This window comes from Variovorax defluvii (genome assembly GCF_039541515.1).
GTDB classification, from domain to species: Bacteria; Pseudomonadota; Gammaproteobacteria; order Burkholderiales; family Burkholderiaceae_C; genus Variovorax; species Variovorax defluvii.
The window spans coordinates 304659-360035 of the sequence record NZ_BAABGJ010000076.1; the positions used below are offsets into that span (position 1 = coordinate 304659).

The 55377-nt window shown below is 67.1% G+C and carries 55 protein-coding genes and 1 riboswitch (2 of these 56 running past the window's edge); of the genes, 23 read left to right on the forward strand and 32 right to left on the reverse strand.

Translation table 11 applies throughout. The annotated features are described in order from the left end of the window. The 4 genes in view from hsdR to ABEA07_RS21765 are tightly spaced (at most 3 nt apart) and all read left to right on the forward strand, a layout consistent with a single transcriptional unit that may run on beyond the window. On the forward strand, positions 1-330 hold the 3' portion of the coding sequence (hsdR, locus tag ABEA07_RS21750) for an EcoAI/FtnUII family type I restriction enzme subunit R (RefSeq protein WP_345540457.1). 2040 nt of this gene lie to the left of the window's left edge; the window shows 330 of its 2370 coding nt (coding positions 2041-2370); its start codon lies off the left edge, out of view; the stop codon is at positions 328-330. Between the two features lie 3 nt (positions 331-333). Continuing rightward, positions 334-1803 (forward strand): type I restriction-modification system subunit M, encoded by a 1470-nt coding sequence (locus ABEA07_RS21755; RefSeq protein ID WP_345540458.1) that lies wholly within the window; start codon positions 334-336, stop codon positions 1801-1803. Beyond that, complete coding sequence (locus ABEA07_RS21760) at positions 1800-3482, forward strand: restriction endonuclease subunit S (protein WP_345540459.1); 1683 nt, start codon at positions 1800-1802, stop codon at positions 3480-3482. Before ABEA07_RS21755 ends, ABEA07_RS21760 begins: the two co-directional genes overlap by 4 nt. Continuing rightward, the gene (locus ABEA07_RS21765) at positions 3463-4572 is read left to right on the forward strand and encodes an SIR2 family protein (protein ID WP_345540460.1); all 1110 of its coding nucleotides are present in this window, start codon (positions 3463-3465) and stop codon (positions 4570-4572) included. The genes ABEA07_RS21760 and ABEA07_RS21765 overlap by 20 nt, the downstream gene beginning before the upstream one ends. Positions 4573-5159: 587 nt before the next feature. Here the strand turns inward: ABEA07_RS21765 and ABEA07_RS21770 are convergent. The 6 genes from ABEA07_RS21770 to ABEA07_RS21795 form a co-directional block, all read right to left on the reverse strand. Beyond that, positions 5160-5366, reverse strand: a complete 207-nt coding sequence (locus ABEA07_RS21770) for a hypothetical protein (RefSeq protein ID WP_345540462.1) — start codon at positions 5364-5366, stop codon at positions 5160-5162. 79 nt (positions 5367-5445) lie between these two features. Continuing rightward, entirely contained in the window at positions 5446-6795 is a 1350-nt protein-coding gene (locus ABEA07_RS21775) for a replicative DNA helicase (RefSeq protein WP_345540463.1), read from the reverse strand. Next, positions 6792-7592 (reverse strand): hypothetical protein, encoded by an 801-nt coding sequence (locus ABEA07_RS21780; RefSeq protein WP_345540464.1) that lies wholly within the window; start codon positions 7590-7592, stop codon positions 6792-6794. The genes ABEA07_RS21775 and ABEA07_RS21780 overlap by 4 nt, the downstream gene beginning before the upstream one ends. Continuing rightward, a complete protein-coding gene (locus ABEA07_RS21785) occupies positions 7589-8038 on the reverse strand; it encodes a hypothetical protein (RefSeq protein WP_345540465.1) in 450 nt (149 codons plus the stop codon). The genes ABEA07_RS21780 and ABEA07_RS21785 overlap by 4 nt, the downstream gene beginning before the upstream one ends. Beyond that, positions 8039-8254 carry a DNA-binding protein gene (locus ABEA07_RS21790; RefSeq protein WP_345540466.1) on the reverse strand — a complete coding sequence of 72 codons (216 nt, stop codon included), beginning with the start codon at positions 8252-8254 and terminating at the stop codon, positions 8039-8041. A gap of 235 nt (positions 8255-8489) precedes the next feature. Beyond that, a complete protein-coding gene (locus ABEA07_RS21795; protein WP_345540467.1) occupies positions 8490-9923 on the reverse strand; it encodes a tyrosine-type recombinase/integrase in 1434 nt (477 codons plus the stop codon). 451 nt (positions 9924-10374) lie between these two features. Here ABEA07_RS21795 and ABEA07_RS21800 point away from each other — a divergent pair, with 451 nt between their 5' ends. Continuing rightward, positions 10375-11505, forward strand: a complete 1131-nt coding sequence (locus ABEA07_RS21800; RefSeq protein WP_345540468.1) for a sulfotransferase family protein — start codon at positions 10375-10377, stop codon at positions 11503-11505. A 15-nt stretch (positions 11506-11520) separates the two neighbouring features. Here the strand turns inward: ABEA07_RS21800 and ABEA07_RS21805 are convergent, their stop codons facing one another. Then, complete coding sequence (locus ABEA07_RS21805; RefSeq protein ID WP_345540469.1) at positions 11521-11736, reverse strand: hypothetical protein; 216 nt, start codon at positions 11734-11736, stop codon at positions 11521-11523. Positions 11737-11883: 147 nt separating this feature from the next. Here ABEA07_RS21805 and ABEA07_RS21810 point away from each other — a divergent pair, with 147 nt between their 5' ends. Next, the gene (locus ABEA07_RS21810; RefSeq protein ID WP_345540470.1) at positions 11884-12066 is read left to right on the forward strand and encodes a hypothetical protein; all 183 of its coding nucleotides are present in this window, start codon (positions 11884-11886) and stop codon (positions 12064-12066) included. A gap of 132 nt (positions 12067-12198) precedes the next feature. On the opposite strand, the gene dmeF is transcribed toward ABEA07_RS21810, so the two are convergent. Next, positions 12199-13152, reverse strand: coding sequence for a CDF family Co(II)/Ni(II) efflux transporter DmeF (gene dmeF, locus ABEA07_RS21815; RefSeq protein ID WP_345540471.1), 954 nt, complete (start codon positions 13150-13152; stop codon positions 12199-12201). Between the two features lie 6 nt (positions 13153-13158). Beyond that, a complete protein-coding gene (gene ruvB / locus ABEA07_RS21820) occupies positions 13159-14214 on the reverse strand; it encodes a Holliday junction branch migration DNA helicase RuvB (RefSeq protein WP_345540472.1) in 1056 nt (351 codons plus the stop codon). Positions 14215-14329: 115 nt separating this feature from the next. On the opposite strand from ruvB, the gene ABEA07_RS21825 reads away from it, so the two are divergent. The 6 genes from ABEA07_RS21825 to ABEA07_RS21850 are packed head-to-tail and all read left to right on the forward strand — an operon-like array spanning position 14330 to position 20124. After that, positions 14330-14947 (forward strand): CDP-alcohol phosphatidyltransferase family protein, encoded by a 618-nt coding sequence (locus ABEA07_RS21825; protein ID WP_345540473.1) that lies wholly within the window; start codon positions 14330-14332, stop codon positions 14945-14947. A 21-nt stretch (positions 14948-14968) separates the two neighbouring features. Next, positions 14969-16735 carry a bifunctional alpha/beta hydrolase/class I SAM-dependent methyltransferase gene (locus tag ABEA07_RS21830; RefSeq protein WP_345540474.1) on the forward strand — a complete coding sequence of 589 codons (1767 nt, stop codon included), beginning with the start codon at positions 14969-14971 and terminating at the stop codon, positions 16733-16735. Next, a complete protein-coding gene (locus ABEA07_RS21835; protein ID WP_345540476.1) occupies positions 16732-18057 on the forward strand; it encodes a phosphatase PAP2/dual specificity phosphatase family protein in 1326 nt (441 codons plus the stop codon). Before ABEA07_RS21830 ends, ABEA07_RS21835 begins: the two co-directional genes overlap by 4 nt. Further along, positions 18050-18484 carry a hypothetical protein gene (locus ABEA07_RS21840; protein ID WP_345540478.1) on the forward strand — a complete coding sequence of 145 codons (435 nt, stop codon included), beginning with the start codon at positions 18050-18052 and terminating at the stop codon, positions 18482-18484. Before ABEA07_RS21835 ends, ABEA07_RS21840 begins: the two co-directional genes overlap by 8 nt. Next, a complete protein-coding gene (locus ABEA07_RS21845) occupies positions 18481-19161 on the forward strand; it encodes a lysophospholipid acyltransferase family protein (protein WP_345540480.1) in 681 nt (226 codons plus the stop codon). Before ABEA07_RS21840 ends, ABEA07_RS21845 begins: the two co-directional genes overlap by 4 nt. A 9-nt stretch (positions 19162-19170) precedes the next feature. After that, positions 19171-20124, forward strand: coding sequence for a phosphatidate cytidylyltransferase (locus ABEA07_RS21850; protein ID WP_345540481.1), 954 nt, complete (start codon positions 19171-19173; stop codon positions 20122-20124). 332 nt (positions 20125-20456) lie between these two features. Here the strand turns inward: ABEA07_RS21850 and ABEA07_RS21855 are convergent, their stop codons facing one another. Both ABEA07_RS21855 and ruvA read right to left on the reverse strand, forming a co-directional pair. Continuing rightward, positions 20457-20726: a hypothetical protein gene (locus ABEA07_RS21855; protein WP_345540482.1), complete on the reverse strand. Its 270-nt coding sequence runs from the start codon at positions 20724-20726 to the stop codon at positions 20457-20459. A gap of 135 nt (positions 20727-20861) precedes the next feature. Next, positions 20862-21434 (reverse strand): Holliday junction branch migration protein RuvA, encoded by a 573-nt coding sequence (ruvA, locus tag ABEA07_RS21860; protein ID WP_345540484.1) that lies wholly within the window; start codon positions 21432-21434, stop codon positions 20862-20864. A gap of 31 nt (positions 21435-21465) precedes the next feature. Here ruvA and ABEA07_RS21865 point away from each other — a divergent pair, with 31 nt between their 5' ends. Next, positions 21466-22413, forward strand: a complete 948-nt coding sequence (locus ABEA07_RS21865) for a PhoH family protein (RefSeq protein ID WP_345540486.1) — start codon at positions 21466-21468, stop codon at positions 22411-22413. After that, positions 22413-22865 carry an rRNA maturation RNase YbeY gene (gene ybeY / locus ABEA07_RS21870; RefSeq protein WP_345540488.1) on the forward strand — a complete coding sequence of 151 codons (453 nt, stop codon included), beginning with the start codon at positions 22413-22415 and terminating at the stop codon, positions 22863-22865. Before ABEA07_RS21865 ends, ybeY begins: the two co-directional genes overlap by 1 nt. Here ybeY and dtd read toward each other — a convergent pair whose 3' ends face one another. After that, positions 22866-23306, reverse strand: coding sequence for a D-aminoacyl-tRNA deacylase (dtd, locus tag ABEA07_RS21875; protein ID WP_345540489.1), 441 nt, complete (start codon positions 23304-23306; stop codon positions 22866-22868). Then, positions 23303-24247 carry a cation diffusion facilitator family transporter gene (locus ABEA07_RS21880; RefSeq protein ID WP_345540491.1) on the reverse strand — a complete coding sequence of 315 codons (945 nt, stop codon included), beginning with the start codon at positions 24245-24247 and terminating at the stop codon, positions 23303-23305. The genes dtd and ABEA07_RS21880 overlap by 4 nt, the downstream gene beginning before the upstream one ends. Before the next feature lie 116 nt (positions 24248-24363). Here ABEA07_RS21880 and ABEA07_RS21885 point away from each other — a divergent pair, with 116 nt between their 5' ends. Next, positions 24364-24855: a FecR family protein gene (locus tag ABEA07_RS21885; RefSeq protein ID WP_345540492.1), complete on the forward strand. Its 492-nt coding sequence runs from the start codon at positions 24364-24366 to the stop codon at positions 24853-24855. Further along, a complete protein-coding gene (locus ABEA07_RS21890) occupies positions 24855-25463 on the forward strand; it encodes an OmpA family protein (RefSeq protein ID WP_345540494.1) in 609 nt (202 codons plus the stop codon). The genes ABEA07_RS21885 and ABEA07_RS21890 overlap by 1 nt, the downstream gene beginning before the upstream one ends. 34 nt (positions 25464-25497) lie before the next feature. Here the strand turns inward: ABEA07_RS21890 and tyrS are convergent, their stop codons facing one another. Further along, entirely contained in the window at positions 25498-26730 is a 1233-nt protein-coding gene (tyrS, locus tag ABEA07_RS21895; RefSeq protein ID WP_345540495.1) for a tyrosine--tRNA ligase, read from the reverse strand. Positions 26731-26888: 158 nt separating this feature from the next. On the opposite strand from tyrS, the gene ABEA07_RS21900 reads away from it, so the two are divergent. Beyond that, positions 26889-28238: a peptidoglycan DD-metalloendopeptidase family protein gene (locus ABEA07_RS21900; protein WP_345540496.1), complete on the forward strand. Its 1350-nt coding sequence runs from the start codon at positions 26889-26891 to the stop codon at positions 28236-28238. A gap of 38 nt (positions 28239-28276) precedes the next feature. Next, complete coding sequence (locus ABEA07_RS21905) at positions 28277-29392, forward strand: anhydro-N-acetylmuramic acid kinase (protein WP_345540497.1); 1116 nt, start codon at positions 28277-28279, stop codon at positions 29390-29392. A 5-nt stretch (positions 29393-29397) separates the two neighbouring features. Here the strand turns inward: ABEA07_RS21905 and mdtD are convergent, their stop codons facing one another. From mdtD to rplM, 4 genes are all read right to left on the reverse strand, one after another. Continuing rightward, the gene (gene mdtD / locus ABEA07_RS21910) at positions 29398-30819 is read right to left on the reverse strand and encodes a multidrug transporter subunit MdtD (RefSeq protein WP_345540498.1); all 1422 of its coding nucleotides are present in this window, start codon (positions 30817-30819) and stop codon (positions 29398-29400) included. Positions 30820-30866: 47 nt separating this feature from the next. Further along, positions 30867-31232 carry an iron-sulfur cluster insertion protein ErpA gene (erpA, locus tag ABEA07_RS21915; RefSeq protein ID WP_345540500.1) on the reverse strand — a complete coding sequence of 122 codons (366 nt, stop codon included), beginning with the start codon at positions 31230-31232 and terminating at the stop codon, positions 30867-30869. Between the two features lie 129 nt (positions 31233-31361). Continuing rightward, a complete protein-coding gene (rpsI, locus tag ABEA07_RS21920; RefSeq protein WP_086923710.1) occupies positions 31362-31754 on the reverse strand; it encodes a 30S ribosomal protein S9 in 393 nt (130 codons plus the stop codon). 11 nt (positions 31755-31765) lie between these two features. After that, complete coding sequence (gene rplM, locus ABEA07_RS21925; RefSeq protein WP_345540502.1) at positions 31766-32197, reverse strand: 50S ribosomal protein L13; 432 nt, start codon at positions 32195-32197, stop codon at positions 31766-31768. Between the two features lie 253 nt (positions 32198-32450). Here rplM and ABEA07_RS21930 point away from each other — a divergent pair, with 253 nt between their 5' ends. After that, complete coding sequence (locus ABEA07_RS21930; RefSeq protein ID WP_345540503.1) at positions 32451-33353, forward strand: 23S rRNA (adenine(2030)-N(6))-methyltransferase RlmJ; 903 nt, start codon at positions 32451-32453, stop codon at positions 33351-33353. 6 nt (positions 33354-33359) lie between these two features. Here the strand turns inward: ABEA07_RS21930 and ABEA07_RS21935 are convergent, their stop codons facing one another. Genes ABEA07_RS21935 through ahcY form a run of 4 tightly spaced genes read right to left on the reverse strand, consistent with a single transcriptional unit; the run spans position 33360 to position 37089 of the window. Then, positions 33360-34052 (reverse strand): septal ring lytic transglycosylase RlpA family protein, encoded by a 693-nt coding sequence (locus tag ABEA07_RS21935; protein WP_345540505.1) that lies wholly within the window; start codon positions 34050-34052, stop codon positions 33360-33362. Next, positions 34049-34882 (reverse strand): methylenetetrahydrofolate reductase [NAD(P)H], encoded by an 834-nt coding sequence (gene metF / locus ABEA07_RS21940; RefSeq protein ID WP_345540507.1) that lies wholly within the window; start codon positions 34880-34882, stop codon positions 34049-34051. Before metF ends, ABEA07_RS21935 begins: the two co-directional genes overlap by 4 nt. Further along, positions 34860-35642: a TlyA family RNA methyltransferase gene (locus ABEA07_RS21945; protein WP_345540508.1), complete on the reverse strand. Its 783-nt coding sequence runs from the start codon at positions 35640-35642 to the stop codon at positions 34860-34862. The genes metF and ABEA07_RS21945 overlap by 23 nt, the downstream gene beginning before the upstream one ends. Positions 35643-35661: 19 nt before the next feature. Beyond that, positions 35662-37089 (reverse strand): adenosylhomocysteinase, encoded by a 1428-nt coding sequence (gene ahcY, locus ABEA07_RS21950; RefSeq protein WP_345540509.1) that lies wholly within the window; start codon positions 37087-37089, stop codon positions 35662-35664. 73 nt (positions 37090-37162) lie between these two features. Further along, positions 37163-37230: riboswitch (S-adenosyl-L-homocysteine riboswitch) on the reverse strand. 116 nt (positions 37231-37346) lie between these two features. Here ahcY and ABEA07_RS21955 point away from each other — a divergent pair. Together ABEA07_RS21955 and ABEA07_RS21960 are read left to right on the forward strand one after the other, a co-directional pair. Then, positions 37347-38975: a peptide chain release factor 3 gene (locus ABEA07_RS21955; protein WP_345540510.1), complete on the forward strand. Its 1629-nt coding sequence runs from the start codon at positions 37347-37349 to the stop codon at positions 38973-38975. Continuing rightward, a complete protein-coding gene (locus tag ABEA07_RS21960) occupies positions 38975-39766 on the forward strand; it encodes an HAD-IIB family hydrolase (RefSeq protein ID WP_345540512.1) in 792 nt (263 codons plus the stop codon). The genes ABEA07_RS21955 and ABEA07_RS21960 overlap by 1 nt, the downstream gene beginning before the upstream one ends. Before the next feature lie 36 nt (positions 39767-39802). Here the strand turns inward: ABEA07_RS21960 and trxC are convergent, their stop codons facing one another. From trxC to uvrA, 3 genes are all read right to left on the reverse strand, one after another. Beyond that, positions 39803-40240, reverse strand: a complete 438-nt coding sequence (gene trxC / locus ABEA07_RS21965; RefSeq protein WP_345540513.1) for a thioredoxin TrxC — start codon at positions 40238-40240, stop codon at positions 39803-39805. Between the two features lie 155 nt (positions 40241-40395). Then, a complete protein-coding gene (locus ABEA07_RS21970; protein WP_345540515.1) occupies positions 40396-41352 on the reverse strand; it encodes a tripartite tricarboxylate transporter substrate binding protein in 957 nt (318 codons plus the stop codon). Positions 41353-41522: 170 nt separating this feature from the next. Next, the gene (gene uvrA, locus ABEA07_RS21975; RefSeq protein WP_345540517.1) at positions 41523-47414 is read right to left on the reverse strand and encodes an excinuclease ABC subunit UvrA; all 5892 of its coding nucleotides are present in this window, start codon (positions 47412-47414) and stop codon (positions 41523-41525) included. Between the two features lie 252 nt (positions 47415-47666). On the opposite strand from uvrA, the gene ABEA07_RS21980 reads away from it, so the two are divergent. After that, on the forward strand, positions 47667-48803 hold the full coding sequence (locus ABEA07_RS21980) for an ABC transporter substrate-binding protein (protein WP_345540518.1): 1137 nt from the start codon (positions 47667-47669) through the stop codon (positions 48801-48803). A 50-nt stretch (positions 48804-48853) separates the two neighbouring features. Further along, on the forward strand, positions 48854-49702 hold the full coding sequence (locus ABEA07_RS21985) for a hypothetical protein (protein ID WP_345540519.1): 849 nt from the start codon (positions 48854-48856) through the stop codon (positions 49700-49702). A gap of 102 nt (positions 49703-49804) precedes the next feature. Here ABEA07_RS21985 and ABEA07_RS21990 read toward each other — a convergent pair whose 3' ends face one another. From ABEA07_RS21990 to ABEA07_RS22020, 7 genes are all read right to left on the reverse strand, one after another. Next, a complete protein-coding gene (locus tag ABEA07_RS21990; protein WP_345540520.1) occupies positions 49805-49951 on the reverse strand; it encodes a hypothetical protein in 147 nt (48 codons plus the stop codon). Positions 49952-50099: 148 nt separating this feature from the next. Then, complete coding sequence (locus tag ABEA07_RS21995) at positions 50100-51794, reverse strand: MFS transporter (protein WP_345540521.1); 1695 nt, start codon at positions 51792-51794, stop codon at positions 50100-50102. A 151-nt stretch (positions 51795-51945) separates the two neighbouring features. After that, positions 51946-52590: a 2-hydroxychromene-2-carboxylate isomerase gene (locus tag ABEA07_RS22000; protein ID WP_345540542.1), complete on the reverse strand. Its 645-nt coding sequence runs from the start codon at positions 52588-52590 to the stop codon at positions 51946-51948. 2 nt (positions 52591-52592) lie between these two features. After that, the gene (locus ABEA07_RS22005) at positions 52593-52823 is read right to left on the reverse strand and encodes a DUF1289 domain-containing protein (RefSeq protein WP_345540543.1); all 231 of its coding nucleotides are present in this window, start codon (positions 52821-52823) and stop codon (positions 52593-52595) included. A 20-nt stretch (positions 52824-52843) separates the two neighbouring features. After that, a complete protein-coding gene (locus ABEA07_RS22010; RefSeq protein WP_345540522.1) occupies positions 52844-53335 on the reverse strand; it encodes a YbaK/EbsC family protein in 492 nt (163 codons plus the stop codon). Positions 53336-53504: 169 nt separating this feature from the next. Beyond that, the gene (locus ABEA07_RS22015) at positions 53505-54425 is read right to left on the reverse strand and encodes a hydroxymethylglutaryl-CoA lyase (RefSeq protein WP_345540523.1); all 921 of its coding nucleotides are present in this window, start codon (positions 54423-54425) and stop codon (positions 53505-53507) included. A gap of 25 nt (positions 54426-54450) precedes the next feature. Continuing rightward, positions 54451-55377 carry the 3' portion of a 2-hydroxyacid dehydrogenase gene (locus ABEA07_RS22020; RefSeq protein ID WP_345540525.1) on the reverse strand. Its footprint extends 3 nt past the window's final position, so only the last 927 of its 930 coding nucleotides appear in the window; its start codon lies beyond the right edge, outside the window; it ends in the stop codon at positions 54451-54453.

Here is a 55377-nt window from a genome sequence, read left to right on the forward strand (position 1 = left end):
CAGGTCGGCAAGGACTTTGACCCCTTCGACCTCGTCTGTCACATCGCATTCGATCGCCCGCCGCTCACCCGGAGGGAACGTGCCGACAAGGTGAAGAAGCGGGACATTTTTGGCCAATACGAGGGCAAAGCCCGCGAGGTTCTTGCCGCACTCCTCGACAAGTACGCCGACATTGGCATCGTGAGCGTTGAATCGCTCGACATCCTCAAGGTGGACCCGCTCCGCGCCTTCGGCACTCCGATGGAGATTGTCAAGGTCTTTGGAGGGAAGCCCGCCTACCTCTCAGCCGTCCGCCAACTCGAAAACGCACTCTATAAGGAAGCTGCCTAATTCATGTCTAACGTCTCCAATCTCGTCAAAAGCATCCAAGACATCATGCGCAAAGATGCCGGCACCTACGGCGATGCGCAGCGGCTTGAACAGTTAGGCTGGATGTTTTTCCTCAAGATCTTCGATGACCGCGAAAGAGAGTTGGAGTTGCTGCGCGACCACTACAAGTCACCGTTGCCCGAGCACCTGCGCTGGTCCGAGTGGGCACTGGACGAAGAGGGCATGACCGGGGACAAGCTGCTCGACTTCGTCAACAACACGCTGCTGCCCCGGCTCAAGGCCCTCACTGGCGGAGGCGACAAAATCGCGGGCCTCATCCGCATGGCCTTCGAGGACGCCAACAATTACATGAAGAACGGTACGTTGATGCGCCAGGTCATCAACAAGATCAATGGCATCGACTTCAACGTCTCCGACGACCGCCACCTCTTCGGCGACATCTACGAAAAGCTCCTCAAGGACCTGCAGTCCGCCGGCAACTCGGGTGAGTTCTACACCCCGCGCGCCGTCACCCAGTTCATCGTCGATCAGGTCAACCCACGCCTCGGCGAGACCCTCATGGACCCCGCCTGCGGCACTGGCGGCTTCCTCGTCTGCGCCATAGAGCACCTGCGAAAACAGGCGAAGAGTGACGCCGACGAGCGCGCCATCCAGGACTGCTTCTCCGGCATCGAGAAGAAGCACCTGCCGCACGTCCTGTGCATGACCAATCTCCTCCTGCATGGCATCGACGTTCCCTCCAACGTCCGCCACGACAACACGCTCGCCCGCCCGCTGCGTGACTGGGGTCCGAAGGAGCGCGTGGACGTCATCGTGACCAACCCGCCCTTTGGCGGCATGGAGGAGGACGGCATCGAGGCAAATTTCCCTAGTGAGTTCCGCACCCGCGAGACCGCTGACCTCTTCCTCGTCCTGCTCATGAAGCTGCTCAAGGCCGGCGGTCGCGCTGGCCTCGTCCTCCCCGACGGCACCCTTTTCGGGGAAGGCGTGAAGACGCGCATCAAGGAGGCTCTCCTAACCGAGTGCAACCTCCACACCATCGTCCGCCTGCCCAACGGCGTCTTCAATCCCTACACCGGCATCCGCACCAACCTCCTCTTCTTCACTAAGGGTGCGCCCACCCGCGAGGTCTGGTATTACGAGCACCCCTATCCGCCCGGTGCTAAGAGCTACAACAAGGGAAAACCGATCCGCATCGAGGAATTCGCGCCCGAGAAAGCCTGGTGGGGCGACGAGGCCGATGGCTTTGCCGCCCGCGTGGAAAACGAACGGGCTTGGCGCGTCTCCATCGACCAGATCAAGGGCGGCAACTTCAACCTCGACCTCAAGAACCCGCACAATCCAGACACCGGCCCCGGTGATGTGGACCACCTGCTACCTGAATACGAAAAACTCCTCGCTCAAATCGCCGACACCCGCGCGAAGCTGAAAAATGAACTCCACCACGCCCTGACCGCCACCGCCGCCGGATGAAGCTCGAAACCTTCTTTGAAAAATTCGACCTCTTTGCCGACGCGCCTGACGCTGTGGAGAAGATGCGGGAGTTGGTGCTGCACCTTGCAGTTCACGGAAGTCTTGTGAGCCAGTCGGACGATGACGAACCGGCCGCGGAGCTCTTGCAGTCGAGTCGGTTGGCTATGGCGAAGATGATGGAGACAGGAAAAGCGAAGAAAGAAAAGCCTGCCACTCCGGTCACTGCTGACGAAGCTACCTTTGCCCTTCCCCGAGGGTGGGCATGGTGTCGACTAGTGGACGCTGGACAGTTCATCAACGGACTGGCGTTTAAGCCCTCAGATTGGGGAAACGAGGGGCGTCCAATCATTCGCATTCAGAACCTTTCCGGAAGGAATCTCGACTACAACCGCACGACAGGAACTTTCGATTCCTCGGTGTTAGTCCAAGACGGTGACATTCTCGTGTCGTGGTCAGCCACGCTCGACGCTTTCATCTGGCGAGGGGAAGAGGGTGTATTGAACCAGCACATCTTCAGAGTTCTCCCCGCGCCATTGGCTGACAAAGCATTTCTGTTTTGGTTGATGAAGTGGGTGATTCGACAATTGGCTGAGAGCGACCATGCGCACGGGCTCGTGATGTCGCATATCAACCGGGGGCCTTTCCTCGCGCATCCGATTCCACTCCCGCCCCTCGCAGAGCAGAAGCGGATTGCGGCGAAGGCGGATGAGTTGATGGCGTTGTGTGACCGGCTGGAGGCGCAGCAGCAAGAGCTGGAGACGCAGCGCGCCGCGCTGGCCCGTGGGTCGCTGGCCCGCTTCGCGGAAGCCGCTAGCACGGCCAACCTAGGCTGGATCTTCCATGCCTCGTTCAGCATTCCGCCTTCAGATTTGCGGAAGTCCATCCTCGCCCTCGCCGTACAAGGCAAACTCGTTCCCCAAGACCCAAACGACGAACCTGCGGACGAGTTGATGAAGAGAAGCCTCGGAGAGCGCAGGCAACTCAAGCGAACCGACGCCACTCAAGTGCAGCCAATACCCACTGAAGACGGCTTGGGTTACGACATTCCTGAATCGTGGCGGTGGCAGCGCCTCGACGACATCTTAGTATTCGGACCTACAAACGGATATTCGCCAAAAGCCGTGGATTACGAGACGCCCGTTCGATCACTCACACTAAGCGCCACTACGTCCGGGCGCTTCAAAAGCGAGCACTATAAATTCATTGAAGCCGAGGTGCCCGCAAACTCGGAGCTCTGGCTTCGCGATGGGGACATTCTTGTGCAACGTGGCAACACGATTGAGTACGTCGGAGTGGCTGCAATCTATCGCGGGCAATCGAACTGCTTTATTTATCCTGATCTGATGATGAAGCTCCGCGTTTCAGCGGCGTTCGATGTCCGCTTCATTCATCTCGCAATGAGCCATGAAGCTGCCCGTGACTTTCTCCGTGCCCGAGCATCCGGCACGTCTGGGAGCATGCCGAAGATCAATCAGACTACATTGAGGAGTTTGCCGCTTCCCATCCCACCCCTTGCTGAACAGCGCCGGATCGTGTCAAAGGTGGACGAACTGATGGCCTTAGTGGACAAGTTGGAAAACCAACTCGCCAATGCGCGCAGCACCGGCGCGAGCGTCCTCGCCGCCGCCGTCGCTGAACTCACGAACGGGAACGAAATCCATGCGGCCGCTGAAGTTTGATCCAGAAGCCACTATCGAGGAAATCGCCGGCATCGGTCGTAATGCGGGATTCGATGCCGTCCTCGACGATAAGGAGGACGACGCCATCCAGGTCGTTTGCCGGCGCGCCGATGGCGCCGAGATTCCCTTGGCGAACCCGGCCCGGGCCTTTTACTTCGGTGATCGCATCCTCTATACCGAAGAAGCCCGCCGCCACGACCTCGGCGAGAAGCAGAAGACGCTCAATACAGACATCTTTCCCCGGAACGAGCGGCGGTTCGATGAACTGAAGCGCGCCTGCCAGCGGGGATTTGTCATTCCATTCGTTGGCGCGGGCATGTCCAAGAGTGCCGGCTGTCCCGAGTGGAAGGAATACTTGCTCAATCTCTGTCCTGAGGCAGGACTCGACAAGGACACGATGCGCCAGCGCCTTGAGGACTACGGCGATTACGAGGGAGTGATGCACGACCTCGTCACCAAGCTCGGGGAGAACCGCTTCAATCAGGATTTTGAGCGGGATTTCAACCCGCCTGGCGAGGTTGCCGGCGCAGTCTTGCGCTTGCCCGACCTATTCGACAGTTGCACCATCACTACTAACTTCGACCGCATACTCGAGAAGGCCTACGAGAAGTGCGGTAAGTCCTTTGTCGAGAAGACCACTGGCCGTGGTCCTGTAGGCTCGATCAACGCTTTCTACCGTGCGATTCCAGCAGGCGATCGCCACCTCCTCAAGCTCCACGGGAACCTTACGAACGCGGCCGAGCGCGTGCTGAACAAGGCCGAATACGACGACGCTTACGGCAACGACGGCAACATCCACTTCGACCGCCCCGTGCCGAAACTCCTAAGGCGTCTCTATACCAGTTTTAGCTTTCTCTTCCTCGGCTGCAGCCTGAGCTACGACCGCACGATCCAGACCTTCGCCAAGATCGCCCAAGACATGGGCGCTGACTCTCTCCCGCACCACTACGCCATCCTCGCCTCCCCGAACGACCCAGCCAAGAAAGCCAGCCTCGAGCAGCGCCTCGCAGATGCACACATTTCCGCGATATGGTTCCCGGAAGGGGAGTATCAACATATCGAGCAGATGCTTGAGTTATTGCTGGCATGAGCTTCAGGGACCCGATCTAAAGCGAGTTTCACCCGGCTCGCCGGTCGGAACGTGGCCTTGGAACGTCGTTGCCTGACCCCGAACACGCCCGCCACAATCCGAAGAATGCCGACAACTCCCCCTCCCCAAAAATCAGCGACGACTTCCTCGGTGTCTTGGACAGGGGAGGACATCGAATTTCTGCCGGCCCCGCCGGGCTACACATGCGAGCGCAACCGCAAGACGGGTACGGTGACCTACTTCAGGGAGGTGCCACCGGGATGCTTCTGCGGCGGGCCTGAAATGCCCTTCTTCGTTGACCCATACCCGCCGAACTGGGCATTGCTGGAGGAACCGAGTGAGCCAGGTAGCGCAGAGAGGTGAAAGCGGCGCCTCGGGGGAACCGAAGGGAGCTTGCGGGCATCCCCCATCGAGCAGCCCGTTGCACCGCAAGCGTCAAGCTCCCTTGTGAATTCCTGCCGCGCTTGCTTGCCCACGGGGTGTATTGGCCTCGCGGAGGTGCGCAGGAGGGGAGAATTGGGATCTGCAAGGTACCCCCTTCCCCACTGCCGACCACGCGCTGGCGGCGAGGGAGTTTGCAAGGGGAGTTACGCGCCTCGCTCCAGGCGATCCAGGTACGCACCGATGGCCTCTGACCCGGCACCCTTGGCGGCCAGAAGGCGCAGCTCCTGAACGATGCGCGCGCGAGCCGCGATTTCCTGGCGCAGGCCTTCGGCATGTGCGGCTTGGTTAATGCGGCGGCGAAGCGCGCCAGAGATGGAAAGTGCGAAACGGGGGGAACTGGGGGATTTCATGATGATTGTGAGATGTACGCGCGCATGCGTGTACGCGCGCGCGGGAACTACGGGGAGGGACGGGCGAGTTGCGCAGAGTTCACAGGTCGCGTCCTCGCGACGACTTCGTCCGGGTGGGCGGTGGACCATTCCAATCTTCAAACCGCACCTGTTCACCGACGTAGCGAAGGTTCACGTCACCCGTACGGCCCTGGCGCGCTTTGGCGACGCGCAGCTTCGCGTAGTCGCTCCATTCGTCCCCGAGTTCGGGGTTACTCGCGATGGGGCGGTGCAGAAGTAGAACTACATCGGCATCCTGTTCGATGGCCCCGGAGTCGCGCAGATCGCTGAGTACCGGCATCGGCTCGCCACGTTGTTCGACTTGGCGATTCAGTTGGGCAAGGCACAGCACCGCGATGCTGAGATCCTTGGCCAGCACCTTGAGGGACCGCGTTGCCTCTTCAAGTTGATAGGTACGGGGCTGCTTTGGGTCGAGGCCTGCGAGCAAGCCGAGGTAGTCCACGACAAGCAGACCGAGGCCGTGGGTGCGCTTGAGCCCTCGGGCCTTCGTGACCACCTGGCGGATATTGAGACCCGGCTGGTCGCTGGCAAAGAATTGCAGCGTCTTCGCTCGCTCGATGCCCTCCACGACCCTCCCCCAGTCGAGGCCGTCCCCGACGTGGGGGCGTATGACGCTCGAGAGCTTCACCCGCCCCAGCATTGCCACCTTGCGATCCCGCAAGTCGTCATGAGACATTTCCAGGCTCAGGAACCCCACCGGGACGCGCTCCGAGACGTTGAGGGCGATCGTCATGCTCAGCGCCGACTTTCCCATGCTCGGACGAGCGCCGAGCACGACAAGCTGACCCGGCCGCAGGCCGCCATCAAGTTGGTCGTCAAGGCGTTGCAGGCCGGTCGAGATCACCGCAGCCTTGCCTTCGGCACGAGCTTCCAGGGTTTCGCTGTGCGCCACCATGCCGTCATAGGCCGAAGCCCAATCGTCGCGGGGCGCATCGAGGGTCAGACGAGCCAGCGCCGCCTGCGCCTCATTGATGCGATCGATGAGCGGGCGGCGCCCCTCACGAGCCAAGTCAGCGATCTCGCCAGCCGCGGCCAGCAGGGCTCGGGCGCGATGGCGCTCGGCGATCAGGCCCGCATAGCGCTGCATGCTTGCCGGCGATGGGATGTACTGAGCCAAGGCGTTTAGTTCCGACAAGCCCACCTGCCCGCCAAGTGCAGTGGCCACCGTCACCACGTCGGTCGGCTGGCCGGCCTCCAGTTGACGGGCGATCTCGGTGAAAACCGTGCGGTACAACGGCACCGTGAATTGCTCGGGCAGGAGCGGCTCACGCAGAGCGTCCCACGCCTGATTGTTGAGCAGCAGCCCCCCGATCAGCGCAGCCTCGGCCTCAACGGCCCCGAGGGTGTGGCGATCATCTCGCGCGCTCATGCCGGGGCCCCAGTCTTTTCCAAGACCTGGCTCAAGCCTTTGTCCGTCATCAGGTAGTCGAGGTCGCCTCTCCAGCTCGCGTGCGGCCCCGCGCGGCCAAGTCGCCCCATCACAAAGTCGTTGTCGCGAGCGCGATCGAAGAAATCACGGAACCAGTTGAGCGCTTCTTCCGCCGTGGTGGCGCGAGGGGTGCCATCCTCTTTAACCGTGGACAGCACCCAGCGCCACCGTTTCGCGATGGCATTCTTGCGCGTGTCGGGCAGCAGCCTGCAGCGTGGCAGCTCAGGGAGCACGGCGTGATACACATCGATCACATCCTTCGTGCAGCAGGCTGGGAAGTCGGGCTTGCCGACGAAGCCGCCAGGCTTCCTCTCCCCTTCCTCTTCCTCTTTCTCTTTCTCTGGGATAGCGACCTGCTCGCGATCCGCTGCCACGCCGCCAGCAGCGCGCGTGCGCTCCGCCTGCACGCTGCTAGCAAGCTGCTCGCGCAAAGGCAGCGAATTGTCATCAGGTTGCACGGGGATGAAGAAGCCTGCGGTGATCAGCGGTTCCAGGCCGGCGACGAGCTCGGCCTCGGCAACGCGCAGACGAAACATCAGCTCCTCGATCGAGCCGTCGAACACGCCGTCCGTCGATTCGGCCGCGAGGAGCCACAGCATTGGGGCGAGGGCGCGGCTTTCCACGGGCAACTGCAGGAACTTACGGTCGTCGAGCAGGGCGCGATGGAGCTTGATCCAGGGCGGCAGACGGTGCGCGTAGTGCTGGAAGGTCTTCCAGTTCTTGGCGGCGAGCTTCATTTCGCCTCCAGGTCGAGGCGATCGGCAATGGCCTCACCGTGTTCGAGATTGCGGAGCAGTCCGATGTCGTTGCCCGCGCGGAACAGGCGGAAGTAGGGGGGGCCGTAGGGCTCGTGGACGAGCATTACGTCGTGACGAGCCAAGCGCTGCATCAGGAGGGCGATGCGCGCCGTCGGCGCGAAGAGCTTGTCGTTGGCCGAGGCGCCCCTGGGGGGCTTGACTGCCATGGCCGAGAGGGCGGCGTCCACCTCGGCGAGGCTGGCGAGCGGAACATGGGTCGCGCCTTGGCGCAGGAAGTAGGTGGACGCGCCTCCATCGCAACCCACGTCGATCAGTTCGACGCCGAGCATTGCGGCGCGGGCCTGTCGCGTGGTGAAGCGCTTGACGATGCGCTGGTGGGTCGGCTGATCCAGGTCGTTGGGTGCCGGCAGGATGGCGGTCGTCATTTACGCCTCCTCCACGCCGAGGAGCTTCTTCAGTTCCGCCACGGGCCACGCTAGGCGGCCGTTAACGCGGCGCGGCTGGATGGGGCTCTTGACCGTGCCCATCGCCCAGAAGCGCAGGGTCTGCTCAGCGCGGTTGAGGTGGGCTGCTGCCTCGGCGGTGGTGAGTGTGGCTCGAACTTCCTTTTCGAGCGGGATGAGTGCAATATCAGGGCGCAAGGGAAAGCCTCCGCAATTCGGATGACTTTCTCGGCAGGCAACCCAGGTCCGATTTCCTAGGTCACAGGGCTCTTCCGCCCCCGGCGCACGATCAACGAGAAACTGCCAGCAAGATACCCCATAAATTTCAATCCACAAGGGGGGTCAAAGTTCAATACTCTCAGCACTCCCATGGGGCCCACTTCACCTCAGGGCACCAGCACCTCTCAACCGTCACGCCATGCGGCGGCCTTCGCTAGCCCACCACGTGCAACTTGTGCGCCTGCGGCCTGGCCACCAAAGGCACCCCGGCCTGTTCCAGCATCCAGGCCTCGATCCGCTCGTGGTGCAGGCGCAGCAGATCCAAGGGGCGGACGGTGTAGTGCTTTTCCGCGGTGGCGCTGGGCTTGTGGCCCATGATCTGCGCCACCACGCCAGCGGGGATATCCAGCCACTCCGTGAGGCTCTTGAAACTGCGCCTAAGGCCGTGCAGCGTCAGCCCTTCGATGCCAGCCGTCTTGCATGCGCAGGCATGGTGACTGCGGGGTTCCGTGATGTAGCCCGTGGCACTGCCTTCGACCACTTCTCCCAGTTTCACAGCCTCCCCCTTGGCCTGCGCACGACGCTCCCGGCGCGCCTTGTTCTTGCTGTCCATCATCACGGCGCGCGTGCTGGCGAACACCCAGTCATTGCGCCGCGGCAGGCCGTCCAAGAGGGACTGTACGTAGGGGGTCATGGGGATGATGCGCTCGCCCTCCACCTTGTCCCGGATGGTTAGGCCCCGCCATTGCAGGTTCACATCCTCCCAGCGCAACGACAGAACTTCGCCGGGCCGCGCGCCGGTCAACAGCATGACCTGCAGCGCAGCGGAGATCGTCGCATTGCCGATGCTGCGCACAGCGTTAAACCATGCCGGCAACTGCTCACGCAGCAGCACATCCGTCTTGGCCTTGGGCTTGCCCAATGCCTCGCGCGTCTTGCGAGTCGCGGCTGGGTTCTTGGCGGGTAGCAGACCAACATACTCGGGCTGCTCGGCACACCAGTTGAGGAACACCTTGAGGAGGCGCCATGCGAGCCGAGTACTGGTAGGGCGGCTCTTCGCCTCCCGAGCGGCCCACCCTTCGACCGTTACCGCGTCCAAGCTGCGCAGCGGCAGCCCCATCAGCGCATGCAACGGCATCGCAATCGTCACCCCCCGTCCCCGGGTGCCCCGCTTGGCAATCTGACCGCCTGACCGTGCCAGTTTGAGGTGGTCGTTGTAGTGCGCCTCTCCCCAATATGGGCGCCGGGCCTCCAGATACGCGCGCCAAGCCTCAGCGACTGTGAGCGCTGCTGCGGCGGCGTCCTTCTTGGCCTGCTCGGCCGCAGCGACCTCGGCCGCCATCTTCTGTTTGCGCGCCTCCGCCGCCTCCCGCTTCAGTTCCCTAGGATCGTGGCCTTCATCAATCTGGCGCTGCAGTTCCCGGGCCTTGGCTTGGGCATTCGGAATGGTCCAAGCCGCGGGGCTGCCGATGGTGATGCGGATCGTCTTGCCTTCGTAAAGCCCCTGGAACACGTACGAGGGCTGGCCCGCTGGTGTCGTGCGCAGCCCCAGCCCCGGCGCTGTCGCGTCCCAAAGGAACGCCTGCTGCTTGGCGCTTGGGCACTTGAAGTTTGCTACCCGGGGCGCCGTGAATGCGATCTTCGCCATCTTCGATGTAACGGTGGATGTAAGAGAAATATTGGAAAAATCAGCAATTCAGATCAACAAGGTGGCTGTATGAATATCCAGCCAATTCGATCCAAGTCGTTGTTTTTTATGGATTCTACCTACACCAATCAACGGCGTTGAATTATTACATCCAGGGAATCATAATCCACAGGTCCGCGGTTCGAGTCCGTGAAGAGCCACCAAATCCCAAAAGCCTTGCAGGTCAACGACTTGCAAGGCTTTCGTTTTTTCAGGGTTGCCGCCTGGGGGGCGCCGACAGGGGTCACCCACACCAAGAGCCGCGGCACCCCCCTTTTCCGAACGGTCATCGGCGCGGCAAGAAGCACTCATGAATTCTCGAACGGCCATCTTTGTTCTCGGCATGCACCGCAGTGGCACGTCGGCACTGGCGAGAGTGCTCCATCTCCTGGGCGCATCGCTGCCCAGGCGTGTGCTGCCCGCCGGCCTGGGCAACGAACTGGGGCACTGGGAGCCCGAGGAAGCCGTCGCGCTGCACGACCGTCTGCTGGAAGCCGCGGGAACCAGCGTCAATGGGCTGAATGGACCGACGGACGCCTGGTTCGAGACGCCCGCGGCGCAGACATTCCTCGGGCCGATGCGTGACCTGATCGAGGCGGAGTTCGCGCAGGCCCCGTTGTTCGTGTTCAAGGACCCGCGTACGGCCCTGATCTTCCCGATGTGGCGCCGCGTGCTGGCCGAGCTGGGGGTGCGATGCCTGCCCGTCGTGATCACGCGCCATCCGCTCGAGGCCGCCGCATCGCTGGTAGCGCGCCAGGCCCAGGCGGTGCCCTGGCAATCCTGGACGCTGGACCGGGCGGGGCTGCTGTGGTTGCGTTACGTGCTGGCAGCAGAGCGTCATTCGCGCAGCGACATCCGTGCCTTCTGCACCTACGAGCGACTGTTGACCGACTGGCGGGGCGTGGCGCGCAGACTGGCCATCGATCTCGACATCGAATGGCCCCGATCCCTGGCGCCATCGACCCATTTTGCTCTGCGCCCGGTCTTGCATCGGGCGTGCGCTTTGTCCGACATGCATCTTCCCGAATGCTCCGACCATGGGGTGTTCAGCCCCCCCGAACCCGGAGCACGCCAGATGAACTCACCCGCTGCAGCAATGCACAGGCGGTATCAGCGCTTCTTCGCCTGGACCTTCGCGCTGTCCACCGTGATGGCGGCCGTGCTGATCTGGATCGAGCTTGCTTTTCCGCCGGACCCCTGGGTCTATCCGGCGCCGGCGTCTGCCCCGACGGCGGCTGCAGCCCCCGCCTCCACATTCGACTTGCACGATCTGCAACTGCTCGTGACGGTCGCCATGCTGATGACTTCGGCCGTCTCGCTGGTCGGCCTGCTCGTCGCCACGCCGCTGGCCTACTTCGGCGCACGCAAGGCCCGCGCGCAGGCCGCTGTGGAGGTGGCGCTCAAGCGGCAGGATCGCATCAACTGGCTGGCGGCGGAGCGGGCCGGCGGCTGGCCGGGCAGCATCGTACCGATGCCTCGCATGCGCGCGCATATGCGCGGGCGGATGCCCCGGCGCGTGCACGGTGGGGCACATCCCGGCTGAAGGGCGCCGGCGTCGCTACTGCTGTTCCTTCGGACGGAACGCGCCGAGAAATTCAGCGGTCTTGTCCACCGGTTGCGGCTGGATCGCGGTGCCGGGAACGGGGACGCCGGCGGCAGTGATCGACACGCTCCCGGCGGGCGCGGAGGCCGTGTTGGCGCCATTGCTCTTGCACCCGGCCAGGCCGAGCGCGAGCACCATCAGTCCTGCCGCAAGGTTCCACGATCCGCGCATGGGGTCAGCCTCCTGTAGGCGCCGACGTCAAAGGGCTCGGCGCCGAATGGATGCTAACACTTAAGTACTCATTCCATTAAAAATATAGAAAATAGTACTATTATTCTGCCGCGCAGCCGACCAGAAGAGGCAAGGAGAATTCATCGCATGCGCCTTGATCGCAATCCTGCATCCGAGGAAGAGCCCGACAGCAGCAGGCTTGCCCCGCTCAATCCAGCCCATCTGACGCATGAACCGGTGCGCCGGGGCTGGTCGTGGACACGTTTCTTCGGCGGGGCGGTCTTGGGGACGCTGGTGGCCGAGATCTTCCGGCGCCTGGCGGGTCTGTAGGGGATTGCAGAAGTCCGGCCCCATGCTTCGGTCGCCGGGCGACGGGGCCAGGCTGCCAGCGGCACTTTGCACGCCGCCGATCCGGTGCCGTGAAACCTCTGACGGAGCCGCGGGTACCGGCGGGGCCGAAGGTCACCCGTCCGCCCGGCAGCGGTGGATCTCGATGGTCGAGTGCCGTATTTCCTCGTGCATGGCGAAGGTGGCGCGCACGTCATCGGGCGTCAGCATCGCCGAATGCGTGACGACGCTGAGGGCACAGGCATAGGCGCCCTGGCCCACGCGCCACACGTGCAGGTCGGCGATGCGGGTTTCCGAAGCGGCCAGGCCTTGCTCCACGCCCTCGCGGATCTCCTCGACCACCGGGTGGTCCATTTCGCGGTCGAGCAGCACCTTGCCGGTCTCGATCAAAAGGCCCCGCGCCCAACTCGCCACGAGCACCGCGCCGACGATGCCCATCACCGGATCGAGCCAGGCCCAGCCGTAGAGCCAGCCGCCGGCCAGCGCGAGGATGGCAAGCACGGAGGTGGCGGCATCGGCGATCACATGCAAGTAGGCCGAGCGCAGGTTCAGGTCGTGGCCGTGCGCATGGCCATCGTGGCCGTGATGGTGGTGCTCGTCGTGGTGATGGTGGTGCGCTCCGCCCAGCAGCTTCGCGCACAGCAGGTTGATGACCAGGCCGAAGGCCGCCACCCCCATCGCCTCCCGGTAGTGGATGGGCGCGGGTGACCACAGGCGCTCCAGCGAGCCGACCACCATCATGACCGCCACGCCCAACAGGAACATCGCGCTGGCGAAGCCGCCCAGCACCTCGATCTTCCAGGTGCCGAAGGCGAAGCGGCGGTCGCCGGCATAGCGCCGGGCGGCCGCATAAGCGAAGGCGCTGAGCCCGATCGCCACCGCGTGCGAGCTCATGTGCCAGCCGTCGGCCAGCAGCGCCATGGAGTTGAACCACCAGCCGGCGCCGATCTCCAGCAGCATCGTGGCCGCGGTGATCCACATCACCAGCCGGGTGCTGCGCTCGGCGGCGTGGCGGTCTTCCTGGAAGCGATGCTCGTGCTGCCAGCCGCTCAGATCATGTGTGTGCATGGCGTGTCAGTTTCCGAACATGTCGCCGTCGCGCTGCGGCGCGGCGACCCCCAGGTGCCGGTAGGCGGCCAGCGTGGCGATGCGGCCGCGCGGCGTGCGCTGCAGGTAGCCCTGCTGGATCAGGTAGGGCTCGATGACGTCCTCGATGGTGCCCGGCTCCTCGCCGATGCTGGCCGCGATGTTGTCCAGGCCGACCGGGCCGCCGTCGAAGCGGTGGATCACCGCCTCCAGCAGCTTGCGGTCCATCAGGTCGAAGCCCTGCGGGTCGACGTCCAGCATGGCCAGCGCCTTGTTCGCCAGCTCGGCGGTGATGCGGCCGTCGCCCCTGACCTGGGCATAGTCGCGCACCCGCCGCAGGAGCCGGTTGGCGATGCGCGGCGTGCCGCGCGAGCGGCGGGCGATTTCCAGGCCGCCGGCTTCGTCGGTCGGCACCGACAGCAGGCCGGCACTGCGGTGCACGATGCGCGCCAGCTCCTCGGCCGTGTAGAACTCCAGCCGCGCCACGATGCCGAAGCGGTCGCGTAGCGGGTTGGTGAGCATGCCGGCGCGGGTGGTGGCGCCAACCAGGGTGAAGGGCTGCAGGTCCAGCTTGATGCTGCGCGCGGCCGGGCCCTCGCCGATCATGATGTCGATCTGGTAGTCCTCCAGCGCCGGGTAGAGGATTTCCTCGACCACGGGCGAGAGGCGGTGGATCTCGTCGATGAAGAGCACGTCGTTGCGCTCGAGGTTGGTCAGGAGCGCCGCCAGGTCCTTGGGCTTCTCCAGCACCGGGCCCGAGGTCTGGCGCAGGTTCACGCCCAGCTCGGCCGCGATGATGTGCGACAAGGTGGTCTTGCCCAGGCCCGGCGGGCCGAAGAGCAGCACGTGGTCCAGCGCCTCGGCGCGGTGGCGCGCGGCGCCGATGAAGATCTCCAGTTGCTCGCGCACCTTGGCCTGGCCCACGTACTCGTCGAGCAGCTTGGGCCGCAGCGCCCGCTCGATCGCCTCTTCGTTGGGCGAGGCGGGGGCGGCGGAGACCACGCGCTGCGGGGCCGGGGCGAAATCGTCGGTCTGGATGCTCATGAGCAAGGTAGGCTGGACGGACAGTTTAGTCGGCCGAACGGCCGGCCGAGCGCGCGACGACGGCCCGCGCACGCGGGCCCTGCTGCAGAATGCGCCACCGAGGAGGATGGGGTCCTTGTCCATCTACGAGCTGAAGCCACGATTCCAGGCCTTGCTGCGCCCGCTGGTGCGGCGCCTGCACGCCATGGGCGCGACCGCCAACCAGGTCACGGTCACGGCCTGCGCCATCTCGGTGCTGCTGGGCCTGTGGCTGTTCTTCGCCGCGCCCGGCCCGGCCGCCTTCGCGCTGATCCCGCTGTGGATGTTCCTGCGCATGGCCTTCAACGCGATCGACGGCATGCTCGCACGCGAACATGGCCAGCAGAGCGCGCTCGGTGCCTTCCTCAACGAGCTGACCGACGTGCTGTCGGACGCCGCGCTCTACCTGCCCTTCGCCCTCGTCGCGCCCTTCAGCCCCTTCTGGGTCGGCGCGGTGATCGTGCTGGCGGGATTGTCCGAGTTCACCGGCGCTCTCGGCCCGACCGTGGGCGCCTCGCGCCGCTACGACGGGCCGATGGGCAAGAGCGACCGGGCCTTCGTGTTCGGCGCGCTGGGCCTGTACATGGCGCTGGGCGGGCCGCTGCCGGCGTGGAGCGGCCTGCTCATGCCGATCGTGGCGGCGCTGGTGGCCTGGACCATCGTCAACCGCATTCGCCGCGCATTGGCCGAGACTGCCACGGCCCCGCGTCCCTGAAGAGCAAGAAGAAGGAAGCCGATGACGCCGACGAGCAATGCCCGCGTCCCCGAGGAGCACCATTTCCAGACGCACGACGACGTCCCCCTGTTCTACCGGCACTGGCCGGCGACGGCCCCGCGGCGCGGCGCGATCGTGCTGTTCCACCGCGGCCACGAGCACGGCGCGCGCATGGCGCACCTGGTGGACGAACTCGCGCTGCCCGACTTCGACTTCTTCGCCTGGGACGCGCGCGGCCACGGCCGTTCGCCCGGGAAGCGCGGCTTCAGCCCCGGTTTCGCCACCTCGGTGCGGGACGTGCAGACCTTCATCGAGCACATCGGCCGCGCGCACGGCGTGCCGCCGGAAGACATCCACGTCGTCGCGCAGAGCGTGGGCGCGGTGCTGGTCGCGACCTGGGCGCACGACTACGCGCCGAAAGTGCGCGGACTCACGCTCGCCTCGCCGGCCTTCAAGGTCAAGCTCTACGTGCCCTTCGCGCGGCCCGGCCTGGCGCTCATGCACAAGCTGCGCGGGCTCTTCTTCGTCAACAGCTACGTGAAGGCGAAGTTCCTGACCCACGATCCGGCGCGCATCGCCAGCTACGAGAGCGACCCGCTGATCACGCGGCCGATCGCGGTCAACATCCTGCTCGGGCTGTACGAGGCGGCCGAGCGCGTGGTCGCCGATGCCAACGCCATCACGCTGCCGACGCAGTTGCTGATCTCCGGCGCCGACTGGGTGGTGCACCGCCAGCCGCAGGAGGACTTCTTCGGCCGGCTGGGCAGCACCGTCAAGCGCAAGCTGGAGCTGCCCGGCTTCTTCCACGACACGCTGGGCGAGAAGGACCGGGCCCCGGCCGTGCAGGCGATCCGCGAGTTCGTCCTGTCGCTGTTCGACCAGCCGCCGCCGCCCGTGGATCTGCGCGCCGCCCACCTGAGAGGCGCGACCGCCGACGAGTCGGGCACCCTGGCCCAGCCGCTGCCGGCGCTCTCCCCGCGCGGCCTCTACTGGGCGCTCACGCGCGCCGGCCTGCGCTTCGGCGGGCGGCTGTCCAGCGGCGTGAAGCTGGGCCACGAGACCGGCTTCGACTCCGGCAGCACGCTCGACTACGTCTATCGCAACGAGGCGCACGGCGCCGGTCCGCTGGGCCGCACGATCGACCGGACCTACCTCGACTCCATCGGTTGGCGCGGCATCCGCCAGCGCAAGGTCCACGTGGAAGAACTGCTGCGCAAGGCGATGGAGCTGCTGGCCGAGCGGCACCGCGAGGTGCGCGTGATGGACATCGCCGCCGGCCATGGACGCTACGTGCTGGACGCCGTGCTGTCCAGCCCGGTCAAGGCCAGCTCGATCCTGCTGCGCGACTACAGCGACATCAACGTGCGGGACGGCCGCGCCCTGATCGCCGAGAAGGGATTGCAGGACATCGCGCAGTTCGTGCAGGCCGACGCCTTCGATCGCACGAGCCTCGCCGGCGTGATGCCGCGGCCCACCCTGGCCGTGGTCTCGGGCCTGTACGAACTCTTCCCCGACAACGAGGTGGTGAGCCGCTCCCTGGCCGGCGTCGGCGACGCGATGGAAGACGGAGGCTACCTGGTCTACACCGGCCAGCCCTGGCACCCGCAACTCGAGATGATCGCGCGCGCCCTCACCAGCCACCGGCAGGGCCAGGCCTGGGTGATGCGCCGCCGCACGCAAGCCGAGATGGACCAGCTGGTCGAGGCCGCGGGCTTCCGCAAGATCGACCAGCGCATCGACGAGTGGGGCATCTTTACCGTCTCCCTGGCGGTACGCACCGAGGCATGACGCCCGCGCCGCGCCCCTGGAAGCGCGCCGCCGCCTGGTTGGCGCTGCTCGGTCCGCTCTTCTATGCGAGCTATGGCTTTGCGAACTGGTGGGCCTCCACCCGCGCCTCGGTGCCGGCGCTGGTCTTCGACTGGGAGCGCGGCGTTCCCTTCTGGGCCTGGACCATCTTTCCGTACTGGACCATCAACGCCTTCTATGCCCTCTCCCTGTTCCTGGCGCGCAGCCGCCACGAGCTGGACCGGCATGCGGCGCGCCTGCTGACGGCACAGGCGGTGGCGGTGAGCTGCTTCGTCCTGTGGCCGCTGCGCTTCAGCTTCGGCCAGCCGGCCGTCGAGGGTGCGCCGGCCTTCCTGTTCGACGCGCTGCGCGGCTTCGACCAGCCCTTCAACCAGGCGCCCTCGCTGCACATCGCGCTGGCCGTGATCCTGTGGGACTTCTACCGGCGCCGCATCCACGCCGGCTGGGCCCGCGCCGTGCTGCACCTGTGGGCCTTCGCCATCTGCGCCTCGGTGCTCACCACCTGGCAACACCACTTCATCGACATTCCGACCGGCGCGCTGCTCGGCCTCGTCTGCGTGTGGCTCTGGCCGCTGGAGCGCGTGGTGGCGCTGCCGCGCGGCTGGCAGCTGGCGCGCGATCCGCAGCGCTGGAAGCTGGCGGCGCTGTACGCGGCGGGCGGCCTGCTCTTTTTCGGCGCAGCGCTGGTCCTCGGCGGCCTGGGCCTGTGGCTGAACTGGGCCGCCTTCGCGCTGGTGCTGGTCGCACTCAACTACGCGGGCTTCGGCGCACGCGGCTTCGGCATGGATCGCCACGGCCGCATGCGTTGGAGCGCACGCTGGCTCTTCGCACCCTACCGCGTCGGCGCCGCCCTCAACGCACGCTGCTGGACGCGCGGCCTGCCGGCCTCGGTGGAGGTGGCGCCGGGCGTGCGCCTGGGCCGCCGGCCCAGCCGCGCCGAATGGGAAGCGGCCGGCCGTCCCGCGCTGGTCGGCCTGTGCGCGGAGCTGCAACTGCCGCCCGTGCCAGCCGCCCGTTGCGTGCCGATGCTGGACCTGGCCTTGCCGCCGGCGCAGCAGCTGCGCCGCGCTGCCGTCGTGATCGAGGGGCTGCGCAGCCGCGGCCAGCCGGTGTGGGTCTGCTGCGCGCTCGGCTTTTCGCGCAGCGCGGCGTCGGTGGTGGCCTGGCTGGGCCTGCACGGCACGGCAGCCAGCTTCGACGCAGCCCACGCGGCCGTGCGCCAGGCGCGCCCGCAGATCGTGCTGCGCGACGGATGGCTGGCCTTGCTGGCGCAATTGACTTCCGGGAAGGTTCGCCATGAATGACGACGACCGCGCCCTGTGCGCCGCTACCGCCGGCCTGCTGCAGGCCAGCGGCGTGCTGGCCACGTGGGGCCTGGCCCTGTCACTGCTCTCTGGCCTGGTGCTGGCCCTGACCGGGCGCTCCCTGCCCTCCGCCGCCTGGACTGCCTTCGCGGTCGTGGCGCTGATGGGGCTGCCCGAGCGTTATCTGGCACTGCGCCTGCGGCTGGACGCTGCCTTGTTCGATGGGCTGGCACGGGACACGATTCCCACCGCCACCGCCATGGACCGCGCGCTGGAGACGCTTGGGCTGCGCCGCGCGGCCGATGGCCAGCGCACGCTGGCCGATCGCGTACTCGGCGCCCGCCAACTGTTGCAGCGCCACGGTTTCGCCGTGGTGGCTCAGACGATCGTCTTCGCGATGGCGCTGGCCATGCAGGACTGGAAATGAACGCGACGCCCAGCCCGCCCCGCCGTGCGGCCGCCGTCGTCGCGGCCTGGCTGATCGTGCTCTTCGCCAAGCTGCTGACCGGCGTGCGCGCCATCTGGAGCGGCACCGGCCCGAAGGCGGAGCAGACGCTCTACTTCGCCAACCACACGAGCCATGGCGACTTCGTGCTGCTATGGGCCACGCTGCCGCCCGACCTGCGCGCACTGACACGGCCGGTCGCCGGACAGGACTACTGGGAGGCCTCGCCGCTGCGCCGCTTCGTCGGCCGCGACGTGTTCAACGCCCTCATGATCCGGCGCGACGGCAGCGCCGCGCCGAGCAGCGAGGCGGCGGTCAACCCGGTCGACCAGATGAAGGAGGCGCTGCAGGCCGGCGACTCGCTGATCATGTTCCCGGAGGGCACGCGCAACATCGGCGAGGAGGTGCTGTTGCCGCTCAAGAGCGGGCTCTACCACCTCGCGCGCGCCTGCCCGCAGGTGCGGCTGGTGCCGGTGTGGATCGAGAACCTGAAGCGCGTGCTGCCCAAGGGCACGCTGGTGCCGGTGCCGCTGGCCTGCACCGTGCGCTACGGCGCGCCCATCGTGCTGCAGGAAGGAGAGGACAAGGCCGCCTTCATCGCCCGCGCCCGGGCCGCCATGCTGGACCTGCGGCCCGACTACGACAGAGAAGAGCACTGAGCCCACGCCATGACCGTGACCGCCTCCACCCATGCCACCTGGATGCTCTTCGGCGGCGTTGCCGGGGTGCTGATCCTCGCCTCGGCCATCGGCGCGCTGCTCAAGTGGCGCGTGGCGCAGGGCGGGCCTCATCCCGTGATCGACAACCTCAACGCGCGGGTCAAGGCCTGGTGGGCGATGGTGGCGGTGATCGGCCTCGCTTTCGCCTTCGGCAAGGGCGGGGTGATCGTGCTGTTCTACCTGATCTCCTTCTACGCGTTGCGCGAATTCATCAGCCTGGCCTACACCCGACGCGGCGACCACCACGCGATCGCCGTCGCCTTCTTCATCGCGCTGCCGGTGCAGTACTTCCTGATCTGGATCGAGTGGTACGGGCTCTACGCGATCTTCATCCCGGTGTATGCCTTCCTGGTCCTGCCCATCCTTGCCGCGGTGGGCGGCGATACCAAGCGCTTCCTCGAGCGCACGTCCAAGGTGCAATGGGGGCTCATGGTCTGCGTGTTCTGCATCAGCCACGTGCCGGCGCTGCTGACGCTGGAGATCCCCGGCTTCGAAGGCCGCGAACTGCTGCTGATCGCCTTCCTGGTGATCGTTGTGCAGGGCAGCGACGTGTTGCAGTACGTGTGGGGCAAGCTCTTCGGCCGGCGAAAGGTGGCACCCGAACTCTCACCATCGAAGACCTGGGAAGGCCTGGTGGGCGGGGTGGCCAGCGCCACGGCCTTGGGCGCGGCGCTCTACTGGGCCACGCCCTTCAATCCCTGGCAGGCCGCCCTGATGGCGCTCACCATCTGCGTGATGGGTTTCTTCGGCGGCCTGGTGATGTCGGCCATCAAGCGCGACCGCGGCGTCAAGGACTGGGGCACCATGATCGAGGGCCACGGCGGCATGCTGGACCGGCTGGACTCGGTGGTCTTTGCGGCGCCGATCTACTTTCATGCGCTGCGGTACTGGTGGGTGCCGTGATCGCGGTTTCCGGCCGAAACGTCAACTACTCACCACCTAAGCCGAAGCACTGCCGTCTCTACGAATCGCCATCTATTTCATTGCACTCGTATCCTCACGGTACTCCGAACGTCCTCGATCGCCACGTACCCCAGCTGCAGCGCCTTCGTCTTCCTCGATGCATCGCGTAGACAAATGCATTGGCCGTGTTCTTCCGAGCCTGCGGATGGTGGTCAACTGGAAGCCGCCGTCACGAAAGAGCACGTCACGCATGGCCAAGGTCCGCTCCACCGGATCGCTCGCGCGACCCAGCCTGGCTGTCACAGCGGCTGCCAGCGCGTCGGACGCCGCGCCTATGCCTCGACCAGCTCTGCTTGTTGCTCTTCTTGCCGTGCCGCCGCCATGACATGCCATCGGTCGACAAAGGCCTCCGCCTCCTGGCCGAGCACGGTGAGGGCCTCATCGAAACTCTGGGACGCGCTGGCGTAGGCCAGCCGTTCCATGCAAACCCCTTCGAACTGCATGAGGGCGCACCCCTCCAGGCCCTGGCCTGGCGTGGAATCGAGCGTCAGCGAGACGACCCAGCCCCGATACACGGAGATGGACGCATAAGCATTGGTCATGTGGGTTTCCTCCGGGGACTCGGCCTTCTTGTTCGAATGAAGCCGAAGCAAAGCGAGAGCCGCGGATTAAGCGGCCTGCCGCGGAATGCGTCAACTACCAGAATTGGTAGGTACGCGGGTGCGGCGCCGTGCCGCCTACTTCGCCAGCGCCTTCAAGGCCAGCTTGATTCCCTCGCCCACCGCCACGTCCTTCGGCAAGGCCTTCAGCGCCGTGGCCGCCTCCCGATCGCTGTAGCCGAGCGCCACCAGCGCCTGCAGGATGTCGGCCTGCGCATCGGTGGCAGCATGGGCCGGGGCGCCCAGCTCGGCGCCCAGCTTGCCCTTGAGTTCGAGAAGCAGGCGCTCGGCGGTCTTCTTGCCGATGCCGGGAATCTTCACCAGCCGGCCGGCCTCCTGCAGCGTCACCGCCTGCGACAGCTCGCCCACGCTCATGCCGCTGAGCAGACCCAGCGCCGTACGCGGCCCGACGCCCGAGATCTTGATCAGCTGACGGAAGGCGGCACGCTCCTCGGCGGTTCCGAAGCCATAGAGGATCTGGGCGTCCTCCCGCACCACGAAATGGGTGAGCAGCGAAACGCGCTCGCCCGGTCCGGGCAGGTTGTAGAAGGTGCTCATCGGCACATCCACCTCGTAGCCGACGCCGTTGCAGTCGACCACCACCTGGGGCGGATTGCGCTCGGCCAGGATGCCGGTGAGTTTGCCTATCATGGGTGCCCTTCTTCGAGAAAATGAAATCCGCGTGATTCTGCGACACACCTTCGCCCCGCCCAACAACACCCGTCTCTCCCACCTGTGCGGGCCGTTGGACGGGCACCTTCGGCGCATCGAGGAGGCGCTGGACGTCAAGATCGCGCACCGCCACGAGCAGTTCAAGGTCGAGGGCCACAAGACCAACGCGCAGCGCGCCATGGAAGTGCTGCAGGCGCTCTACGAGATCGCGCAACGGCCGATCGACGCTGCCGTGGTGCAGCTCACGCTCGCAGGCGACGGCTCGGTAGGCGAGGACGAGGACGGCGCCGTGACGCTGGCGACGCGGCGCACGGGCCTGAAGGCGCGCACGCCCAACCAGAGCGTCTACCTGCACAACATCGCCAACCACGACATCACGCTGGGCATCGGCCCGGCCGGTACCGGCAAGACCTACCTGGCGGTGGCCAGCGCGGTCGATGCGCTGGAACGAAGCGCCGTGCAGCGCATCGTTCTCACCCGCCCGGCCGTGGAGGCCGGCGAGCGGCTCGGCTTCCTGCCGGGCGACCTGACGCAGAAGGTGGACCCGTACCTGCGCCCGCTCTACGACGCGCTCTACGACTTGATGGGCTTCGACCGGGTACAGAAGGCCTTCGAGCGCAACACGCTGGAGATCGCGCCGCTGGCCTTCATGCGCGGGCGCACGCTCAACAACGCCTTCGTGATCCTCGACGAGGCGCAGAACACCACGCCCGAGCAGATGAAGATGTTCCTCACGCGCATCGGCTTCGGCGCGAAGGCGGTGGTCACCGGCGACGTGAGCCAGATCGACCTGCCCAAGGGACAACTGAGCGGCCTGATCGATGCCGAACGCGTGCTCAAGCGCGTCAACGGCATCGCGATCACCCGCTTCAACAGCGGCGACGTCGTGCGGCACCCCCTGGTGGCGCGCATCATCGATGCCTACGACGGCGCGCGCAAGCGAACGGCCGCCTCGTGATGGCACTGGCCGACCTGTCGCTCTCCCTGCAGTTCGCGCGCTTTCGCGACGTGGCGCGGCATCGGACTGCGCTCCCGCGGCACCGGGTCGTGCGCTGGATCCGCCATGCGCTGGACGCCGACGGCGAGATCACGGTGCGCATCGTCGATGCCGAGGAGGGACAGCAGCTCAACCGCGCGTACCGCGGCAAGGACTACGCCACCAACGTGCTGACCTTCGACTACGCGCAGGCGCCGGTCGTGATGGCCGACCTGGTACTGTGCGCCCCCGTGGTCGCACGCGAGGCGAAGGAGCAGCGCAAGACCCTGGCGGCGCACTATGCGCACCTGCTGGTGCACGGCACCCTGCACGCGCAGGGCTGGGACCACGAGACCGGCGAGGCCGATGCGCAGGCGATGGAGGCGCGCGAGATCGAGATCCTCGCGCGGCTCGGCATCCGCAACCCCTATTGACTATTGAATCTGCAGGGGAATGGTGACCGGCCCGTCGTTCACGAGCCGCACCTGCATGTCGGCGCCGAACTCGCCGGTGGCGACGACCGGGTGCGCTTCGCGCGCCTTCGCCACGAAGTACTCGTAAAGCCGCCGTCCTTCGTCGGGGGGCGCCGCCAGCGTGAAGCTGGGGCGGTTGCCACCGCCGGTGTCGGCCGCGAGGGTGAACTGGCTCACCACCAGCAGGCCGCCGCCGATGTCCTGCACGCTGCGATTCATCTTGCCGGCCTCGTCGGAGAAGATGCGCAGCCTGAGGATCTTGGACAGCATGCGGTCGGCCAGCGCATCGTGGTCGCCGCGCTCGGCACACAGCAGCACCAGCAGCCCGGGGCCGATCGCACCCACCGTCTCACCCAGGACGTCGACGCGCGCCTCGGAGACGCGCTGCAGCAATGCCTTCACGATTCGCTTTCCTCCATGCGCGTCGCGCGCGCCTCCATGCCCAAAGGCAGCAACTGGATCGTCACGCGCAGCCCGGGCACCGCATCCATCAGCGTCTGCTCCAGCATGTCGCGCAGCCTCGCAGCCCGCTGCAGCGACCAATCGCCTGGCACGTGCATGTGCAGATCCGCAAAAAGACGCTGGCCGGCGCGGCGCGTGACGATGTCGTCGAAGCGCAATTGCCGGCCTTCCGGAACGCTCGCGGCGAACTGCTCGAGCGCGCCATGCAGCAGTGCCTGCGCAGCGGGATCGAGCGCTTCGTCCATCAGGCCCTGCGCGGAGCGCCAGACCAGTTTGACGCCTTCACGCGCGATGTTGAGCGCCACGCCGATCGCCAGCACAGGATCGAGCCAGAGCCAGCCCGTCAGGCCGACCGTGACGATGCCCACCAGCACCGCCGCCGATGTCCAGACGTCCGCCATGAGGTGCCTGGCGTCGGCTTCCAACGCGATCGACCGGTGGGTGCGCGCGGCACGGAACAGGGCCATGGCCAGGGCGGCGTTGAGCCCCGAACTCAACACCGACAGCGCCAGCCCCCAGCCCAGCTGCTCCAGGGGTTCCGGCGACAGCAAACGCGCAACCGCGGCCCATGCGATGGCACCGGCCGCGGCGAAGATCAGAATGCCCTCGAAGCCGGACGAGAAATACTCGGCCTTGTGATGCCCATACGGGTGCTCTTCATCGGCCGGGCGCGCGGCGATCATGACCATGGCCAGTGCGAACATGGCGCTGGCCAGGTTCACGAAGGACTCCATCGCATCGGAGATCAGCCCCATCGAGTTGGTCAGCCAGCCGGCCGCGCCCTTGAGCACGATCGTGACCAGCGCGACGGCGACCGATGCGCGCAGCAGGAACTGCGGACTCGGGCCGCGGGGCGATGGAGAGGGAAGCTGGACTGTCAAGACGAAGTCGGAACGTGGCCGCTGGCAGGGTCGCGAATTATCGCGTCGCCGCAGGCCGCGGCGGGACGTGGCGTACGATGGGCGGCGAGTTCGAGAACCTTCCTATCGCACCACTCATGACCCGACTCATCCATGCGGCTGTGTCTGCGCTCCTGCTCACCGGCACGGCCGCACTGGCCCAGACCGCCACCAGCCCGGCACCGGGCGTCGCGTCGCCGGCCACCGAGCATGCCGGCCTCCTGAAGACCGTCCGCGGCAAGGTGCACCTGCTGGGCGCCGACGGCAACACCCGCAGCGCACAGCCCGGCGATCCCGTCGCCCCCATCGACCGCATCCAGACCGACGCCGACTCGGCTGCCAGCCTGGTGCTGCGAGACGGCACGACCCTGGTGATCGGCCCGTCCTCGCGACTCGACCTCAAGCAGTTCCACTTCGATGCGACCACGCGCGACGGCGGCCTCCTGCTCTCGCTGCTACGCGGCTCGATGCGCATGGTCACGGGCCTCATCGGCAAGACGCAGCCCGACGCAGTGCGCATCGAGACCCAGACTGCCACCATCGGCATTCGCGGCACCGACTTCATCGTGCAAGCGGACACGTCCCAGTGATGGTGCGCCGCCGCCTCGCGCTTGCCGCGTCCGTCTTCTCGGCTGCATGGCTCGCGGCCTGTTCCACGCCAACGGTGACACGGGTGGTGCTGCTGCCGCAGGCGAACGGCTCGGCCTCGGCGGTCGTCGTTCGCGGCAACAACGACACCGAGGAGACGCTCTCGCAGCCCTACCAGCGGGCGACGGCGCGCAGCCGCGGCGGCCCCGTGATCGACCGGGCCGATCCAGCCAGGCTGCAGGCCGAGCACAGGGCGCTGTTCGAGTTGATGCCCGCACCGGCGCTCCACTACACGGTGTACTTTGACACCGGCGGCGCGGTACTCACAGCCTCGTCGCAGATCGCGATGAGTGAAGCCCTCGAGGCCGCGCAGGCACGCAGCGGTGGAGACATCGTGGTGATCGGCCACAGCGACACGATCGGCTCGCAGACGCGCAACGACGACTTGTCGCGCCTGCGGGCTGGCATGGTGAAGCAGCTGTTCGTGGCGCGCGGCTTTCCGGCACATCGCATCGAGGCAGCCGGTCGCGGCGAGCACGATCTGGCAGTCCCGACGGCCGACGAGGTCGAGGAGCCGCGCAACCGGCGCGTGACGATCGAGGTCCGCTGAGAACGGCCTCGGCTCAAGCGCTCGGCGCAGGCATTCAGCTCAACGTCACGCGCGCGAACTTGCGCTTGCCCACCTGCACGACGTAGGTGCCGGCACCGAGCTTGAGTCCCTTGTCGCTGACCGCGCCCGAATCGATCCGCACGCCGCCACCGTCGATCAGGCGGTTGCCCTCCGAGGTCGAGGGCGCCAGGCCCGCCTGCTTGAGCAACTGGGCGATGCCCAGCGGCGCGCCCGCCAGGCTGACCTCCGGGATCTCATCCGGCACGCCGCCCTTGCTGCGATGGATGAAGTCCTGCTCGGCCGCTTCGGCCGCCGCGGCACTGTGGAAGCGCGCCGTGATCTCTTTGGCCAGCGCCACCTTGGCATCCTTGGGATTGCGCCCGCCCGCGACCTCGGCCTTCAAGGCCTCGATCTCGGCCAGCGAACGGAAGGACAGCAGGGTGTACCAGCGCCACATCAGCTCGTCCGAGATCGACAGCACCTTGGCGAACATGGTGTTCGGCGCCTCGGTGATGCCGATGTAGTTGTTCTTGCTCTTCGACATCTTCTCGACGCCGTCCAGGCCCTCCAGCAACGGCATGGTGAGGATGCACTGCGGCTCCTGGCCGTACTCCTGCTGGAGATGACGGCCGACGAGCAGATTGAACTTCTGGTCCGTGCCGCCGAGTTCGAGGTCGGACTTCAAGGCCACCGAGTCGTAACCCTGCATCAGCGGATAGAGGAATTCGTGCACCGAGATCGACTGCCCGGCCTTGAAGCGCTTGTGGAAGTCGTCGCGCTCCATCATGCGCGCCACCGTGTACTTGGCCGCCAGCTGGATCATGCCGCGGGCCCCCAGCGGATCGCTCCACTCGGAGTTGTAGCGGATCTCGGTCCGGGACGGGTCCAGCACCAGGCTGGCCTGGCGGTAATAAGTCTGCGCGTTGGCCTCGATCTGCTCGCGCGTGAGCGGAGGCCGGGTGCTGTTGCGGCCCGAGGGGTCGCCGATGGTGGTCGTGAAGTCTCCGATCAGGAAGATCACCTGGTGGCCCAGATCTTGCAATTGGCGCATCTTGTTCAACACCACCGTGTGGCCGATGTGAATGTCCGGCGCCGTCGGGTCCAGGCCCAGCTTGATGCGCAGCGGTTGGCCGGTGGCTTCCGAGCGCTGGAGTTTCTTGATCCAGTCTTCTTGGGGAAGCAATTCGTCCGTCCCACGAAGCGAAATTTCAAGGGCTTGTCCTACAGCTTCCGACAGACTTGTGGATGTAACAAAACCGGTTTTCATGGCTTTTTTGGGCAAGGTTCACTATGTCCGAAGCTATACTCAGCCCGACTTTTTCAAGCGCCGGATTCTAAGCGGCGCTTTTTCCGCACCGCCCTGCCCGCCGTCCGACACGGCCTTTTGCAGCGCGGATCTGCTGAACCTGAGCTGGAATTCGTAGTTTGATCAACGGCATCCTGGCCGCCGAGGAAGCGCTTGCATCCAAGGTCGCCCATACCTTCCGGACCTACCCACGGCAGATCACCGCGGCCATCGCGGCGCTGCTACTGAGTGCCGGTGGCGGTGCCTTCGCCGTCGCCTCGCTGGGGCCCGATGCCTCAGAACTCCCCGTCAAGCAGGTGTTCGAGTCCGTCAAGCCCCTGGCCTTCGAAGATCAGGTCGAGGCACTCGACACCCATGGTTTTACCCTGTTCCGCACCGAGATCACCCGATCGAGCGACACCGCCGAGGCGCTGCTGAGGCGCCTTGGCATCGCCGACGACGCGGCTGCGGCCTTCGTGCGCGGCAATGCCGAGGCGCGCACGGCCCTGCTGGGCCGCGCAGGCCGCACGGTCACGGTCGAGGCCTCGCAGGACAATACGCTCCAGAAACTCAGCGCCCGCTGGATTCCCGACAGCAATGGCGGCTTCAAGCGCTTCGTCGTGGAAAAGGTCGGCGGCAGTTTCCGCGCCCGCACCGAAACCGACGCGCTGACGCCCGGCACCCGGCTGGCCAGCGGCATCGTCCGAACCTCGCTCTTCGCGGCGACCGACGACGCCCGCATCCCTGATGCCGTGGCCAGCCAGTTGGCCGATGTCTTCTCCGGCGAAGTCGACTTCCGCTCGCTGCGCAAGGGTGACCGCTTCGCCGTCGTCTACGAGACCTTCGAGGCCGACGGCCAGACCTTGCGCACCGGGCGCGTGCTGTCGGCCGAGTTCGAGACCAACGGCAAGCTGCTCCAGGCCTTGTGGTTCCAGGAGCCCGGCCAGAAGGGCGCGTACTACCGGCCCAATGGCGACAGCCTGCGGCACGCCTATTTGAGCTCGCCGGTCGAGTTCACGCGTGTGTCCAGCGGTTTCGCGATGCGCATGCATCCGATCCTCAACAGCTGGCGCCAGCACAACGGCATCGACTTCGCGGCGCCGACCGGCACCGCCGTGCGGGCCGTTGGCGATGGCACGGTGGAATTTGCCGGCGTGCAGAGCGGTTACGGCAACATCGTCATCGTCAACCATCGCGACAACCAGCAGACGGCCTACGCGCACCTCAGCCGCATCGACGTTCGCGTCGGCCAGACGCTGAGCCAGGGCCAGACCGTCGGTGCGGTCGGCTCCTCCGGCTGGGCCACCGGGCCGCACCTGCACTTCGAGTTCCGGGTGAATGGTGAATACCGCGACCCGACCACGATTGCGCAACAGGAAGGCGGCGCCCCCATCTCCCCCGCTGCGCGCCCGGCCTTCGAGCGCCTGGCGCTGGCCACCCGCACCGAGCTGTCGGCGGCCTTCTCCGTGGTCCAGGCGAGCGCCGACTGAGTTCGTCTCTCCAGTTCATCGCTCCTCTTCGCGCCGGGATGGCTGAGGAACTCTTCATCGGCCTGATGTCCGGCACGTCGCTCGACGGCGTGGACGGCGTCCTGGCCCACTTCTCCGACGAGCGGATCGCGGTCAAGGCCCATGCCGCCGCGAGCTTTCCGGTGTCGCTGCGCGCCGAGTTGATGGCGCTCAATACCCTCGGCGGCGACAACGAGTTGCACCGCGCCGCCTTGGCCGGCAACGGGTTGGCGCGCGTCTATGCGGGCGTGGTCGAGCGTCTGCTGGCCGATACCGGCACCTCCGCCGGCGCCGTGACCGCGATTGGCGCGCATGGCCAGACCGTGCGGCATCGACCCGGCGAGTTCGACGACGTGGGCTACACGCTGCAGATCAACAACCCCTCGTTGGTCGCGGAGCTCACCGGGATCTGCGTGGTCGCCGACTTCCGCAGCCGCGACGTGGCGGCCGGAGGCCAGGGCGCACCGCTCGTGCCGGCCTTTCACCGGGCGCTGTTCGCGCGCGGCGACCAGGCGGTGGCGGTGCTCAACCTGGGCGGCATCTCCAACCTGAGCCTGCTGCCGGCCGGCGCCGGCACGGTGCTGGGTTTCGACTGCGGACCGGGCAATGCGCTGCTCGACCACTGGTGCCAGAGCCACATCGGAAAGCCTTTCGACACGGGCGGCCACTGGGCTGCCAGCGGCAAGGTCTTGCCCGATCTGCTCTCGCGTTGCCTGGCCGACCCCTATTTCGCCAAGGCTCCGCCCAAGAGCACCGGCCGGGACCTCTTCAACCCGGCCTGGCTGGCCGCCCACCTCGGCAACGCTGCCAGCCAGCCGGCCGACGTGCAGGCCACGCTGGCCGAGTTGACGGCCATGGTCTGTGCGACGGAGTTGCAGCGCCATGGCGAGCACATCGGCACGCTGATCGTCTGCGGCGGCGGCGCGCTCAACGATCACTTGCTGTCCCGGTTGCGGGCCTTGCTGCCGGCGGTGCAGGTTCTTTCCTCGGCCGAACGCGGCCTGCCGCCGCAGCAGGTGGAGGCGGCGGCCTTTGCCTGGCTGGCGCGCAGCACCCTGCGGCGCGAGTCGGGCAACCTCGCCAGCGTGACCGGCGCCCGCGGCGCGCGCGTGCTGGGCGCGATCTACCCCGCCTGACTGCGCTAGCGCTGGCCCGAGACCTCGGGCTCCTCCGGCTGCACCGAACGTGCATGCGGCGGCAGGTGCCAGAAGATCAGCGCCGAAGCCACCGTGATCAGCCCCATGCTGGCAAAGGTCGCCTGGAAAGCATGCAGGGTCGCCGGCGCGCTTGCATGGCCGAACACCTCGCCGTAGCCGGCCAGCACCACACTCGAGGCTGCCACGCCCAGGCTCATCGCCAGCATCTGCACCATCGACAGCAGGCTGTTGCCGCTGCTGGCCATGTCCTGGTCGAGGTCGCGCAACGTCACCGTGTTCATCGCGGTGAACTGGAGTGAGTTGACCGCGCCGAAGACCAGGAGCTGGAGGATGCGCATCGCCACCGGCTGCTCGGGCGTTGCCAGGCCGAAGCTGGCCATCGTGATCCCGACCAGCGCGGTGTTGACCACCAGCACCCGGCGGTAGCCGAAGCGCGTGATGAGCGGTGTCGCCACCCGCTTCATCGCCATGCCGGCCAGCGCGATCGGCAGCATCATGAGCCCCGCGTGCAGCGGCGTGTAGCCCATCGAGACCTGCAGCAGCAGCGGGATGAGGAATGGCATGCAGCCGCTGCCGAGGCGCGCGAACAGGTTGCCGAGCAGGCCGATGCTGAGCGTGGGGATGCGAAAAAGCGCCGGGTCGAACAGCGGATCGGGACGCCGCAGAGCGTGCAGCCAGTAGGCCGTGATGCTGGCGAAGCCGAAGACCAGCAGCAGCAGCACGCCAGCCTCGCGCAGGCCGAGGCTCGAGACCCCATCCAGCGCCAGCGAGATCGAGACCATGCCGAACGCAAGCATGGCGTAGCCGGCGCCGTCGAAGCGGCGACGCAGCAGGGCGCGCAGATCAGGCATCAGCCGCAGGGTGACGATGCAGCCTGCCAGTCCCACGGGCACGTTGATCAGGAAGATCCAGTGCCAGGAGGCGTACTGCACCAGCCAACCGCCTAGCGTGGGGCCGAGCAGCGGGCCGATCAGCCCCGGGATGGCGACGAAGCTCATGGCGGCCAGGAATTCGGCGCGTGGCACCGTCCGAAGCAGCGTCAGCCGGCCCACCGGCAGCAGGAAGGCACCGCCCATCCCCTGCAGGACGCGCGCCGCGACCAGTTGCCCGACGTTGTGCGACAACGCGCAGGCCACCGAACCGATGACGAACAGCACGATGGCGGCGAAAAACACGCGCCGGGTGCCGAAGCGGTCGGCGATCCAACCCGAGGCAGGGATCAGCATCGCCATCGTGAGCGAATAGGCCACCACCACCGACTGCATGCGCAACGGGCTCTCTCCCAGGCCGGCCGCCATGGCAGGCAGGGCCGTGTTGATGATGGTGGCATCCAGCGTCTGCATGAAGAAGCCGACGGCCACGAGCCACAGCAGGCTCTTGCGCGTGGAGGATGTGGTGGTGCTCATGAACGAGAAAGCCGCCCGAAGGCGGCTTTCGCAAGAGTCTGGGATGGTCAGGCCGAGAAGCTGGACCCGCACCCGCAGGTGCTGGTGGCGTTGGGGTTCTTGATGACGAACTGGGCGCCCTGCAGGTCTTCCTTGTAGTCGATTTCGGCGCCGACCAGATATTGGTAGCTCATGGCGTCGATCAGGAGCGACACGCCGTTCTTCGTCATCGTGGTGTCGTCCTCGTTCACGATCTCGTCGAAGGTGAAGCCGTATTGGAAGCCGGAGCAGCCACCACCCTGTACGAAGACACGCAGCTTGAGATCGGGGTTGCCCTCTTCGGCGATCAGGTCGGCTACTTTGGCGGCCGCGCTGTCCGTGAAGACGATCGGGTCGGGCATCTGGTTTTGAACGTTGTCGGCAACGGCACTCATGGGGGAAACTCCTGTGGAGAGGCCGAACGCAGCGGCCAGAAAGCAAATGCTACTGCAATCACCAAAAAGCCGCCCGAAGGCGGCTCTTTGACAGTGCAGGCAACATGCCCAACGCGATCGGTGGGCCGATCAGCGCTTCGAGAACTGCTTGCGGCGGCGCGCGGAGTGCAGACCGACCTTCTTCCGTTCCACTTCGCGGGCGTCGCGGGTCACGAAACCGGCCTGGCTCAGCACGGGCTTGAGCGAGGCGTCGTAGTCGATCAGCGCACGGGTGATGCCGTGGCGGGTCGCGCCGGCCTGGCCCGATTCGCCACCGCCAGCCACGTTGACCATGATGTCGAAGGTTTCGACGTTGTCGGTCAGGTACAGCGGCTGCTTGGCGATCATGATCGAGGTTTCGCGGCCGAAGAACTCGGTGATGTCCTTGCCGTTGACCGTGATCTTGCCGGAGCCCTTCTTCAGAAACACGCGGGCGACGCTGGATTTGCGACGGCCGGTGCCATTGTTCCATTCACCAATCATTCGGAAGCTCCTTAGATTTCCAGCGCTTTGGGCTGTTGGGCGGTGTGCGGGTGCTCGGCGCCGCCGTACACCTTGAGCTTCTTGATCATGGCGTAGCCCAGCGGACCCTTGGGCAACATGCCCTTGACGGCCTTCTCCAGGGCGCGGCCCGGATGCTTGGCTTGCATGTCGCGGAAATTGGTGGCGGTGATGCCACCCGGGTAGCCCGAGTGGCGGTAGTACACCTTGTCGAGCGGCTTGGCGCCGGTGACACGCAGCTGGGCTGCATTGATGACGACAATGTAGTCGCCGGTATCGACGTGAGGCGTGTAAATGGCCTTGTGTTTGCCGCGCAGACGGAGAGCAACTTCGCTGGCTACTCGTCCGAGGACCTTGTCGGTCGCGTCAATCACAAACCACTCGTGCGTCACGTCAGCGGGTTTTGCGCTGAACGTCTTGGTCATGAGTTTTCCGGGAGGAAAGAGGTTTGGCGGGCCCTTTTCCACGGTCGGTGTTCCTCTTTCGGGAACCTCTTAGGTGGGAGATGACCTTCGCCGCGGGGCCGCAAAAACGCTGCGAAGCCCGAGATTATATGAAATTCCGACCCGGGCCGGCAAATCGACGACATCGAGGGCCCTGGCGGTCAGAATAGCGCCCCAGGGCGCACAGGGTCTCTCTGACCTCGGCCATCCCCCACTCATACCAGGCACCTTATCCATGTTCAGCTACCGCCATGCCTTCCATGCCGGCAATCACGCCGACGTGCTCAAGCACACGGTGCTGATTGCCGTGCTCGACCACCTGCTGGAGAAAGAAACCGCGCTCACCGTGGTCGACACGCACGCCGGCGCTGGCCTGTACCGGCTCGACGGCGACTACGCGGGAACCAGTGGCGAGGCCGCCGAAGGCGTGCTGCGCCTGATGGCGCCGCAGACCCAGTCGGACGACGCGGCGCCGCTGGCCGACGCACTGGCACGTTACCTGGCGGTGGTACGGGACTTCAACCCCAAGGGCGGTGCACGCATTTACCCCGGATCACCCTTCATCACCCACCACCTGCTGCGCGAGCAGGACAAGCTCAAGCTGTTCGAGCTGCATCCCACCGACGCGCGCACGCTCGCCGCGAACATCGCCCAGCTGGAGGCCGGGCGCCAGATCGCCGTCCTGCGGGAGGACGGTTTCGGCAGCGCCACCAAGTTCCTGCCGCCGCCTTCGCGCCGGGCCCTGGTGCTGTGCGACCCCAGCTACGAGATCAAAAGCGACTACGGGCGCGTGCTCGACTTCATCGGCGCAGCGCTCAAGCGCTTCGCCACCGGCAGCTACGCGATCTGGCATCCGATCATTCCGCGGCCCGAGGCGCACGACCTGCCGCGCCGCCTCAGGACGCTGGCCACCAAGGCCGGCAAGCCATGGCTGCACGCGACGCTCACGGTCAAGTCCAGCAAGATCGTGACGGACGCCACGGGGGCGCAGCACCGTCCGGGCCTGCCGGCCAGCGGGATGTTCCTGATCAACCCGCCCTACACGCTCAAGGCACAGCTCGCCATCGCGCTGCCCCAGATGGCCGCGCGCCTCGCGCAGGACCGCCACGCGGCGTTTTCGCTCGACGCCGGCGTCTGACCCGCGTCAGCGCCGCATGCGGGGTGGCACCTCGCGCACGGCGCGTGCGCGGCGGGAGGTGGATTCTCTTTCGGGCTTGGCGACAGCCGCCTCCGGCAGCGGCGCATCGAAGACATCCGGGTCCAGCGCAGCATCGCCGCAGCGCATGCCGTTTCTGTCCATGATCGAGAGCGCCACCTGCTTGATCCCCATGCCCAGCATCCCAAGGGACTCGGCCGCGGCCTGGCTCAGGTCGATGATGCGGCCGGCCGCGTAGGGACCGCGGTCGTTGATGCGCACCATGACCTCCTTGCCATTGACCAGGCTGCGCACGCAGACCCGGGTATTGAAAGGCAGTGTCTTGTGCGCCGCGGTCATCGCCATCATGTTGAAGCGCTCGCCGTTCGCCGTCTTGCGCTGATGGAACTGGATGCCGTACCACGACGCGCCGCCCCGCTCGAAGATCTCGCGCGAGCCCGGGTCGCCGGGTACGCCGTCGTCCTCCCCCAGGCCCGATACCGCCAGGTCATAGCGCACCGAAGGCACCTGCGACCGCGGCGGTGCGCCGGGCGGGAGCGCAGGCTGCCGTGCCAGCGGACGCAGGCCGGTGCCGGGCACCTCGCTGGCCGGTTCGGACGGCTTGGGCGGCGTCGTGCAGGCCGCCAGCGTGGCCGCCGCCAGCACCAGCGCCGCACTTTGCGCGAGGCGCCCCCCCTTCATCCGCCCCAGCCCAGCCGCTTCAGCAACGCGAGCGTCGCCACCGACTGGTTCATGGTGTAGAAGTGCAGCGCCGGTGCGCCACCCGCGCGCAGGCGTTCGCACAGATCGGTCACGACGTCAAGACCGAAGGCCTTGATCGAGGCGGTGTCGTCGCCGAAGCCCTGCAGCCGCAACCGGATCCAGCGCGGGATCTCGGCACCGCAGGCATCGGAAAAACGCATCAATTGCGTGGAGCTGGTGATCGGCATGATGCCGGGCACGATGGGCGTGTCCAGCCCGAGCCGGCGCACCTCGCCGACGAAGCGGAAGTAGGCCTCGGGGCTGAAGAAGTACTGGGTGATCGCGGAGTCGGCCCCGGCGCGCACCTTGGCCGCGAAGGCCTGCAGGTCGGCCTCGGGCGAGCGCGCCTGCGGATGGACTTCGGGATAGCAGGCCACCTCGATGTGGAAATCGTGCCCGGTCTCTTCGCGGATGAAGCCGACCAGGTCGCTCGCATAGTGGAACTCGCCGCCTATCCCGTAGCCGCTGGGCAGGTCGCCGCGCAGCGCAACCAGGCGCTTGACACCCATGCTCTTCAGCTGCGCCAGTTGCTCGAGCACCGTGCTGCGGGTAGCGCCGATGCAAGAGAAGTGACAGGCCGCATCGATGCCCTCGTCCAGGATTTCGCGCACGGCGCCGAAGGTACCGGCCTGCGTGGACCCGCCGGCGCCATAAGTCACCGAGCAGAACTCGGGCCGGTGCGCATACAGCTGCTGCCGCACAGCGCGCAGCTTGACCACGCCCTCGGGGGTCTTGGGCGGAAAAAACTCAAAGCTCAACGGAAGGCGCACGGCCGGCTCCTGGTGTTCCGCTCGCGGGAGCGGCATGAATGAAGAATTCGCGGTTGCCGTCGCCACCTGCGATCGGGCTGTCGAACCAGCCCCGCACCTGCAGGCCGAGCGCCTTGCAAGCCGTGCGCAGGCGCTGCTCGACCACCGCGTAGAGCGCGGCATCGCGCACGATGCCGCGCTTGCCGATCTGCGCCGGCTGCAGCTCGAACTGCGGCTTGACCAGCATCAGAAGTTCGCCCTCGCTGGCCAGCACGGGCTGGAGCGAGGGGAGCACGAGCGTCAGGGAGATGAAGGACAGGTCACCCACGATCAGGTCGAAGGGCGCACCGCCCAGGGTCGAGGCGTCGAGCGCACGCGCGTTCACGCCTTCGAGGGCGGTCACGCGCGCATCGCCGCGCAGCCGGGGGTGCAACTGTTCATGCCCCACGTCCACGCCCACCACGTGGCGGGCACCCTGTTGCAACAGGCAATCGGTGAAGCCGCCGGTGGACTGCCCGACGTCGAGGCACCGCTTGTCTCTCACGTCGATGCCAGCGGCAACCAGCGCGCCCTCGAGCTTGAGCCCGCCGCGTGAAACGTAGCGCGTCTCGCCGGCATCGGCCAGCTCGAGTTCGGCATCCACCGGCACCTCCTGGCCGCTCTTGCCCACGCTGCGCCACTGCGCACCGTCGCGCCAGCGCAGCCCGCTTGCGATCAGCCGCGAGGCCTGCGAGCGCGACGCGGCCAGGCCGCGTTCGACGAGCAATTGGTCGGCGCGCACGGCGCTGCGCCTTCCCCGCTCAGTAGCGGTAGGTGTCCGGCTTGTACGGACCGTTCTTGTCCACGCCGATGTAGGCGGCCTGGGCGTCGGTCAGCACCGTGAGCTGGGCGCCGAGCTTGGACAGCTGCAGGCGGGCGACCTTCTCGTCCAGGTGCTTGGGCAGCACGTAGACCTTGCCGGGCTGGTACACATCGGGCTTGGTGAAGAGCTCGATCTGCGCGATGGTCTGGTTGGCGAAGGAGGAACTCATCACGTAGCTCGGGTGGCCCGTGCCGCAGCCCAGGTTGACCAGCCGGCCCTTGGCCAGCAGGATGATGCGCTTGCCGTCCGGGAAAATCACGTGGTCGACCTGCGGCTTGATCTCTTCCCACTGGTACTTCTCGAGCGAGGCGACCTCGATCTCGTTGTCGAAGTGGCCGATGTTGCAGACGATGGCCTGGTCCTTCATCGCAGCCATGTGGGCGTGCGTGATGACGTCCTTGTTGCCGGTGGTGGTGACGAAGATGTCGGCCTTGTCGGCCGCGTACTCCATCGTCACGACGCGGTAGCCTTCCATGGCCGCCTGCAGCGCGTTGATGGGGTCGATCTCGGTCACCCACACCTGGGCGCTCAGTGCGCGCAGGGCCTGGGCCGAGCCCTTGCCCACATCGCCGTAGCCGGCCACCACCGCCACCTTGCCGGCGATCATCACGTCGGTGGCGCGCTTGATGCCGTCCACCAGCGACTCGCGGCAGCCATACAAGTTGTCGAACTTGCTCTTCGTCACCGAGTCGTTGACGTTGATGGCGCGGAACAGCAGCGTGCCCTTGGCCGCCATTTCGTTGAGGCGGTGCACGCCGGTGGTGGTCTCTTCGGTCACGCCGATGATGTCGGCCGACTTGCGGGTGTACCAGGTGGCATCGGCGGCCAGCTTGGCCTTGATCGCGGCGTAGAGGATGCGCTCTTCCTCGCTCGTCGGATTGGCCAGCACGCTCCGGTCCTTCTCGGCCTTCTGGCCCAGGTGCATCAGCAGCGTGGCGTCGCCGCCGTCGTCGAGAATCATGTTCGGGCCTTCGCCGGCCGAACCCTTCGGGCCGAAGTCGAAGATGCGGTGGGTGTAGTCCCAGTAGTCCTCCAGCGACTCGCCCTTGATCGCGAACACCGGCGTGCCGTTCGCGGCGATCGCGGCCGCGGCGTGGTCCTGCGTGGAGAAGATGTTGCAGGAGGCCCAGCGCACGGTGGCGCCCAGCGCCTGAAGCGTTTCGATCAGCACCGCGGTCTGGATCGTCATGTGCAGCGAGCCGGTGATGCGCGCGCCCTTGAGCGGCTGGCTCTTGGCGTATTCGTCGCGGATGGCCATCAGGCCGGGCATTTCGGTTTCCGCGATGCGGATTTCCTTGCGGCCCCAGGCGGCCAGGGAGATGTCGGCGACCGCCTGGTCGGCGGTGGGTTTGAGTACAGCGCTCATGTCGGGCTCCAAAACGAGTTTTGAAAATGCCGCTGGGCCGGGCTGGGTCGGGAAATGGACTCACCGCGAGGACAGCGGGTGAGCGTGGTTGCGAAGGGGTCCGAGCCTCACGCCTGATGGCGCTGCAACGCTCCTCGGAAGCGGCGCATTTTACCCGAGCGCTGCCCGGATGCCACCGGCCGCCGATAATCGCGGGTTCGGCCGGCCGCCCGTGCCGCCCGTGCCGCCCGTGCCGCCCACGATTCCAGCGCCCTCCCATGTCCTTCGCTTCCGAAACCCGCCGCCGCCGCACCTTCGCGATCATCTCCCACCCCGACGCCGGCAAGACCACGCTCACCGAAAAACTGCTGCTCTTCTCCGGTGCGATCCAGATCGCCGGCTCGGTGAAGGCGCGCAAGGCCTCGCGCCATGCGACCTCCGACTGGATGGAGATCGAAAAGCAGCGCGGCATCTCGGTCGCCAGTTCGGTGATGCAGATGTCCTACCGCGAGCACGTGATCAACCTTCTCGACACGCCCGGCCACAAGGACTTCTCGGAAGACACCTACCGCGTGCTCACCGCCGTCGATTCGGCCCTGATGGTGATCGACGCAGCCAACGGCGTGGAAGCGCAGACCCGGCGGCTGATCGAGGTCTGCCGCCAGCGCGACACGCCCATCATCACCTTCGTGAACAAGATGGACCGCGAGGTGCGCGAGCCGCTGGACATCCTCGACGAGGTGGAGCGCGAGCTGGGCATGCCCTGCGTGCCGATGACCTGGCCGGTGGGCCAGGGCAAGTCCTTCGGCGGCATCGTCAACCTGCGGACACAGGCCATGACCGTGTTCGAGGCCGGCAGCGAACGCCGCCCGCAGGATTTCGAAGCCATCCCGCTCTCGGAGCAGGCGGCGCTCAAGGCCCGCTTCGGCGCCGAGTTCGACTCCGCGATGGAGAGCATGGAACTGGCCACCGGCGCCTCGCCCGCATGGGACAAAGAAGCTTTCCTGGCCGGCAAGCAGACGCCAGTGTTCTTCGGCTCGGGCGTCAACAACTTCGGCGTGATGGAAGTGCTGGACGCCCTGGTCGACCTGGCGCCGCCGCCGCAGCCGCGCATCAGCACCACGCTGGTCAACCGCCAGCCCGTGGTGCGCGAGATCCAGCCCGACGACAAGGACTTCGCCGGCGTCGTGTTCAAGGTGCAGGCCAACATGGACGCCAACCACCGCGACCGCATCGCCTTCGTGCGCATGGCTTCGGGCAAGTACACGCCGGGCATGAAGCTCAAGGTGCAGCGCACCGCGAAGGAGCTGCGGCCGACCAGCGTGGTCACCTTCATGAGCCAGCGCCGCGAGGCGGTGGAAGAGGCCTACGCCGGCGACATCGTCGGCTTCACCACCCACGGCGGTGTGCAGCTTGGGGACACCATCACCGACGGCGCCTCGCTGCAATTCACCGGCCTGCCCTTTTTCGCGCCGGAACTCTTCATGACGGTGATCCTGAAGAACCCGCTGCGCACCAAGCAGCTTCAGCAGGGCCTGGCCCAACTCGGCGAGGAAGGCGCGATCCAGGTGTTCCGGCCCGAGGTGGGTGGTCCGATGCTCCTGGGCGCGGTGGGCCAGCTGCAATTCGAAGTGGTGCAGCACCGGCTGAAGACCGAGTACGACGCCGACGTGCGCCTGGAAGGCTGCCAGTACACCGGCGCCCGCTGGATCACCGCCGACACGCCGGCCGAGCTGCGGGCCTTCACCGATGCCTACCCGGCCCGCATGGCACGGGACGCGGCCGACACGCTGGCCTACCTGTGCACCTCGCCCTACGACGTGCGGCTGGCGCAGGAGCGCTTCCCCAAGATCCACTTCCATCCGCTGCGCGAGCACGCGGGCCTGGCGCTCCAGACGGCCGGCTGATGCAGCCCCTCTCGCAGTGGCCGCTGGCGGCGCGGCGCGACCTGGTCGGTGTCTTCACCGACATCGACGACACGCTGACCACCGAGGGCGCGGTCACGCCCGATGTGCTCCGGGCGCTCGACGACCTGCGCGCCGCCGGCCTGGCGCGGGTCGCCGTCACCGGCCGGCCGGTCGGCTGGAGCGAACCCTTCGCCGCCGTCTGGCCGGTCGATGCAATCGTGGCCGAGAACGGCGCCGTCGCGCTGGTGCGCAACGCCTCGGGCGCCGTCGAGAAGCGCTACCAGCAGGATGCTGCGACGCGCGCACGCAACTTCGATCGCATGCAGGCCGTGCTGGCACGCATCGAGCGCGAGATCCCCGGCGCGCGGCGCGCGACCGATTCGGCCGGCCGAGAGTGCGACATCGCCGTCGACCACAGCGAATTCACCCGCCTGGACGACGAAGCCATCGCGCGCGTCGTTGCGCTGATGCGCAGCGAAGGCATGCACGCCACGGTCAGCAGCATCCACGTCAATGGCTGGTACGGCGATCACAACAAGCTCGAAGGCGCGCGCTGGATCGTGCGCGCGCTCTGGGGCCGCCCCCTCGACGATGAGATGGCGCGCTGGGCCTACGTGGGCGACTCCACCAACGACGCGCTGATGTTCGAGCATTTCGCGCACAGCATCGGGGTGGCGAACGTGCGGCGCTTCGAGTCCGCGCTGTCGCACCTGCCGCGCTACGTGGCGCCCAGCGAGCGCGGGGCCGGCTTCGCCGAAGTGGCGGCAGCCATCCTCCAGGCCCGCGCCTGAAGGTGGTCCATCGTCAGGGCACGCTGAAGCGCCGGCTCAGCGCAGGTTCGACTGCGTCCAGCGCACGATATCCGCCGCGCCCATGGCGCCGGCCTGGCGCGCGATCTCGCGACCGCCCCGGAACAAGGCCAGCGTGGGAATGCTGCGGATATTGAAGCGCGCGCCGAGTGCCGGCACGGCCTCGGTGTCGACCTTGGCCAGGCGGACCTGCGGCTCCAGTTGCGCGGCCGCTTGCTCGAAACCCGGCGCCATCTGGCGGCAGGGCCCGCACCAGGGCGCCCAGAAGTCCACCAGCACCGGGATCTCGTTGCGGGCGATGTGACGATCGAAGGAGGCGGCATCCAGCGCCGTCGAGTGGGCGGTGAAAAGCGGCTGGTGGCAACTGCCGCAATCCGGCGCGCTGCCCAGCTGAGCGCTGCGAACGCGGTTGGTGGTGTGGCAATGCGGGCAGACGACGTGCAGCGATTCGGTCATGGCAGTTCCTGCGGGGTGATTGCCTGGACTTGGGGCTGGCCGGGGTGATTGCAAGCAGCCTCGCACGCGACGACGCCGCGGGCCCCGCCCCGGCGCTCGCACCGCCGCGCAACGGTGTCACCTCCTTCGAACCGGGCGGACGCCCGCCCCGGCCCTCACTGCGGCTTGGCCAGCCCCAGCTTCTCGATCAACGCCTTCTCGCGCGCAAAGGTGGTCTGCGCAAACTTCGTGTAGTCGGCCGAACTCATGTAGTTGGGCAGCATGTCGTAGCGGCCCAGGGAGGCGACGTAGCTGGGCTCCTCCATCGCCTGCTTGAAGGCATCGTGCAGCTTCTTCACCACCTCCGGCGGGGTGCCCTTGGGCGCGCCGATGCCGAAGGGTGAGTTCTGCACGATGTCGTAGCCCAGCTCCTTCAGCGTCGGCGCATCCGGGAACTTGGCCAGCCGCTTCTCGCCCCAGGTGTTGAGCACGCGCAGCTTGCCGGCTTCCACCTGCGGCGCGAAGCCGGTGCTGTCGGCCGCGGCCATCAACTGGCCGCTGATCACGGCGAGCATCAGGTCGGCGCTGCCCTTGTACGGCACGTGCTGCAGCTCGATGCCGGCCTGCTGCGCGATCAATTCGGTCGTGAGGTGCGGGCTGGTCAGGTTGCCGGTCGAGCCGTAGGTCAGCTTGCCCGGATTGGCCTTGGCGTAGGCGACGAAGTCCTTCCACGTCTTCAGGGGGCTGTCGGTCGGCACGACGATGCCGAAGGCGTAGCCGGTGACGTTGATCACGTAGCTGATGTCCTTCACCGGGTCCCAGTTGATCTTGGTGGTGTAGGGCAGGCGGAAGACGCCCAGCGGGATCTGCGCCACGGTGTAGCCGTCGGCAGGTGCGGTCTGCAGCGCCTGCGCCGGCAGGGTGCCGCCGGCGCCGGGCTTGTTCTCGACCACGATGGGCTGGCCGATGATCTTCGAGGCGTTGTCGGCCAGCTGACGCATGGTGATGTCGGTGGGCCCGCCCGCCGGGAAGGCAATCACCAGCTTGATCGGCCTGGCGGGAAAGGCCTGGGCCAGCGCGAGAGGAGCAGCCAGGCCCAGCAGGGCGGCGCACAGAAGGGAACGACGAAACATGAAAGGCTCCAGGGTCTGCATGGCCCGCCATTTGGCCGCGCGCACCGCTCTGGGGCAATCGGGGCTGACCCCCGGGCCTGTCGCGCCCGCGTCAGGCCCTCGGCCCGTGCCCTGCAGAAAGCCGTCGAGTGGCGCATGCCTCGCCTGCTGCGCGTCGTAGATGGCGCACATCAGGCCTCTTTGCGGATCGGACCGGGCGGAGCCTTCACGGGCAGTTGCAGCACCTCGTGCCGGCTGGCGCCGCGCGCCAGCACGGGCGCGAGCGCCACGCCGGTGTGGGTGCGCAGCCGCACCACCTCCTCCGGCGGCGCCGCCGCCACCACCCGGCCGCCACCGTCCCCGCCTTCGGGCCCCAGGTCGATCAGCCAGTCGGCTTCGGCGATGACGTCGAGGTCATGCTCGATCACCACCACGCTGTGCCCGCCGTTCACCAGGCGGTGCAGCACGTGGATCAGCTTCTCGACGTCGGCCATGTGCAGGCCCACCGTCGGCTCGTCGAGCACGTAGAGCGTGTGCGGGATTTTGTTGCCTCGGCGCGTGACGTCGTCGCGCACCTTGCTGAGCTCAGTCACCAGCTTGATGCGCTGCGCCTCGCCGCCCGAGAGCGTGGGCGAGGGCTGCCCCAGCGTCAGGTAGCCCAGCCCCACGTCCTTGAGCAACTGCAGCGGATGGCTGATGTTGGGCATGGAGGCGAAGAACGTCACCGCCTCGTCCACCTCCATCTGCAGCACGTCGCCGATGCTCTTGCCGCGCCAGCTCACGGCCAGCGTCTCGGGATTGAAGCGCGCACCGTGGCAGACCTCGCAAGGCACCTTGACGTCGGGCAGGAAGCTCATCTCGATGGTGCGCACGCCCGCGCCCTCGCAGCCCGGGCAGCGGCCCTCGCCGGTGTTGAAGCTGAAGCGGCCCGGGCCGTAGCCGCGCGCCTTGGCCTCCAGGGTGTCGGCGAACAGCTTGCGGATGGTGTCCCAGAAGCCGATGTAGGTCGCGGGGCAACTGCGCGGCGTCTTCCCGATGGGGGTCTGGTCGACCTCGAGCACGCGGTCGATGGTCTCGTAGCCCTCGACGCCGCTGCAGCCGGACCAGGCGGGCCGCTTGCCGGCCGCATCGGCATCGCGACCGGCCTTGGTCATGCGCTGCGCGACGATCGCATGCACGTTGGCCAGGAGCACGTCGCGCGCCAGGGTCGACTTGCCGGACCCGCTGACACCCGTCACCGCGACCAGCCGGCGCAGCGGCAGGCTCACCGTGACCTGCTGCAGGTTGTGCATCGAGGCACCGCGCACCGTCAGCCAGTCGGGCGCCCCCGGTTCGGGCAGCGGCACCGGTCGGCGCGGCTGCAGGGGGTGGCGGATGGCGTCGCGCAGGTAGCGGCCGGTCTGCGAATCGCTGGCCGCCTCCAGATCGGTCACCGAGCCCTGCGCCACCAGCCGCCCGCCGCGCTTGCCCGCGCTGGGGCCGATGTCGATGATGTGGTCGGCGCGCCGGATGGTGTCCTCGTCGTGCTCCACCACCACCAGCGTGTTGCCCTTCTCGCCCAGCTTGTGCAGCGCGTCCAGCAGGATGCGGTTGTCGCGCGCATGCAGGCCGATGGTGGGCTCGTCCAGCACGTAGCAAACGCCCTGCAGGTTGCTGCCGAGCTGCGCCGCCAGGCGGATGCGCTGCGCCTCGCCGCCCGAGAGCGTGGGCGCGCCGCGGTCCAGCGTGAGGTAGCCCAGTCCCACCTCTTCGAGGAACTCGAGGCGGCTGCGGATCTCGGGCACCAGGTCGCGCGCGATCTCGGCCTGCCGGCCGGTGAGCGCGATGTTGTCGAACCAGAGGCGGATGTCGGTCACGCTCATGCGTGCCAGCTGGGTGATGCCGATGCCGCCCTCACCCCAGCCCTCGCCCGCAGGCGGGAGCGGGAGCAAGCCGGGGTTGGGCTTCGACGCCCTCTCCTGGCCGGGGAGCGGGTGGCGGTGAGGGGCCCCTCCGCCGAACAAGACGCCCCGGGCCGTCGCATTCAACCGGGTCCCCTGGCAGGTCGGGCAGATCACGTCGCCCACGTCCTCCGCTTCCGGCTCCGCGAAGGTCTGCTCGCGCCCGCGGTTGTCTTCGGCCATCGTCGAGTCGTCGTAGACCTTGCGCTGCTCCTTGGTGAGCTTGACCCCGGTGCCCACGCAGTCGGGGCACCAGCCATGCTTGCTGTTGTAGGAGAAGAGGCGCGGGTCCAGCTCGGCGTAACTGGTGCTGCACACGGGGCAGGCGCGCAACGTGGAGAAGACATGCACGCGGCCGATCGCCGAGGTGGGCGCACCGGCCATCATCGCGCCGCGCAGCCCGGTGAGGTCGCTGAGCACGTGCACCACGCCCTTGCCGTGCTCCAGCGCCCGCGCGAGCGCCTCGCGCAGCTCGGCCTCCTTGCCGGGCTCCACGTCCAGGCTGGCCACCGGCAGCTCGATGGTGTGCTCCTTGAAGCGGTCGATGCGCGGGAAGCCGGTGGTGGGAAGGAACTCGCCGTCGACCCGCAGGTGGGTGAAACCGCGCGGCCGCGCCCAGTCGGCCAGCTCGGTGTAGACGCCCTTGCGGTGGGTGACCAGGGGCGCCAGCAGGCCGATGTGCTGGCCGCGGAAGTTCTTCAGCAGCTGCGCCACGATGCTGTCGGGCGTCTGCGGCTGCACCGCCGCTCCGTCGTTCACGCAATGCTGCACGCCCAGCTTGACGTACAGCAGCCGAAGGAAGTGCCAGACCTCGGTGGTGGTACCGACCGTGCTCTTGCGCCCGCCGCGGGAGAGCCGCTGCTCGATCGCCACGGTGGGCGGGATGCCGTAGACCGCATCCACCTCCGGCCGGCCCGCCGGCTGCACGATGCTGCGCGCATAGGCGTTGAGCGATTCGAGGTAGCGCCGCTGTCCCTCGTTGAAGAGGATGTCGAAGGCCAGCGTGGACTTGCCCGAGCCGCTGACGCCCGTCACCACGCTGAACTTGCCGCGCGGGATGTCCACCGACAGGTTCTTGAGGTTGTGCTCGCGCGCATGGACGATCTGCACCGCATCGCGGCCCGGCGCCGGCTGGGCCTTCGCCGCATAAGCGCGGGCCGCGCGCTCGGCCACCTTGTAGGCGCCCGGGCCGATGGCGAGCTCGTAGTCGACCAGGGCCGCGCCGGTCAGCGAGGCGCGGTTCTCGCGCACCTGCTCGGGCGCGCCCACCGCCACCACCTGGCCGCCACCCTCGCCACCTTCGGGGCCGAGGTCGATGATCCAGTCGCTGGCGCGGATGACGTCGAGGTTGTGTTCGATCACGATCAGCGAATGGCCGGCATCGAGCAGCTTGCGCAGCGCACGCATCAGCCGGGCGATGTCGTCGAAATGCAGCCCCGTGGTCGGTTCGTCGAACAGGAACAGCGTGCCCTTGCGCGCCAGCGGCTGCTTGCTGGCGCTGGCGGTCTTGGCCGCTTCGGCCAGGAAGCCCGCGAGCTTGAGCCGCTGCGCCTCGCCGCCCGAGAGCGTGGGCACCGGCTGGCCCAGCTTCACGTAATCCAGGCCCACGTCGGCGATGGGCTGCAGCACGCGCAGCACCTCGCGGTCTTCCGCGAACAGCGCCGCGGCCTCCGCCACGGTCAGCTCGAGGATGTCGGCGACGTTGTGGCTGCGCCCGCCGCGCTCGATCTTCACTTCCAGGATCTCGGGGCGGTAGCGCTTGCCGTCGCAGTCGGGGCAGCGCAGGTACACGTCCGACAGGAACTGCATCTCCACGTGCTCGAAGCCCGAGCCGCCGCAGGTGGGGCAGCGCCCGTCGCCGCTGTTGAAGCTGAACTTCGAGGCGGTGTAGCCGCGCTGCTTCGACAGCGCCGCGGTGGCGAAGATCTCGCGCACCGCATCCCACGCACCCACGTAGCTCGCGGGGTTGGAGCGCGCCGTCTTGCCGATCGGGGACTGGTCGACGAAGACCACGTCGCTCAGCTGCTCGGCCCCGAGCAAGCGGTCGTGCGCGCCCGGCGCTTCGGTGGCCTTGCCGAAGTGGCGCATCAGCGCGGGCGCCAGCACGTCCTGGATCAGCGTGGACTTGCCCGAGCCGCTGACGCCGGTCACGCACACCAGCCGGGCGAGCGGGAACTCGACGCTGATGCCCTGCAGGTTGTGCTCGCGCACGCCCTCCAGCACCAGGCGCGGCGTGTTGTCGCTCACCATGCGCTTGAAGCCCATGCCGATCTGCTTGCGCCCGCCCAGGTATTGGCCGGTCAGGGTGTCGGCGCTGCGCAGGGCGCCGGTCGTGCCGTCGAAGACGATGCGGCCGCCGCGCGCGCCTGGCCCCGGGCCCATGTCGATCACCCGGTCGGCGGCCAGCATCACGGCCGGGTCGTGCTCCACCACCACCAGCGTGTTGCCGGCGTCGCGCAGGCGCAGCATGGCCTGCGTGATGCGGTTCATGTCGCGCGGATGCAGGCCGATGCTGGGCTCGTCCAGCACGAAAAGGGTATTGACCAGCGAGGTCCCTAGCGCGGTCGTCAGGTTGATGCGCTGCACCTCGCCGCCGCTGAGGGTGCGGCTCTGGCGGTCGAGCGTGAGATAGCCGATGCCGACGTCGTGCAGGTAGCGCAGGCGGGTGGTGATTTCTTCGAAGAGGAGCTTCAGGGCCTGCAACTCGCCCTCGTTCGCGGGGTTGCCGTTGCCGTGGTGCTCGATGCCGTCGAAGAACTGCCGCAGCCGCTCGATCGGCAGCAGCATGAGGTCGTGCAGGCACAGGCCCGGAAGCGCCTCGAGCTGCGCGCGCGACCACTTCACGCCCACCGGCATGAAGCGCTTCTCGGGCGGCAGCACCGCGTCGGCATCTTCCTTGCCGCCGATGCGCCACAGCAGGCTTTCCAGCTTCAGCCGCGCGCCGCCGCAGGCCGGGCACGGCGTGTAGCTGCGGTACTTGGACAAGAGCACGCGAATGTGCATCTTGTAGGCCTTGCTCTCCAGGTAGCCGAAGAAGCGGCGCACGCCGTACCACTGCTGATTCCACTTCCCGTTCCAGTTCGGCGAGCCCTCGATCACCCAGTTCTTCTGCTCGGGCGTGAGCTTGTTCCAGGGTGTGTCGCGCGGAATGCCGGCGGCCTCGGCATGGCGCATCAGGTCGTCCTGCGCTTCCTTCCAGGCCGGGGTCTGGATGGTCTTGATCGCACCGGCGCGCAGCGTGAGCTTGTCGTTGGGAATCACCAGCCCCAGGTCCACGCCGATGACACGGCCGAAGCCGCGGCAGGTCTCGCAGGCGCCTACGGCCGAGTTGAAGGAGAACATCGAGGGGATCGGGTCCGTGTAGCGGATGTCGCTCTCGGGGCAATGCAGGCCGGTGGAGAACTTCCAGACCTCGGGCGCCACGCCTTCATCGGCGGACAGCGCGTGCACGGTCAGCCGCCCGCTGCCGCGCTTGAGTGCCACCTCGATCGCCTCGATCACCCGCGCGCGCTCCGCAGTCGCCATGCGGAAGCGGTCGGCCACCACGTCGAGCACCTTGCGCGGCCCGGTGGGCGTGGCGATCTCGCGCTCCCCCTGGATGCGCGTGAAGCCGCTGGCGGAAAGCCACTGCTGCACCTCGTCCGCGCTGGTGCCGGCCGGCAGCTCGACCGGGAAGGTCAGCACCACGCGCGGATCGCCGGCCGCCGCGGCACGGACTGCCAGCTCGGCATAGATGGAATCGGGCGTGTCGTGCCGCACCGGCAGCGCCGTCTCGCGGTCGAAGAGCTGGGCCGCGCGGGCATAGAGCAACTTCAGGTGGTCGTTCAGCTCGGTCATCGTCCCCACCGTCGAGCGGGACGAGCGCACCGGGTTGGTCTGGTCGATGGCGATGGCGGGCGGCACGCCCTCCACCTTGTCGACCGCCGGCTTGTCCATCCGGTCGAGGAACTGTCGGGCATAGGCCGAGAAGGTCTCGACGTAGCGGCGCTGGCCTTCGGCGTAGAGGGTGTCGAACACCAGGCTCGACTTGCCCGAACCGCTCGGGCCGGTGACCACGGTCATCTCGCCGGTGCGGATGTCGAGGTCGAGGTTCTGGAGGTTGTGCTGGCGTGCACCGCGAATCCGGATGGAGCCCTGTGTCATGAATGCCTTGGAAATGGGGCAGACATTCTAGGAATCGCGGCGGCCCGGCGTGCAAGGCGCCACAAGGCCGGTCGCCGGGCAGGGGCTTCCACCTCGGCGGCTGCGACGCATTCGGATGCGGACCTGGCAAGACAGCCGCGATTCCGTGTCGTAGTTCCGCCATTGAATCTGACCAAATGTGCTCAAGCGCGAAGAAGTGGCAGGACGCACTTCTAGAGTCTCCAAGCCCCCACTTCGAGGAGTTTCCGCGCCATGTCCGCCATCTTCTTCCCGCTTCTTCGCCTCGCCTTCATGCGCATGCTCTGCGCGGCGGTCCTGACAGCCCTGACCGCCGGCGGCGCGTGGGGCGAGATCCTGGTGGGCCAGACCACCGGTGTCACCGGGCCTGCCGCGGTTCCGGTGAACGAGAACATCATCGGAGCCCAGCTCGCGATCGACGCCATCAATGCGCAGGGCGGCATCCATGGCGAAAAGATCGAAGTGGTGCGCATGGACGATGCTTTCGATGTCAAGCGTGCCGGCGAGAACGCCCGTGTGCTGATCGAGCAGAAAAAGGTCGTGGCGATGTTCTTGAACCGCGGCACGCCGCACGCGCAGGCCATGATCCCCTGGCTGGACAAGTACGGCGTGGCGCTGATCGGGCCCTCCACGGGCGCCATGGTCCTGCAGAAGCCGCTCCAGCCGCATGTGTTCAACGTGCGCTCCACCTACCAGCGCGAAGCCGAAAAGGCGATCCTGCACCTGCTCACCGTCAGCATGTCGAGGATCGCCGTGGTGCACGTCGCCGACTCCTTCGGCCAGGACGTGCTGGAGGGCGCGATGACGGGCTTCAGCAAGGGCAAGGCAACCCCCGCGGCGGTCGTGCCGGCCGACCGCGACAAGCCGGACTACGCAACCATCATCCCGAAGATCGCGAACGCCCAGGCCGTGCTGTGGATCGGCTCCAGCGCGGGCGTCGCCGAAGGCATCAAGGCGCTGCGCGCGGCCGGCTCGGCGGCCCAGGTCGTCACGCTGTCCAACAATGCCTCGGGCGGCTTCATCAAGCAGTTGGGGGCCGCGAGCCAGGGCGTGATCGTCACGCAGGTGTTCCCGAGCGAGCGCTCGATCGCGCATCCGATGGTCAAGGAGGCCCTGGCACTCGCGCAGGCCAAGGGGCAGAAGGAACTGTCACCGGCCGTCCTGGAAGGCTACGCCTCGGCCAAGGTCCTGGTCGAGGCCCTGCGCCGCGCCGGCCCCAAACCCACCCGCGCCAAGGTCCTGGCCGCCCTCGAGACCATGCGGTCCTACGACGTCGGCGGTGGCCTGACGGTCAACTACACGCCGGAGGTTCACGCGGGCATCGACTTCACCGACTTGTCGATCATCAGCGGGGGCAAGTTCAGGCGATAAGCGGGAGCGGGAGCGGACGGCCACCTCGTCATGCTTACTCGAGCAAAACCATGAAGCCCGTACAGAACTTACCCAAGACCTGTTTCACCGCCAGCCCAGCCAAGAGGGCATCTGCAACCCTCAAATTCAAGCCTATCTATGAATTCAGCATCGATAGCGAGGAAGACAGGGCAAATCTGAAACTTATCCGCGATGCGCTGGCCGGCATGGCGCTGCCACTCAGTCACGATCTCGCGCTCTATCACTGGTCGACGACAAAAGAGACGGCTCAAGGGATCGCCGAAATGGGTACCGCACCCGGCATGAGGGAAGGACGTGGATCCGGAATATGCGGCCGCGGGTTCTATGTCGAAGTCGAGGAGGTCGAGGGCATGGCGCCGCTGCCGGCAGGCCACGCCAGCTCACACGAAAACCCCGCACTGCTGAAAATCACGCAGCGTGCGCACGAGATGAGAGTTCTGAACTGCAACAACCGGGATCTGCAAACGTGGTTTGAAGAGACCGGGCTTTCGGGGCCCAGTCCTCAAGGCGCGGATGACATCATGAACGCCCTGGCGCAGATCGACAACGCTTGGCCAGAGGCCGACGGCTGGCCGTACTTGATGGTCGTCATGCCTTGGAAATATCAATGCGGCCAACATGACAATGATCCCAGGCCCGCTGACCAGTGTGTGATCAAGCATCCAATCGCCGGCGGCGTGGCCGGCTGTTCGATCACCCTCATCGAAAACCCGGTGCTGCCTGCGAAGCCTGACATACCGGATTTGTCAAGCGACGACGAAGGGCCGACCTCACCGCGAGATACCGACGACGAAACGTTGAGCGATGAAGACACATCTGCCTCGCAGATTGATGATGCAGAAGACCAGATCTTGAGCCAAGGATGGAACAAGGTCTGAGGCGCTCAGCAATGAGCCTTCATCGCATCGAGGCAGGCATTCGAAACTGCCGATCTTCGGCGACGGGCGTTCCCGCGCAGAAGGCAGAGCGCACGCGCGGCGCTACTTCGACTTCTCGTCAGCCGCGGGCGCGTGTGTGACGTCGCCGCCGTGTTTCTCCCCCGACATGTCGACCTTGTCTCCCGCCTGCATGATCACGAACAAGGCGAGGGCGGCAAAGGCGACGAAGGCAACGGCGATTTTCCACATGGTCGGGCTCCCGGGGGATGTTCAGGAAGTATGGCTAGACGTGCTCAAGAAAAAGGCCTCGCGCCATGCGCAGCAGAGCGCATGCATGGCACGAAGCCTCTTTGTTGAACACGGCAGGCCGTAGCGACGGCCCGCCGGGAGCGCGCGCTCAGTCCTTGGCGTAGATGTCCACGTCCTTGGTCTCGCGCACGAACAGCGTGCCGATCACCAGGGTCATGCCCGCGATGATGATCGGGTACCACAGGCCGTTGTACATGTTGCCGGTCGAGGCCACGATCGCGAAGGCGGTGGTCGGCAGCAGCCCCCCGAACCAGCCGTTGCCGATGTGGTACGGCAGGCTCATCGAGGTGTAGCGGATGCGGGTCGGGAACAGCTCGACGAGCATGGCGGCGATCGGGCCGTACACCATGGTGACCAGGATCACCAGGTAGGTCAGCAGCACCACCACCATCAGCTTGTTCATCTTGGCGGGGTCGGCCTTGGCCGGGTAGCCGGCGGCCTTCAGGTCATCGGACACGCTCTTCTTGAAGGCGGCGATCTCCTTGGAGGAAGCCTCGTCGAACTTGTGGTTGGCCACGTTGCCGACCGGCGCCTCGATCGTCTTGTCGCCGATCTTGATCACGGCCTTGGAGCCGGGAGCGCCCGCGACGTTGTCGTAGCTCACCGAGTTCTGCACCAGGTAGCGCTTGGCGATGTCGCAGGAGCTCTTGAAGTCGATCTCGCGCGCCACCGGGTTGCCCTGGAAGGAGCAGGAAGCCGGGTCAGCCGTCACGGTCACACCGGCTGTCGCCTGGGCCTTGGCCAGGTCCGGGTTGGCGTACTCGGTCAGCATCTTGAAGACCGGGAAGTAGGTCACCACCGCCAGCAGGCAGCCCGCCATGATGATGGGCTTGCGGCCGATCTTGTCGGACAGCGAGCCGAAGACCACGAAGAAAGGCGTGCCGATCAGCAGCGCGGCCGCGATCATCAGGTTGGCGCTGGTGGGATCGACCTTGAGCTGCTGCGTCAGGAAGAACAGCGCGTAGAACTGGCCCGAGTACCAGACCACGGCCTGGCCGGCGGTCAGGCCGACCAGCGCCAGGATCACGATCTTCAGGTTCTTCCACTGACCGAAGGATTCGGCCAGCGGCGCCTTCGAGGTCTTGCCTTCGGCCTTCATGCGCTGGAAGGCGGGCGATTCCGACAGCGACAGCCGGATCCACACCGAGATGGCCAGCAGGGCGATCGACACCAGGAAGGGCACACGCCAGCCCCAGGACGCGAAGGCTTCCTCGCCGAGCCAGGTGCGCACACCCAGGATCACCAGCAGGCTCAGGAACAGGCCCATCGTGGCGGTGGTCTGGATCCAGGAGGTGTAGGCCCCGCGCTTGCCATGCGGCGCATGCTCGGCCACGTAGGTGGCGGCACCGCCGTACTCGCCGCCCAGCGCCAGGCCCTGCAGCATGCGCAGCGCGATCAGGATCACGGGCGCCGCCACGCCGATGGTGGCATAGCTGGGCAGGAGGCCGACGATGAAGGTCGACAGGCCCATGATCAGGATGGTCACGAGGAAGGTGTATTTGCGCCCGATCATGTCGCCGAGCCGGCCGAACACGATGGCGCCGAAGGGCCGCACCAGGAAGCCGGCCGCGAAGGCCAGCAGCGCGAAGATGAAGGCCGCGCCCGCATCCAGGCCGCTGAAGAACTGCTTGGCGATGATCGCCGCGAGCGAGCCGTACAGGTAGAAGTCGTACCACTCGAACACGGTGCCGAGCGAGGAAGCGAAGATGACCTTCTTCTCCTCGGCCGACATGGGCCGGGGTGCGCTCTGAGGCGCTCCCCGTGAATCTAGTGTGGCTGCCATTTCGTCTCCTTGGTATTCGACCCACGGCGTGGGCGTGCGCCCATTTTTGGAGCGCCGTCTGACCCTAGGCTTTCGCCAAACTGAATCGTCGCTGACGATTTAGGGTGAAACCCGCGGCCGGCTTTTCAGCCTGTAGAAAACGAATGAAGACTCAGGCTTTGCTGCCACGCAGCAGCGAAGGGCGGGCCGGTGCGGCGTCCCAGTCGGGGCCCTGGAACCAGGCGTCGCCGTGCAGGCAGGCCGCCATCATCGCCAGGCCATCGAAGCCCCAGAAGCAGCGGCCGTCGACCTCGAAGGCCGGCACGCCGAACAGGCCACGGGCGATCGCGGCATCGGTGTTGGCCTTGAGCTGGGCCTTGACCTCGTCGCCGCCGGCATCCCGCGAAAGGCGAAGCTGCGCAGCCAGCGCGGCCAGGCGGCCGGCGTCGCCCGCCTCGCCTCCACCTTGCCAGACATGGCGAAAAAGCGTCTCGGCCACGTAGCGGCTGATGTCGCCATCCTGCGTGGTCGCCAGCGCCAGCCGCAGCAGCGGCAGCGGGTTGAAGGGGTGCGAGGCCGGCATCTCGATGGCGATGCCATGGGTGTGACCCAGCCACAGCACCTGCCGGTAGGTCCAGGCCCGCTTGGGCGGGATCTCGGCCGGGCCCAGCTGGCCATGGTGCTTCAGCAAGGCGCCCAGCAGCACCGGCCGGTACGCCACGTCGTAACTCAGACCTTCGAGCGCCTGCGGCAGATGCTCGAAGGCCAGGTAGGCATAGGGCGAAACGAAGTCCAGGTGAAAGACGATCTTCTTCATGGTCATGGCCTGTCCTCCGCCGCCACCAGGAAACCGGCCTGCGCGCGCAGCTCGACCGCGCGCCAGACGGCACGCTTGCCAGCGTCGTCCATCGTGCGCCAGGCCGCGATCTCGTCGATGGTGCGCAGGCAGCCTTCGCAGAAGCCGCTGAGCGTCTCCATGCGGCACACCGAGATGCAGGGCGAGGGCACGTCCTGCACCACGCCGCGCGCCGCGACCGCGCGCTCGATCAGCCTGCGGGCTTCCTGCGTGCTCACACCACGTCCGCCACCGGCGCGCCGGTCAGGACCTCGAGGTCGCGCGGTGTGAGTTGCACCACCGCGTGCGGATGGCCGGCCGCGGCCCAGACCTCGTCGAAGCGGAACAGCTCGCGGTCGATCAGCATCACCGGCGCCGTGGCATGCGCGAAGGGCGAGACGCCGCCGATCGAAAAGCCCGTGCTGCGCTTGACGAACTCCGCATCGGCCCGGCCCAGCTTCGCGCCGACCAGGGCCTCGACCTTTTTCTCGTCCACCCGCTTGTCACCGGAGGTGACGACCAGGACGGCCGCCTCGTCGCTCTTGCGGCGGAACACGATGCTCTTGGCGATCTGCGCGACCGAGATGCCCAGCGCGTCGGCGGCCTGCTGCGCCGTGCGGCAGGCGTCGTCGAGCATGCGCGGCGCGTGCGGATGGCTGCGCTCCTGCAGAAAGCGTGAGACCCGTTGCACGCCCTCGGGCAAGGCGTTGACTTCGGCGCCACACATTACAGCCGCCCGCCGGGCCGCCCCAAGGGCGGCGGCGCCCCCTCGGGGGGCAGCGAGGACACGTCGGTGCCGAGCGTGGGGGCCAGCCGCCCGCCGGGCCGCCCCAAGGGCGGCGGCGCCCCCCCGGGGGGCAGCGAGGACACGTCAGTGCCGAGCGTGGGGGCCATCATCAGCCTTGCCTCTTGGTGCGGATGGCCTTGGACACGCGCGAATTCGGCTCGCGTCCCAGGGCCTGGTTGATGTAGACGCCGGCATCGATGAGCTGGTCGAGGTCGATGCCGGTCTCGATGCCCATGCCGTGCAGCATGTAGACCACGTCCTCGGTGGCCACGTTGCCGGTCGCGCCCTTGGCGAAAGGGCAGCCGCCCAGGCCGCCGACGGAGGTGTCGTATTGCCAGATGCCCAGTTCCAGGCTGGCCAGCGTGTTGGACAGCGCCTGGCCGTAGGTGTCGTGGTAATGGCCCGAGACTTCGTCGACGCCGTAGTGCGCGAGCGTGGCCTCCAGCGCGCGCAGGACCTTGACCGGCGTGCCGACGCCGATGGTGTCTGCCACGCCCACGTGCTGCACGCCGATACCCTTCATCAGCTTCGCCAGCATGCCCACGCGTTCCGGCGCGATCTCGCCTTCGTAGGGGCAGCCCACCGTGCACGACATCGCGCCGCGCACGAAGATGCCCTTGTCGCGCGCCGCCTCGGCCACCGGCCGGAAGCGCTCGATGCTCTCGGCGATCGAGCAGTTGATGTTCTTCTGGCTGAAGGCCTCGCTCGCTGCGCCGAAGACCACGATCTCGTCGGGCCACTCCTCGCGCGGCGCGGCGAGCGCGGCCTCGAAGCCCTTCATGTTGGGCGTGAGCACCGAGTAGCGCACGCCGGCCCGGCGGCGGATGCCGTGCATCACCTCGGCGTTGTCGGCCATCTGCGGCACCCACTTGGGACTGACGAAGCTGGTGACCTCGATTTCCTTGAGGCCGGCCTCTTGCAGCCGGTGGACCAGGCCGATCTTGACCTCGGCCGGCACGGCCTGCTTTTCGTTCTGCAGGCCGTCGCGCGGGCCGACGTCGACGAGCTTGACGCGGGAGGGGAATTTCATGGCGGGGAGTCTCTCGTGAGGGGGATCAGTATCCGCGCTTCGGATCGACCACGCCGGCCACGGGCTCTCCGCGCTCGATCGCGCGGATCTTGCCGGCGATCTGGGCGATGGAGGCCGCGCGCATCGTGCGTGCCGAGCCGTGCGGAGTGACGGTGATCTTCGAATGGCGCCAGAAGGGATGGTCCGCGGGCAGCGGCTCGAGCTCGAACACGTCGAGCGCGGCGCCGTCGAGCTGGCCGCCGTCCAGCAGCGGGATCAGGTCGTCCTCGACCAGGTGCGCGCCGCGCGCGACGTTGATCAGGTAGCCGCCCGGCTCGCCGTGGTTCAGGCGCGAGAGGTTGCGGCGGTTGAGGATGCCGCGGGTGGCCTCGGTCAGGGGCAGCAGGTTGACCAGCACGCGGCTGGCGCCGAGGAAGGCATCGAACTCCGCCTCGCCGGCGAAGCAGCGCAGCCCTTCGATCGCCTTGGGCGAGCGGCTCCAGCCGTTGACCGGGAACTCGAATTGCGCCACGGCGCGCGCCACGCGCTCGCCCAGCACGCCCAGGCCCATCACGCCGACCGGGAACTCCGCCCGCTCGCGCGGCTTGCGGAAGGCCCATCGGCCCGCGCGCGCCTCGGCCTCGTAGAAGTCGAACTCGCGGAAATGGCGGATCAGCGCGTGGCACACGTACTCGGCCATCTGCACCGACATGCCGGCATCGTCCAGGCGCACGACCTGCGTGCGGGGCGGGAGCTTCAGCCCGAGCAAGGCGTCGACGCCGGCGCCGATGTTGAACAGGGCGCGCAGGCCGGGCTGCTCGTCGAGAAAGGCCTGCGGCGGGGCCCAGACGACCGCATGGTCGGCCTGTGGCGCGCCGGGCACCCAGGCGGCGACCTCGGCCTCGGGCAGGGCTCGGCGCAGGCCCTCGATCCAGGGCTCGTGGCGTTGTTGAGTGAGGCAGACGGTGATTCG

Bases quoted from the DNA above. Each gene is read 5' to 3' on its own strand.
- ABEA07_RS21755 (WP_345540458.1), top strand. From the start codon at position 334: ATGTCTAACGTCTCCAATCTCGTCAAAAGCATCCAAGACATCATGCGC.
- ABEA07_RS22010 (WP_345540522.1), bottom strand. From the start codon at position 53,335: ATGTGTGGCGCCGAAGTCAACGCCTTGCCCGAGGGCGTGCAACGGGTC.
- ABEA07_RS21890 (WP_345540494.1), top strand. From the start codon at position 24,855: ATGGTGCGCCGCCGCCTCGCGCTTGCCGCGTCCGTCTTCTCGGCTGCA.
- dmeF (WP_345540471.1), bottom strand. From the start codon at position 13,152: ATGCACACACATGATCTGAGCGGCTGGCAGCACGAGCATCGCTTCCAG.
- uvrA (WP_345540517.1), bottom strand. From the start codon at position 47,414: ATGACACAGGGCTCCATCCGGATTCGCGGTGCACGCCAGCACAACCTC.
- ABEA07_RS21785 (WP_345540465.1), bottom strand. From the start codon at position 8,038: ATGACGACCGCCATCCTGCCGGCACCCAACGACCTGGATCAGCCGACC.
- ABEA07_RS21980 (WP_345540518.1), top strand. From the start codon at position 47,667: ATGTCCGCCATCTTCTTCCCGCTTCTTCGCCTCGCCTTCATGCGCATG.
- ABEA07_RS22015 (WP_345540523.1), bottom strand. From the start codon at position 54,425: ATGAAATTCCCCTCCCGCGTCAAGCTCGTCGACGTCGGCCCGCGCGAC.
- trxC (WP_345540513.1), bottom strand. From the start codon at position 40,240: ATGACCGAATCGCTGCACGTCGTCTGCCCGCATTGCCACACCACCAAC.
- ABEA07_RS22000 (WP_345540542.1), bottom strand. From the start codon at position 52,590: ATGAAGAAGATCGTCTTTCACCTGGACTTCGTTTCGCCCTATGCCTAC.
- ABEA07_RS21840 (WP_345540478.1), top strand. From the start codon at position 18,050: ATGAATGACGACGACCGCGCCCTGTGCGCCGCTACCGCCGGCCTGCTG.
- ABEA07_RS21955 (WP_345540510.1), top strand. From the start codon at position 37,347: ATGTCCTTCGCTTCCGAAACCCGCCGCCGCCGCACCTTCGCGATCATC.
- ABEA07_RS21855 (WP_345540482.1), bottom strand. From the start codon at position 20,726: ATGACCAATGCTTATGCGTCCATCTCCGTGTATCGGGGCTGGGTCGTC.
- ruvB (WP_345540472.1), bottom strand. From the start codon at position 14,214: ATGAGCATCCAGACCGACGATTTCGCCCCGGCCCCGCAGCGCGTGGTC.
- ABEA07_RS21905 (WP_345540497.1), top strand. From the start codon at position 28,277: ATGGCTGAGGAACTCTTCATCGGCCTGATGTCCGGCACGTCGCTCGAC.
- ABEA07_RS21765 (WP_345540460.1), top strand. From the start codon at position 3,463: ATGCGGCCGCTGAAGTTTGATCCAGAAGCCACTATCGAGGAAATCGCC.
- ABEA07_RS21770 (WP_345540462.1), bottom strand. From the start codon at position 5,366: ATGAAATCCCCCAGTTCCCCCCGTTTCGCACTTTCCATCTCTGGCGCG.
- ABEA07_RS21760 (WP_345540459.1), top strand. From the start codon at position 1,800: ATGAAGCTCGAAACCTTCTTTGAAAAATTCGACCTCTTTGCCGACGCG.
- ABEA07_RS21845 (WP_345540480.1), top strand. From the start codon at position 18,481: ATGAACGCGACGCCCAGCCCGCCCCGCCGTGCGGCCGCCGTCGTCGCG.
- mdtD (WP_345540498.1), bottom strand. From the start codon at position 30,819: ATGAGCACCACCACATCCTCCACGCGCAAGAGCCTGCTGTGGCTCGTG.
- ABEA07_RS21960 (WP_345540512.1), top strand. From the start codon at position 38,975: ATGCAGCCCCTCTCGCAGTGGCCGCTGGCGGCGCGGCGCGACCTGGTC.
- ABEA07_RS21935 (WP_345540505.1), bottom strand. From the start codon at position 34,052: ATGAAGGGGGGGCGCCTCGCGCAAAGTGCGGCGCTGGTGCTGGCGGCG.
- ABEA07_RS21930 (WP_345540503.1), top strand. From the start codon at position 32,451: ATGTTCAGCTACCGCCATGCCTTCCATGCCGGCAATCACGCCGACGTG.
- ABEA07_RS21830 (WP_345540474.1), top strand. From the start codon at position 14,969: ATGACGCCGACGAGCAATGCCCGCGTCCCCGAGGAGCACCATTTCCAG.
- ruvA (WP_345540484.1), bottom strand. From the start codon at position 21,434: ATGATAGGCAAACTCACCGGCATCCTGGCCGAGCGCAATCCGCCCCAG.
- erpA (WP_345540500.1), bottom strand. From the start codon at position 31,232: ATGAGTGCCGTTGCCGACAACGTTCAAAACCAGATGCCCGACCCGATC.
- ABEA07_RS21780 (WP_345540464.1), bottom strand. From the start codon at position 7,592: ATGAAGCTCGCCGCCAAGAACTGGAAGACCTTCCAGCACTACGCGCAC.
- ABEA07_RS21810 (WP_345540470.1), top strand. From the start codon at position 11,884: ATGCGCCTTGATCGCAATCCTGCATCCGAGGAAGAGCCCGACAGCAGC.
- rplM (WP_345540502.1), bottom strand. From the start codon at position 32,197: ATGACCAAGACGTTCAGCGCAAAACCCGCTGACGTGACGCACGAGTGG.
- ABEA07_RS21995 (WP_345540521.1), bottom strand. From the start codon at position 51,794: ATGGCAGCCACACTAGATTCACGGGGAGCGCCTCAGAGCGCACCCCGG.
- ahcY (WP_345540509.1), bottom strand. From the start codon at position 37,089: ATGAGCGCTGTACTCAAACCCACCGCCGACCAGGCGGTCGCCGACATC.
- ABEA07_RS21805 (WP_345540469.1), bottom strand. From the start codon at position 11,736: ATGCGCGGATCGTGGAACCTTGCGGCAGGACTGATGGTGCTCGCGCTC.
- ABEA07_RS21990 (WP_345540520.1), bottom strand. From the start codon at position 49,951: ATGTGGAAAATCGCCGTTGCCTTCGTCGCCTTTGCCGCCCTCGCCTTG.
- ABEA07_RS21885 (WP_345540492.1), top strand. From the start codon at position 24,364: ATGACCCGACTCATCCATGCGGCTGTGTCTGCGCTCCTGCTCACCGGC.
- tyrS (WP_345540495.1), bottom strand. From the start codon at position 26,730: ATGAAAACCGGTTTTGTTACATCCACAAGTCTGTCGGAAGCTGTAGGA.
- ABEA07_RS21795 (WP_345540467.1), bottom strand. From the start codon at position 9,923: ATGGCGAAGATCGCATTCACGGCGCCCCGGGTAGCAAACTTCAAGTGC.
- rpsI (WP_086923710.1), bottom strand. From the start codon at position 31,754: ATGATTGGTGAATGGAACAATGGCACCGGCCGTCGCAAATCCAGCGTC.
- ABEA07_RS21985 (WP_345540519.1), top strand. From the start codon at position 48,854: ATGAAGCCCGTACAGAACTTACCCAAGACCTGTTTCACCGCCAGCCCA.
- ABEA07_RS21835 (WP_345540476.1), top strand. From the start codon at position 16,732: ATGACGCCCGCGCCGCGCCCCTGGAAGCGCGCCGCCGCCTGGTTGGCG.
- ABEA07_RS21775 (WP_345540463.1), bottom strand. From the start codon at position 6,795: ATGAGCGCGCGAGATGATCGCCACACCCTCGGGGCCGTTGAGGCCGAG.
- ABEA07_RS21850 (WP_345540481.1), top strand. From the start codon at position 19,171: ATGACCGTGACCGCCTCCACCCATGCCACCTGGATGCTCTTCGGCGGC.
- ybeY (WP_345540488.1), top strand. From the start codon at position 22,413: ATGGCACTGGCCGACCTGTCGCTCTCCCTGCAGTTCGCGCGCTTTCGC.
- ABEA07_RS21970 (WP_345540515.1), bottom strand. From the start codon at position 41,352: ATGTTTCGTCGTTCCCTTCTGTGCGCCGCCCTGCTGGGCCTGGCTGCT.